This window comes from Marivita sp., from assembly GCF_965656765.1.
Lineage (GTDB): Bacteria > Pseudomonadota > Alphaproteobacteria > Rhodobacterales > Rhodobacteraceae > Marivita.
In genome coordinates this window covers 1-56,120 of the sequence record NZ_CBFHLV010000009.1, presented here as the reverse complement: position 1 = coordinate 56,120, position 56,120 = coordinate 1, and the positions used below count along the sequence as shown (strand labels likewise).

The 56,120-nt window shown below is 57.8% G+C and carries 59 protein-coding genes (1 of these 59 running past the window's edge); 25 read left to right on the top strand and 34 right to left on the bottom strand.

What is annotated here, in order from left to right:
• Together ACTG4M_RS04640 and ACTG4M_RS04635 are read left to right on the top strand one after the other, a co-directional pair.
• On the top strand, positions 1-1,687 hold the 3' portion of the coding sequence (locus ACTG4M_RS04640) for a hypothetical protein (RefSeq protein ID WP_439122469.1). Its footprint begins 881 nt before the window's first position; the window shows 1,687 of its 2,568 coding nt (coding positions 882-2,568); the start codon falls outside the window, past its left edge; the stop codon is at positions 1,685-1,687.
• A 134-nt stretch (positions 1,688-1,821) separates the two neighbouring features.
• Positions 1,822-3,699 carry a monovalent cation:proton antiporter-2 (CPA2) family protein gene (locus tag ACTG4M_RS04635; protein ID WP_439122468.1) on the top strand — a complete coding sequence of 626 codons (1,878 nt, stop codon included), beginning with the start codon at positions 1,822-1,824 and terminating at the stop codon, positions 3,697-3,699.
• A gap of 48 nt (positions 3,700-3,747) precedes the next feature.
• Here the strand turns inward: ACTG4M_RS04635 and ACTG4M_RS04630 are convergent, their stop codons facing one another.
• The 5 genes from ACTG4M_RS04630 to ACTG4M_RS04610 form a co-directional block, all read right to left on the bottom strand.
• Positions 3,748-4,266: a CarD family transcriptional regulator gene (locus tag ACTG4M_RS04630; protein WP_439122467.1), complete on the bottom strand. Its 519-nt coding sequence runs from the start codon at positions 4,264-4,266 to the stop codon at positions 3,748-3,750.
• A 273-nt stretch (positions 4,267-4,539) separates the two neighbouring features.
• On the bottom strand, positions 4,540-4,878 hold the full coding sequence (gene fdxA, locus ACTG4M_RS04625; protein WP_439122466.1) for a ferredoxin FdxA: 339 nt from the start codon (positions 4,876-4,878) through the stop codon (positions 4,540-4,542).
• A gap of 49 nt (positions 4,879-4,927) precedes the next feature.
• Positions 4,928-5,308, bottom strand: coding sequence for an RNA-binding S4 domain-containing protein (locus ACTG4M_RS04620; RefSeq protein ID WP_439122465.1), 381 nt, complete (start codon positions 5,306-5,308; stop codon positions 4,928-4,930).
• Between the two features lies 1 nt (position 5,309).
• Positions 5,310-8,264 carry a helicase-related protein gene (locus ACTG4M_RS04615; protein ID WP_439122464.1) on the bottom strand — a complete coding sequence of 985 codons (2,955 nt, stop codon included), beginning with the start codon at positions 8,262-8,264 and terminating at the stop codon, positions 5,310-5,312.
• Positions 8,265-8,303: 39 nt separating this feature from the next.
• A complete protein-coding gene (locus tag ACTG4M_RS04610; RefSeq protein WP_439122463.1) occupies positions 8,304-8,858 on the bottom strand; it encodes a tetratricopeptide repeat protein in 555 nt (184 codons plus the stop codon).
• A gap of 90 nt (positions 8,859-8,948) precedes the next feature.
• Here ACTG4M_RS04610 and ACTG4M_RS04605 point away from each other — a divergent pair, with 90 nt between their 5' ends.
• Together ACTG4M_RS04605 and ACTG4M_RS04600 are read left to right on the top strand one after the other, a co-directional pair.
• Complete coding sequence (locus tag ACTG4M_RS04605) at positions 8,949-9,239, top strand: SCP2 sterol-binding domain-containing protein (protein WP_439122462.1); 291 nt, start codon at positions 8,949-8,951, stop codon at positions 9,237-9,239.
• Positions 9,239-10,177: an alpha/beta fold hydrolase gene (locus ACTG4M_RS04600; protein WP_439122461.1), complete on the top strand. Its 939-nt coding sequence runs from the start codon at positions 9,239-9,241 to the stop codon at positions 10,175-10,177. The genes ACTG4M_RS04605 and ACTG4M_RS04600 overlap by 1 nt, the downstream gene beginning before the upstream one ends.
• On the opposite strand, the gene ACTG4M_RS04595 is transcribed toward ACTG4M_RS04600, so the two are convergent.
• Positions 10,174-10,944: an HpcH/HpaI aldolase family protein gene (locus tag ACTG4M_RS04595; protein ID WP_439122460.1), complete on the bottom strand. Its 771-nt coding sequence runs from the start codon at positions 10,942-10,944 to the stop codon at positions 10,174-10,176. The genes ACTG4M_RS04600 and ACTG4M_RS04595 overlap by 4 nt on opposite strands.
• Positions 10,945-11,042: 98 nt before the next feature.
• Between ACTG4M_RS04595 and ACTG4M_RS04590 the strand changes: the two genes are divergently transcribed.
• From ACTG4M_RS04590 to ACTG4M_RS04575, 4 genes are read left to right on the top strand one after another with little or no spacing between them, the layout of a single operon-like run.
• On the top strand, positions 11,043-12,050 hold the full coding sequence (locus tag ACTG4M_RS04590) for a ligase-associated DNA damage response exonuclease (RefSeq protein ID WP_439122459.1): 1,008 nt from the start codon (positions 11,043-11,045) through the stop codon (positions 12,048-12,050).
• The gene (locus ACTG4M_RS04585) at positions 12,047-13,639 is read left to right on the top strand and encodes an ATP-dependent DNA ligase (RefSeq protein ID WP_439122458.1); all 1,593 of its coding nucleotides are present in this window, start codon (positions 12,047-12,049) and stop codon (positions 13,637-13,639) included. The genes ACTG4M_RS04590 and ACTG4M_RS04585 overlap by 4 nt, the downstream gene beginning before the upstream one ends.
• Positions 13,632-14,492 carry an amidohydrolase family protein gene (locus ACTG4M_RS04580; protein ID WP_439122457.1) on the top strand — a complete coding sequence of 287 codons (861 nt, stop codon included), beginning with the start codon at positions 13,632-13,634 and terminating at the stop codon, positions 14,490-14,492. Before ACTG4M_RS04585 ends, ACTG4M_RS04580 begins: the two co-directional genes overlap by 8 nt.
• 54 nt (positions 14,493-14,546) lie before the next feature.
• On the top strand, positions 14,547-16,367 hold the full coding sequence (locus ACTG4M_RS04575; protein WP_439122456.1) for a M3 family oligoendopeptidase: 1,821 nt from the start codon (positions 14,547-14,549) through the stop codon (positions 16,365-16,367).
• 215 nt (positions 16,368-16,582) lie between these two features.
• Here ACTG4M_RS04575 and ACTG4M_RS04570 read toward each other — a convergent pair whose 3' ends face one another.
• Positions 16,583-16,852, bottom strand: a complete 270-nt coding sequence (locus ACTG4M_RS04570) for a DksA/TraR family C4-type zinc finger protein (protein WP_439122455.1) — start codon at positions 16,850-16,852, stop codon at positions 16,583-16,585.
• A gap of 120 nt (positions 16,853-16,972) precedes the next feature.
• Here ACTG4M_RS04570 and ACTG4M_RS04565 point away from each other — a divergent pair, with 120 nt between their 5' ends.
• Entirely contained in the window at positions 16,973-17,593 is a 621-nt protein-coding gene (locus ACTG4M_RS04565; RefSeq protein WP_439122454.1) for a class I SAM-dependent DNA methyltransferase, read from the top strand.
• Positions 17,594-17,644: 51 nt separating this feature from the next.
• Entirely contained in the window at positions 17,645-18,163 is a 519-nt protein-coding gene (locus ACTG4M_RS04560; RefSeq protein ID WP_439122453.1) for a glutathione peroxidase, read from the top strand.
• Here ACTG4M_RS04560 and ACTG4M_RS04555 read toward each other — a convergent pair whose 3' ends face one another.
• The 4 genes from ACTG4M_RS04555 to ACTG4M_RS04540 form a co-directional block, all read right to left on the bottom strand.
• The gene (locus ACTG4M_RS04555) at positions 18,164-18,400 is read right to left on the bottom strand and encodes a YdcH family protein (RefSeq protein WP_439122452.1); all 237 of its coding nucleotides are present in this window, start codon (positions 18,398-18,400) and stop codon (positions 18,164-18,166) included.
• Between the two features lie 82 nt (positions 18,401-18,482).
• Positions 18,483-19,223, bottom strand: a complete 741-nt coding sequence (locus tag ACTG4M_RS04550) for a thermonuclease family protein (protein ID WP_439122451.1) — start codon at positions 19,221-19,223, stop codon at positions 18,483-18,485.
• Positions 19,224-19,281: 58 nt separating this feature from the next.
• A complete protein-coding gene (gene betC, locus ACTG4M_RS04545) occupies positions 19,282-20,790 on the bottom strand; it encodes a choline-sulfatase (protein ID WP_439122483.1) in 1,509 nt (502 codons plus the stop codon).
• A 238-nt stretch (positions 20,791-21,028) separates the two neighbouring features.
• Positions 21,029-21,976 (bottom strand): MBL fold metallo-hydrolase, encoded by a 948-nt coding sequence (locus tag ACTG4M_RS04540; protein ID WP_439122450.1) that lies wholly within the window; start codon positions 21,974-21,976, stop codon positions 21,029-21,031.
• A gap of 126 nt (positions 21,977-22,102) precedes the next feature.
• On the opposite strand from ACTG4M_RS04540, the gene ACTG4M_RS04535 reads away from it, so the two are divergent.
• The 3 genes from ACTG4M_RS04535 to kynU are packed head-to-tail and all read left to right on the top strand — an operon-like array spanning position 22,103 to position 24,901.
• Entirely contained in the window at positions 22,103-22,858 is a 756-nt protein-coding gene (locus ACTG4M_RS04535) for an SDR family NAD(P)-dependent oxidoreductase (RefSeq protein WP_439122449.1), read from the top strand.
• The gene (gene kynA / locus ACTG4M_RS04530) at positions 22,855-23,688 is read left to right on the top strand and encodes a tryptophan 2,3-dioxygenase (RefSeq protein ID WP_439122448.1); all 834 of its coding nucleotides are present in this window, start codon (positions 22,855-22,857) and stop codon (positions 23,686-23,688) included. The genes ACTG4M_RS04535 and kynA overlap by 4 nt, the downstream gene beginning before the upstream one ends.
• A 19-nt stretch (positions 23,689-23,707) precedes the next feature.
• Complete coding sequence (gene kynU / locus ACTG4M_RS04525) at positions 23,708-24,901, top strand: kynureninase (RefSeq protein ID WP_439122447.1); 1,194 nt, start codon at positions 23,708-23,710, stop codon at positions 24,899-24,901.
• Positions 24,902-24,926: 25 nt separating this feature from the next.
• On the opposite strand, the gene ACTG4M_RS04520 is transcribed toward kynU, so the two are convergent.
• The 14 genes from ACTG4M_RS04520 to ACTG4M_RS04455 form a co-directional block, all read right to left on the bottom strand.
• Complete coding sequence (locus ACTG4M_RS04520) at positions 24,927-25,709, bottom strand: gamma-glutamyl-gamma-aminobutyrate hydrolase family protein (protein WP_439122446.1); 783 nt, start codon at positions 25,707-25,709, stop codon at positions 24,927-24,929.
• A 12-nt stretch (positions 25,710-25,721) separates the two neighbouring features.
• Positions 25,722-26,150: a GlcG/HbpS family heme-binding protein gene (locus ACTG4M_RS04515; RefSeq protein WP_439122445.1), complete on the bottom strand. Its 429-nt coding sequence runs from the start codon at positions 26,148-26,150 to the stop codon at positions 25,722-25,724.
• Between the two features lie 14 nt (positions 26,151-26,164).
• Positions 26,165-27,385 carry a cysteine desulfurase gene (locus ACTG4M_RS04510; RefSeq protein WP_439122444.1) on the bottom strand — a complete coding sequence of 407 codons (1,221 nt, stop codon included), beginning with the start codon at positions 27,383-27,385 and terminating at the stop codon, positions 26,165-26,167.
• The gene (locus ACTG4M_RS04505) at positions 27,378-27,968 is read right to left on the bottom strand and encodes a YIP1 family protein (protein WP_439122443.1); all 591 of its coding nucleotides are present in this window, start codon (positions 27,966-27,968) and stop codon (positions 27,378-27,380) included. The genes ACTG4M_RS04510 and ACTG4M_RS04505 overlap by 8 nt, the downstream gene beginning before the upstream one ends.
• Positions 27,965-28,453: a YIP1 family protein gene (locus ACTG4M_RS04500; RefSeq protein WP_439122442.1), complete on the bottom strand. Its 489-nt coding sequence runs from the start codon at positions 28,451-28,453 to the stop codon at positions 27,965-27,967. The genes ACTG4M_RS04505 and ACTG4M_RS04500 overlap by 4 nt, the downstream gene beginning before the upstream one ends.
• 7 nt (positions 28,454-28,460) lie before the next feature.
• Positions 28,461-29,738: a SufB/SufD family protein gene (locus ACTG4M_RS04495; RefSeq protein ID WP_439122441.1), complete on the bottom strand. Its 1,278-nt coding sequence runs from the start codon at positions 29,736-29,738 to the stop codon at positions 28,461-28,463.
• The gene (sufC, locus tag ACTG4M_RS04490) at positions 29,738-30,493 is read right to left on the bottom strand and encodes a Fe-S cluster assembly ATPase SufC (protein ID WP_439122440.1); all 756 of its coding nucleotides are present in this window, start codon (positions 30,491-30,493) and stop codon (positions 29,738-29,740) included. Before sufC ends, ACTG4M_RS04495 begins: the two co-directional genes overlap by 1 nt.
• Before the next feature lie 42 nt (positions 30,494-30,535).
• Positions 30,536-31,147, bottom strand: a complete 612-nt coding sequence (locus ACTG4M_RS04485; RefSeq protein WP_439122439.1) for a hypothetical protein — start codon at positions 31,145-31,147, stop codon at positions 30,536-30,538.
• Entirely contained in the window at positions 31,144-31,929 is a 786-nt protein-coding gene (locus tag ACTG4M_RS04480; RefSeq protein WP_439122438.1) for an FkbM family methyltransferase, read from the bottom strand. Before ACTG4M_RS04480 ends, ACTG4M_RS04485 begins: the two co-directional genes overlap by 4 nt.
• Positions 31,930-31,941: 12 nt before the next feature.
• A complete protein-coding gene (locus tag ACTG4M_RS04475; protein WP_439122437.1) occupies positions 31,942-32,262 on the bottom strand; it encodes a heavy metal-binding domain-containing protein in 321 nt (106 codons plus the stop codon).
• Entirely contained in the window at positions 32,259-32,438 is a 180-nt protein-coding gene (locus ACTG4M_RS04470; RefSeq protein WP_439122436.1) for a hypothetical protein, read from the bottom strand. Before ACTG4M_RS04470 ends, ACTG4M_RS04475 begins: the two co-directional genes overlap by 4 nt.
• A 45-nt stretch (positions 32,439-32,483) precedes the next feature.
• Complete coding sequence (gene sufB, locus ACTG4M_RS04465; RefSeq protein ID WP_439122435.1) at positions 32,484-34,007, bottom strand: Fe-S cluster assembly protein SufB; 1,524 nt, start codon at positions 34,005-34,007, stop codon at positions 32,484-32,486.
• A 20-nt stretch (positions 34,008-34,027) separates the two neighbouring features.
• Entirely contained in the window at positions 34,028-35,071 is a 1,044-nt protein-coding gene (locus ACTG4M_RS04460; RefSeq protein WP_439122434.1) for a cysteine desulfurase family protein, read from the bottom strand.
• A 111-nt stretch (positions 35,072-35,182) separates the two neighbouring features.
• Positions 35,183-35,641 carry an Rrf2 family transcriptional regulator gene (locus ACTG4M_RS04455; protein ID WP_439122433.1) on the bottom strand — a complete coding sequence of 153 codons (459 nt, stop codon included), beginning with the start codon at positions 35,639-35,641 and terminating at the stop codon, positions 35,183-35,185.
• 173 nt (positions 35,642-35,814) lie between these two features.
• Between ACTG4M_RS04455 and ACTG4M_RS04450 the strand changes: the two genes are divergently transcribed.
• The 4 genes from ACTG4M_RS04450 to ACTG4M_RS04435 are packed head-to-tail and all read left to right on the top strand — an operon-like array spanning position 35,815 to position 38,117.
• Complete coding sequence (locus ACTG4M_RS04450; RefSeq protein WP_439122432.1) at positions 35,815-36,468, top strand: alpha/beta hydrolase; 654 nt, start codon at positions 35,815-35,817, stop codon at positions 36,466-36,468.
• A gap of 11 nt (positions 36,469-36,479) precedes the next feature.
• Positions 36,480-36,716 (top strand): hypothetical protein, encoded by a 237-nt coding sequence (locus tag ACTG4M_RS04445; protein ID WP_439122431.1) that lies wholly within the window; start codon positions 36,480-36,482, stop codon positions 36,714-36,716.
• A 30-nt stretch (positions 36,717-36,746) separates the two neighbouring features.
• On the top strand, positions 36,747-37,325 hold the full coding sequence (locus tag ACTG4M_RS04440; RefSeq protein ID WP_439122430.1) for an HD domain-containing protein: 579 nt from the start codon (positions 36,747-36,749) through the stop codon (positions 37,323-37,325).
• Positions 37,326-37,373: 48 nt separating this feature from the next.
• Complete coding sequence (locus ACTG4M_RS04435) at positions 37,374-38,117, top strand: SDR family NAD(P)-dependent oxidoreductase (RefSeq protein WP_439122429.1); 744 nt, start codon at positions 37,374-37,376, stop codon at positions 38,115-38,117.
• Between the two features lie 120 nt (positions 38,118-38,237).
• Here ACTG4M_RS04435 and lpdA read toward each other — a convergent pair whose 3' ends face one another.
• From lpdA to ACTG4M_RS04420, 3 genes are all read right to left on the bottom strand, one after another.
• Positions 38,238-39,629, bottom strand: coding sequence for a dihydrolipoyl dehydrogenase (lpdA, locus tag ACTG4M_RS04430; protein WP_439122428.1), 1,392 nt, complete (start codon positions 39,627-39,629; stop codon positions 38,238-38,240).
• Between the two features lie 166 nt (positions 39,630-39,795).
• Complete coding sequence (locus ACTG4M_RS04425) at positions 39,796-40,254, bottom strand: DNA polymerase III subunit chi (protein WP_439122427.1); 459 nt, start codon at positions 40,252-40,254, stop codon at positions 39,796-39,798.
• Between the two features lie 3 nt (positions 40,255-40,257).
• Complete coding sequence (locus ACTG4M_RS04420) at positions 40,258-41,733, bottom strand: leucyl aminopeptidase (RefSeq protein WP_439122426.1); 1,476 nt, start codon at positions 41,731-41,733, stop codon at positions 40,258-40,260.
• A 152-nt stretch (positions 41,734-41,885) separates the two neighbouring features.
• Here ACTG4M_RS04420 and lptF point away from each other — a divergent pair, with 152 nt between their 5' ends.
• The 6 genes from lptF (at position 41,886) to rsmA (ending at position 49,343) form a co-directional block, all read left to right on the top strand.
• On the top strand, positions 41,886-42,998 hold the full coding sequence (lptF, locus tag ACTG4M_RS04415; protein WP_439122482.1) for an LPS export ABC transporter permease LptF: 1,113 nt from the start codon (positions 41,886-41,888) through the stop codon (positions 42,996-42,998).
• Positions 42,995-44,089 carry an LPS export ABC transporter permease LptG gene (gene lptG / locus ACTG4M_RS04410; RefSeq protein ID WP_439122425.1) on the top strand — a complete coding sequence of 365 codons (1,095 nt, stop codon included), beginning with the start codon at positions 42,995-42,997 and terminating at the stop codon, positions 44,087-44,089. The genes lptF and lptG overlap by 4 nt, the downstream gene beginning before the upstream one ends.
• Positions 44,086-46,242, top strand: coding sequence for an LPS-assembly protein LptD (locus tag ACTG4M_RS04405; RefSeq protein WP_439122424.1), 2,157 nt, complete (start codon positions 44,086-44,088; stop codon positions 46,240-46,242). Before lptG ends, ACTG4M_RS04405 begins: the two co-directional genes overlap by 4 nt.
• On the top strand, positions 46,230-47,459 hold the full coding sequence (locus tag ACTG4M_RS04400) for a peptidylprolyl isomerase (protein ID WP_439122423.1): 1,230 nt from the start codon (positions 46,230-46,232) through the stop codon (positions 47,457-47,459). Before ACTG4M_RS04405 ends, ACTG4M_RS04400 begins: the two co-directional genes overlap by 13 nt.
• Positions 47,456-48,424, top strand: a complete 969-nt coding sequence (pdxA, locus tag ACTG4M_RS04395; RefSeq protein ID WP_439122422.1) for a 4-hydroxythreonine-4-phosphate dehydrogenase PdxA — start codon at positions 47,456-47,458, stop codon at positions 48,422-48,424. Before ACTG4M_RS04400 ends, pdxA begins: the two co-directional genes overlap by 4 nt.
• A gap of 82 nt (positions 48,425-48,506) precedes the next feature.
• Positions 48,507-49,343: a 16S rRNA (adenine(1518)-N(6)/adenine(1519)-N(6))-dimethyltransferase RsmA gene (gene rsmA, locus ACTG4M_RS04390; RefSeq protein WP_439122421.1), complete on the top strand. Its 837-nt coding sequence runs from the start codon at positions 48,507-48,509 to the stop codon at positions 49,341-49,343.
• Between the two features lie 66 nt (positions 49,344-49,409).
• Here the strand turns inward: rsmA and ACTG4M_RS04385 are convergent, their stop codons facing one another.
• From ACTG4M_RS04385 to prfA, 3 genes are all read right to left on the bottom strand, one after another.
• Positions 49,410-50,000, bottom strand: coding sequence for a DUF4167 domain-containing protein (locus ACTG4M_RS04385; protein WP_439122420.1), 591 nt, complete (start codon positions 49,998-50,000; stop codon positions 49,410-49,412).
• A 207-nt stretch (positions 50,001-50,207) separates the two neighbouring features.
• Complete coding sequence (gene prmC, locus ACTG4M_RS04380) at positions 50,208-51,038, bottom strand: peptide chain release factor N(5)-glutamine methyltransferase (protein WP_439122419.1); 831 nt, start codon at positions 51,036-51,038, stop codon at positions 50,208-50,210.
• Positions 51,035-52,081 (bottom strand): peptide chain release factor 1, encoded by a 1,047-nt coding sequence (prfA, locus tag ACTG4M_RS04375; RefSeq protein ID WP_439122418.1) that lies wholly within the window; start codon positions 52,079-52,081, stop codon positions 51,035-51,037. The genes prmC and prfA overlap by 4 nt, the downstream gene beginning before the upstream one ends.
• Before the next feature lie 228 nt (positions 52,082-52,309).
• On the opposite strand from prfA, the gene ACTG4M_RS04370 reads away from it, so the two are divergent.
• Positions 52,310-53,116, top strand: a complete 807-nt coding sequence (locus tag ACTG4M_RS04370; RefSeq protein ID WP_439122417.1) for an N-acetyltransferase — start codon at positions 52,310-52,312, stop codon at positions 53,114-53,116.
• Between the two features lie 41 nt (positions 53,117-53,157).
• Here ACTG4M_RS04370 and ACTG4M_RS04365 read toward each other — a convergent pair whose 3' ends face one another.
• The 3 genes from ACTG4M_RS04365 to ACTG4M_RS04355 form a co-directional block, all read right to left on the bottom strand.
• Positions 53,158-53,559 carry a DUF1499 domain-containing protein gene (locus tag ACTG4M_RS04365; protein WP_439122481.1) on the bottom strand — a complete coding sequence of 134 codons (402 nt, stop codon included), beginning with the start codon at positions 53,557-53,559 and terminating at the stop codon, positions 53,158-53,160.
• Between the two features lie 63 nt (positions 53,560-53,622).
• Positions 53,623-54,585, bottom strand: coding sequence for an agmatinase (gene speB, locus ACTG4M_RS04360; protein WP_439122416.1), 963 nt, complete (start codon positions 54,583-54,585; stop codon positions 53,623-53,625).
• 3 nt (positions 54,586-54,588) lie between these two features.
• Complete coding sequence (locus ACTG4M_RS04355) at positions 54,589-55,749, bottom strand: M20 aminoacylase family protein (RefSeq protein ID WP_439122415.1); 1,161 nt, start codon at positions 55,747-55,749, stop codon at positions 54,589-54,591.
• 63 nt (positions 55,750-55,812) lie between these two features.
• Here ACTG4M_RS04355 and ACTG4M_RS04350 point away from each other — a divergent pair.
• Positions 55,813-56,120: MazG nucleotide pyrophosphohydrolase domain-containing protein (locus tag ACTG4M_RS04350; protein WP_439122414.1), on the top strand; the 308-nt coding region annotated here is incomplete at its 3' end.

The window sequence follows — 56,120 nt, the reverse complement described above, 5'->3', positions numbered from 1 at the left end:
GCCAGCAGCCCCGCGTGTGGAACCGCCTGTGGTCGACACGCCAGACGCACCACGATTCAAACTTGGCGGTGCGCGCAAATCGACACGTGACAGCGATATCACAGCCCCAGTCTTACAGGATGATCCGGTAGAAGAACCGGTCGAACGCAAGGGCTTTGGCTTTTTCAGCCGTCGAAACCCCGCCCCAGATGCGCCAGTCAAAGAAACGCCCGTAGAAGCCTCACCTCCGCCTTTGACTGCGCAAGACACGGGCGCACCCGATACGACCGCCAAACCAAAGCATGACCCGGCCCCCGCCCGCGCCGCAGTTGCACGAATCGCTGCAATGCGAGCAGGTCGCAATCCTGATGCAAAACCGGAAGCGGCACCTCAGGCACAGGACGAACGCGCCCGCATGACGGTATTCGGGGCCCGTGCCGAGCCGCAAATCGGCGGGAAGCCCCGGTTCCTTGGCTTGATGCTGACCAGCGCGCTGTTGATCTTTCTGCTGGCCGTTGCCGCATGGGCCAGCGTGTTCCTCGACGAAGGCGTGTCGCGATTTTTCGAACGTGACGATGAAACACCGTCAATAGCACGCATGCCGGACGTCGAACTTTTGCCGCTTGATGGTTCAATCACAGCGCCCGTCGAGGACGATGCAGAAACACAAGTCGCAGCATTGGGTGGCACTGAGACAACCTTTGACACTGACACTGGGTTGTCCGACGTTCTTCCTCCGCCAGCGGCGCTGACACCGGAAGAAGCCGATGCTCGCTATGCGGCAACAGGAATTTGGCAGCGCTCACCCGCAGCCCCGTCAACACCGACGCAAACCACTCTGGATGATCTCTATGTGGCGTCGATCGACGGGCGGGTTGAGCAATTTGATGCGGTAGCCCTGCCTCGTGCCGAGGCATTGCGCAACGATCAAACCTATCTGTCACAGCCCAACCCAGCCGCGCCGGGAACACAGTTTGCCCTGGATGAGCGTGGTCTCGTGATCGCTACGCCAGAAGGTGCTTTGAATCCAGACGGCGTACGCATTTTCGCGGGCTTGCCACCGGTCGTCCCACCTGTCCGTCCGGCCCCGGTCGAAGTAACCCCCGAACCCACCGAGGATGGCACCATAGCCGCCGTAGCGCCCGAACTGGAACAATTCCGCCCTCGGTCACGTCCAGATGGCTTGATCGAAGGCAACGAGCGCGCCCAATTGGCAGGTCGCACCCGTGCCGAACTTGCCGCCTTGCGGCCCGCCGCACGGCCCGAGACCCTCAAGGCTGAGGAAGAAGAAGCGCAACCAGACGCGACTCAATTCGCTGTGGCGCAATCTGTCGCCCCGGTGACGCGGCCACGCAACTTTTCCCAAATCGTCGAACGGTCGCGGGTTCAGCAGCGGTCCCAGCCCGCCGAAGTTACGCAAGTCGCTGCCGTCGCGCCGCGCACAGTGCAACCGCGCATCCCATCGACGGCCAATGTCGCCCGACAGGCCACTGTGTCGAACGCCATCAATCTGCGGCGCATCAACCTGATCGGGGTCTATGGCAAACCATCAAGTCGCCGCGCGCTCGTGCGGTTGTCGAACGGTCGTTATCAAAAGGTTAAGGTAGGTGATCGTCTTGATGGCGGGCGCGTTGCAGCGATAGGCGAAGACGAACTGCGTTACTCCAAGAACGGCCGGAATGTTGTGTTGGATATGCCGGACGGGTAAACATGCAACCCGCCGCCCAATCCTTCACCGCAAGACACTCGATTGCCACTTATTTCGGCACCCCGCTCGCGATCTGGTTGCGTTCGCAGGGCGAAAACGCGCATCCTGTCTGCAGTTCGAAAGGCATAATCTGAATGGGTGAATTTCTCTTCCTGGCGTCGGTTTTTCTGCTGGCTGCGGTGATTGCCGTGCCCATCGCTGCACGTTTGGGCTTGGGATCCGTCCTGGGATATCTGCTGGCCGGTGTCGCCATTGGCCCGGGGTTGGGTTTGGTTGCCGACACGACGGACTTGCAGCACTTTGCCGAATTTGGTGTCGTGATGATGCTGTTCCTGATCGGACTGGAGCTAGAGCCACGCGCGCTGTGGGACATGCGCCACCGACTGATTGGGCTGGGTGGACTGCAAGTGCTGATTACCATGCTTGCCGTGATGACCGGTGCCATTTATCTTGGTTTTGTATGGCAAACCTCGCTTGCGATTGGGATGATCTTTGCGCTGTCCTCGACTGCGATTGTTCTCCAAACCCTCAGCGAAAAAGGTCTTATGCAGACCAGCGGCGGAAGGTCCACATTCTCCGTCCTTTTGACCCAAGACATCGCCGTTATTCCGATGTTGATCATCCTGCCCCTGCTGGCCGTGCCGTCCATTCCGTCGTTGAACGAAGATGGGTCGATCACACGCAGCGTTCTGGAAAACGACGTCGCACATGGGCACAGCATGTCCCTTGTCGAAGGTTTGCCAGGTTGGGGTGTAACGCTCGTGACGTTAGGCGCTGTGGCCCTGATCATTTTGGGCGGCGTGTACGGTGCGCGTCCGCTCTTTCGCTATATCCATGCCGCCCACCTGCGCGAAATGTATACGGCGCTGGCACTTCTGATCGTGATCGGCATCGCCTTTCTCATGACTGCGGTAGGGTTGTCCCCTGCCCTTGGCACCTTCCTCGCTGGAGTTGTTCTGGCCAACAGTGAATTCCGCCACGAGCTGGAATCGGACATTGAACCCTTCAAGGGCTTGTTGCTTGGCCTGTTCTTTATCACTGTCGGCGCTGGCATCGACTTTGGCCTGCTCTTTTCAGAGCCAATTTCAATCCTCGGGCTTGCTCTTGGGATCATGTTGCTCAAGTGGATCATCCTTTACGGCCTTGGCCGCGCCTTCAAACTGCGTGGGCGGGATCAATGGCTTTTCACACTTGGCCTTGCCCAAGCCGGTGAATTTGGGTTTGTCCTGATTTCCTTCTCGCTTCAGCAATCCATCTTGCCCGGCTATCTGGCCGATCGGCTGCTGCTCATTGTAGCGCTGTCGATGCTTATCACACCGCTGGCCTTTATCCTTTACGAGGTCCTGTCCAAGCGCCTCAAGGATAGCGACAAAGCCCTCGAACATGATGAAATCGATCAGCAAGGCACTGTGATCATCGCCGGAATTGGGCGGTTTGGTCAGATCGTCAATCGGTTGGTGCAATCCGTTGGGGTCAAGACCGTCGTGATCGACAACAACCTACAAACCATTCAGCTGATGCGCCGCTTTGGCTATCAGGGCTTCTTTGGCGACCCGCTCCGCCCAGACCTGCTCCATGCGGCTGGTATTGACAACGCGCGCGTCCTGATGGTGGCTTTGGATGATCCAATTGCGGCCGAACGTTTGGTTACGTATGCGCGTCGCTTGCGCCCCGACATCCACATCGTCGCACGGTCACGCGACCGGACACACACCTACCGGCTGTACAAGGCCGGAGCGAATGACATCGTGCGCGAACTGTTCGACAGCTCTTTGCGGGCTGGTCGCTATGTGCTCGAGAACATTGGTCTAAGTGATTACGAAGCGTCCGAAGCAGAAAAGCTGTTCTACCAACATGACCGCTATACTGTACGCGAATTGGCTGACCTGTGGGATCCGAACATCCCATCGGCACAGAATGACGCATATATCGCCCGCGCGAGGGAGCTTGAAAAAGAGCTTGAGGCATCATTGCTGACCGCACTGGAAAACAACAACGACGACGCAGCATAAAAAAACGGCCCCCATTGGGGCCGCTTTCTTTAACCCAATCAGGTTGTATCAGGCCGCAGCAGGTGCACGCGACAACAGGACATCGCCAACCTGCTTGGCAGCTTCGAGTTCGTCACCACCCGACGTTGCAGCGATCTCGCGGGTCAAACGCTCAAGCGCGGCTTCATACAGCTGACGCTCGGAATAGCTTTGCTCGCGCTGATCGTCGGCACGATGCAGGTCACGCACCACCTCGGCGATCGCGATCAAATCACCCGAGTTGATCTTTTGTTCGTATTCCTGCGCACGACGCGACCACATGGCCTTTTTGACCTTGGCCTTGCCTTTGAGCGTCTTCATCGCCTGGTTCACAACATCGGGTGAACTCAGGGACCGCATTCCGATTTCCGTCGCTTTGTGCGTTGGCACGCGCAATGTCATCTTGTCTTTCTCGAACGAGATCACAAACAGCTCAAGTGTAATGCCAGCGATCTCTTGCTCTTCGATCGATACGATCTGGCCCACACCATGTGCAGGGTACACAACGTAGTCATTTGGACGAAATTCGGATTTTTTCGACTTGGTCATTCAGAACCTTCCTTGGCATATAACCATGCGGCACAGACAAAAATAACGAACGGAGGCAGCGCTTCCGGTCGTTTTCTTTCAGAGTATCGAAACAAGCTACGTCAGCTTAAATTCCAAGCACCGAGAGGCGCATGTCCCACAGGTCTCATTTATGAAATATGTATACCACAAAAATGGGCTTCGCGGTAGTGGCACACCGGAAAGGGTTAAGTGATTGAAAATCAATCACTTGCACGGCAGCCTAGAACTGCTTCGCGCCATACATGCGAATCATTAACCGCCTTCGCCAGGCGCTTCAGAAAAGTACTTTTCAAGCTTACCGCTTTCGCCGTCCCGCTCTTCGGCGTCTGGCAGCGGGTCTTTCTTGGTGATGATCACCGGCCACATTTCCGAGTACTTGCGATTGAACTCAACCCATTTGTCCATGTCCGGCTCTGTATCCGGGCGGATCGCATCTGCCGGGCATTCCGGTTCGCAGACCCCACAGTCAATGCATTCATCCGGGTGAATCACCAACATGTTTTCACCCTCGTAGAAACAGTCCACTGGGCAGACTTCGACACAGTCGGTAAATTTGCAGGCGATGCAGGCATCGTTGACAATGTAGGTCATGCGGTTCGTCCATCGATCGTTCGCAAGCTAGCTAAGCCACTCGGAAAAATCATTCAAGAAGGTCTGACCGGGTTTGTTGCAAGGCGCGACGATCTTTCTTGGTCGGACGACCTTTGCCTTCAAAACGAGGCACTGGCGCTGCAGCTTCACGCGGCTTGGGTGGGTCTAGATCATCGTAAAGCAAACGCGCCTCTGGTGCTGGCCCGCGACGCTCTCCCAATTCGAGCACTTTGATCACACGGACATCATCACCCTGAGGGAATGTAAGCACATCCTCAGACGAAACCGCGTAGGCCGGTTTTGAAATCGGCTGAGCGTTCACGCGTACCTTCCCGCCAGACACGACCTTTGCAGCAAGGCTGCGCGTCTTAAAGAAACGCGCATGCCAAAGCCACTTGTCGATACGCAGCTTCTGGACCGGTTCAGTCAATTCAATCCTTATTCCGCAACCCCATCAGGGCTGCGGCGAATGGATTATCCGGATCGATCTGCTTTTCTTTCTTGGGTGGACGCGCCTGGAATGACTTCGCACCGCCGTCGCGCGGTTGGCCCTTGCCTTTGGGCTTGCCCTTGCCACGTGGACGGTCGCCCTGCGGTTTGCCGCCATCACGCCGGCCCTTGCCACCATCGCGGCGCGGTTGCCGGTCTGGGCGATTGCCGCGCCATGTGAAGGTGTAAAAGACCTCGGTTTCGGGCCCAGCCAAAGCGGCGTCGGGTGCCGCGCCGGGGTCGATCTCAGTCTCGGAATTGGCGGGCACCGGCGTCTCTGCAGGCGCATCTGTCGGTGCGTCAGCAACCGGGGCTACAGTACCTTCCGGCATCGCCGCGGCAACATCTGAAACATCGGCCGCATCAGGGGCATCCGCGGGGGCCGCATCCGCTCCGGGTGCGCCCTCTTGCCCAGCATCCATCACCGGCGTGTCTTCAACCGGCACAGCACCGTCTGTTGCTGCGTCCTGTTCAGTTGCTGTTGCCATGTCCGCCTCGGGAACGACGGCATCCACGGCACGCACTTTCTCGCGCTCACTCTTTTCGGCTTTATAACCAAGGCCGCCCATCAGGTCGGCGAATTGTTCAAGCGTCAATCCCGTGATCGACAACATGTCAGGGTTCGCCTCGAACCCACCCCGGCTGTCCTGCGCACGCAACAGATCAGCCAGACGTTCTAGCATATCGATCCGGATCGCCCGATCACCCGCAGCGCGATACCCCGACACAGTGTGATGCTCAGCCGGTGTGCCCGGCGTGTTCGGCACCGTCACCAGACCAGGAGGCGGCGCTTCTGGGAACACGTCCAAGTTCTTAGCCAAGCTCCAAAGCACCAGACGCAATCGTGTTGGCGCGGGCTTCAACAACAGCGGCATAAACACCGTAAACTGACCAAAGCGAATGCCATGTTTGCGCAGCATTCCGCGTGCATCCTGATCCAGCGCTTTGACATCGTCAGCCACTTCGGCACGTGGCAGGATGCCCATGGACTCGACCATGCGGAACGCGAAACCGCGCGCCAGACCATTCAAGGTGTCGTCTTTCTGAAGGTTTACCAGCGGCTCAAACAGCGCGGCGATCTTGCGGTCAATAAAGTGCTGCAGTCGGCGCTGCACCTTTTGCGCCACATCTGGCCCAGCCTCTTCATCGACAAAGGCAACGATGCGCGGCTTGAGTGGGTCATCGCCCGCCGCGAGCTTGCCAACCGCCTGTTCACCCCACATGAGGCCACCTTGTTCGGTGTAATCCATCTCGGTATCGGGCGCGTTGTAGAACCTGTCCGCCCGAAGATGGAAATGCGGAGCCAAAGCCTGCAACGACGCGGTTTTCAGCGTCTTAGCTTCCTGCCCGGTTGCGTCCTTGTCCTGGCGGAACCGGAACCCCTCAAGTCTGCCGACGAATTCGCCTTCGACGGTTACTTCACCTTTGTCATTCACTTCGGCCAAAAGGGCCTCCTTCTGCTTCAATCGGCGCAAGAGCACGGATGTGCGCCGATCAACAAATCTTTGGGTCAGGCGCTCGTGCAGCGCATCCGACAGTCGGTCTTCTACAGCGCGCGTCAGTCCACGCCAATGGCTTTCGTCATGCACCCACGCATTCCGCTGCGCGACATAGGTCCATGTGCGGATATACGCCAATCGTTTCGACAACGTGTCAATGTCGCCATCTGTCCGGTCGATCCGATTGACCTGCCGCCCCAGAAAATCATCCGGGATAGCGCCGCGTTGGTTCAAGTGTCCGTAGATAACTTCCAAAAGGCCCGCATGTTCCGCATGACTGATCCCCCGGAAATCGGGAATGCGGCATACGTCCCACAGCAATTGAACAGATTTCGGATCGGTCGCCCGTGCCTGAACCTCGGCAACGGCACTCAACGCCTTGAGCGCCTGAAGATCGTCCGCCTCACGCGCTTTGATCAACAACTCGTCATTTGGGCTGGCTTCAAGCGATGCAATCAAAGCATCAATACTGCCGAACCGAAGTTCCGGATTGCGCCAGTTCAGCTTCCTAAGCGGTGTAAAACGGTGGTTGGTGATCGCCTCGGCCACCTCGTCTGAGATCGGTCCCGCCTCGCCCGTTACGCCAAACGTCCCGTTCGCCATCCCGCGCCCAGCCCGACCTGCGATTTGCGCCAGTTCATTGGGCATCAAGGGCCGCATTCGCCGCCCATCGAATTTGGTCAGAGACGAAAACGCGACATGGTTGATATCAAGGTTCAGCCCCATCCCGATCGCATCGGTGGCCACAAGGTAGTCCACCTCACCATTCTGGTACAGATCAACCTGAGCGTTCCGTGTGCGCGGGCTGAGCGCGCCCATGACCACAGCCGCGCCACCCTTTTGACGGCGCAACAATTCGGCAATCGCATAGACATTTTCGACCGAGAAACCGACAATCGCTGTACGGGGCTGCAAGCGGCTGATCTTTTTGGAACCCGTATAGGAAAGCTGGCTCATCCGCTCACGGCGCACAAATTTGACGCCCTCAACCAATTCGGAAATCGGCCCCCGCATCGTGTCCGAGCCCATGAACAAGGTCTCGTGCAAACCGCGCATCCGCAAAAGACGGTCGGTAAACACATGACCCCGCTCGGGATCGGCGCACAACTGGATCTCGTCGATCCCGACAAAATCACAGCCCATCCCCTCGGGCATGGCCTCAACAGTGCAGACCCAATATTGCGCACGCGGCGGAACAATACGTTCCTCGCCAGTGACCAGCGCCACCACAGACGGGCCGCGTACATCCACTATCTTGTCATAAACTTCGCGCGCCAAAAGACGCAGCGGCAGACCAATCATGCCCGTGCGGTAGCCCAGCATCCGTTCGATGGCGTAATGGGTTTTGCCTGTGTTGGTCGGGCCAAGAATGGCCGCAACCCGTGCATGTCCGGCCATGTTGACGTCCTTTGCCGTCCTGCTCGGGCGTCAGATGATCTAGAGCGTCTGCCCGTTCACCCGAAGCTCCAACCGCTCCAACGCGTCAATCACGGCGGAATCGTGCGGTCGCAGGCTGAGTACCCGCGAATAGGCATCATACGCAAGGTGAGGTTTATCGACCTGCTCGAATATCGCGCCCAATCCGCGCAATGCGCCAAAATGATCGGGGTTCAGCGCAAGTGTCCGCTCCAGCGCATCCGCTGCAGGGCCGAACATGTCGGCCCGGTAATAAGCCAGCGCAAGAGTGTGCCACCCTTCTGCAAAATCAGGCGCATGATCGGTCAGCGCGCGCAAATGCTCCATCGCGACGGTCAATTCATCGACATCCAGCGCGTCCTGCCCCCGCTTGAGCAAAAGGTCCATCGTCGCTGATCCGGATTTTGACCACTCCTGCCGCACTTGTTTTTCAAGTCTGTCCGCCGCACGCTCGTCTTCAGCCTGCGCAAGCTCGTCCATCAGATCAACTGCAGGATCATCTTGTGCTTGCAACGGACCTACGGCCGCACCAATTGAAAAAAGAAATGCCGCAACGGCAGATTTGTATTTGCGCATTGTGAACCTCATAACCACCTTTGAGTTTAGCGTGAGGTTTGGCAAATGCCACCCTTACACCCCAGGACACGATCACAAGGAGACGAGCGAATGAGCGAAGTTGTGACACAGGCAGTCACCGCCATGAACGAAAAGCTGGACGGCAGCGGCATCGACGGCACCGCGCAGTTCAACATCGAAGGCGAAGGCAGTATGGTTGTCGACAGCGATGGGGCCCGCGAAGGTGCGGCGGATGCCGACGTCACGTTCAACGCCGACGCGGACACCTACCGCGATATTTTCGACGGATCGCTCAATCCGACATCCGCTTTTATGTCCGGTCGCCTGACCATTGACGGCGACATGGGCATGGCAATGAAACTGGCTGCCAGCCTCGCCTGATGGCCGATCCCGCGCCCTATCGCGACGACCTGGCCGATGGGCCGGAAACTCAGGCATTTTGGCTGCGCACCTCGGACGGGGTGCGCATTCGTGTCGGATATGCATCGGCGAAAGACGCCAAGGGCACGGTTTTCATTTTACCGGGGCGCACCGAATACATCGAAAAATACGGCCGCAACGCCAAGGATTTTGTCCGCGCCGGATTTGATGTTGTGACAGTCGATTGGCGCGGTCAGGGAATGGCCGACCGCCTAAGTGCCAACCCGATGGTCGGCCATGTGGACCAATTTCTGGATTTTCAGAAAGACTGGTCTGCTGTCCGGGCCTTCGCGCGCGACCGCGCGGCACAGAGCCCGTGGCATATGGTGGCGCATTCTATGGGCGGCTGCATCGGCCTGCGCGCACTCATGGGCGGAAGCGACATGAAATCCGTGGTGTTCACCGGCCCGATGTGGGGCATCGAAATGACCGCATATTTGCGCCCGGCGGCGTGGTTGTTGCCCCGTTTGGCCCAAGCGTTTGGGCAGGGTCATCGCCTTGCGCCGGGCACCTCTATTAAAAGCTACCCGGCATCTGAACCGTTCGAGACCAATCTTTTGACATCTGACCGGGACATGTTCGACTACATGCGCCAACACGTTGAGGCAGAGCCGCAATTCGGTCTGGGCGGTCCGTCTTTCACATGGTTGCGCTCTGCACTTGAAGAATGTGATGCACTCGCAGATCTGAAATCGCCCGCCATGCCCGCGCTATGTTTTGTCGGGTCAAACGAACGGATCGTTGACACTACCCGCATCCGGGAGCGGATGACCCATTGGAAAGGCGGTAAGTTTCTGCTGGTCGATGGCGCGGAACACGAAGTTCTTATGGAAAACGCCAACACCCGTCGTCAGGTGACCGGTGCGGCTGTATCCCTGTTCTCAAGCTTCAAAGCCTAAGCCTTCCCAATCTCGTGCACGCCGCGCGCCTCTGCAGTTGCACCAGCGCGCATCCACGAATGTTCGGATGATATGAAGAAACAGCTCATTCCGTATTGCGACCATTCCTGCGCTTTTTGAGCATTGGCAACCCATGATACATAGGCTTTGCCTGCGGCGCTCGCCGCTTTGCCCACCCGGTTCATTGCCTCGAACAGATCGGCTGACGTTTGGTTTTCATGACCGTACCCAACAGACAGGTCTGCCGGGCCAAGAAACAGCGCATCAATCCCTTCGGTTGCGGCAATCGCCTCACAGGCCTCAACGCCTTCGGGTTCTTCGATCTGCGCCATGACCACGGTTTCAGACTGCGACCGCGCCAGCAGATCGGGCATGGATTGCGTTGCGTAGCCTGCCCACCGGGTCGAACCGGCATATCCCCGCCCGCCCTTACCAAATCTTGCGGACCGCGCAATTTCCGCGGCTTTTACGGCACTGTCGATATGCGGCACGACAATTCCAACCGCACCGCAATCCAACGCCTGCAGGATTTCGCGGGCCGAATTGTCTCCGACCCGGACCAAAACCGGGAAGTCCAGCGCTCGTCCTATCGCGCAGCACGCGTCTACCGCGCTGCGGTCGAACGGGGCGTGTTCGACATCCAGACACACAAAATCAAGTTCGGACTGCGCCAACACCTCAACCACTTGATATGCCGGGGTTTTCAAAAACGTTCCTGCCAAAGGGACGCGCGACAAGAGGCGCTGGCGAAATCCTGCGATTTGCATGGGTGGTCTCCTGATAGTCTGATCCGGCACACCCTACGCCGTGCATCCCGCTTGGCAAGCCTCTGGCGATGCTTGCCCGGCCCCCTATACTCATCATCATGACAAACGCAGTTCTCACCTTTACCGACCGCGGCATCTACTGTCCCGCCGGAGACTTTTACATCGACCCTTGGCGACCCGTGGATCGCGCGCTGATTACACACGGGCATGCCGACCATGCCCGCCCGGGTCACCGCAGCTATCTATGCACCGACGCCTGCGCCCCGGTCATGCGTCACAGGTTGGGAGAAATTTCTGTCGAAACTCTTAAATTCGGCGAAAAGCGTAAAATTGGCGACGCTTTGGTGTCATTCCATCCAGCCGGCCACTTGCCTGGCTCTGCTCAAATCCGGGTCGAGGTTGCCGGCGAAATCTGGGTGGCGTCTGGCGACTACAAGGTTATCCCAGACGGGATATCTGAACCTTTTGAGCCCGTTACCTGCCACAGCTTCATCACAGAGTGCACCTTTGGACTGCCCGTTTTCAAATGGGACGACCAAGACGATGTCGCCAACGACCTTAACGCATGGTGGTCGCGAAATGCAGCTGATGGAAAAGCGTCGATCTTGGGCGCCTATTCGCTTGGAAAAGCGCAGCGTTTACTGTCGATGGTCGATCCCGCGATCGCCCCGATCTTGACCCATGGCGCTGTCGAAAACACCAACGAAGTGCTACGAAATCAAGGTTATACACTGCCAAATACCATCCACGTCACACCCGAACTGAACGTTAAAGATCACCCCGGCGCATTGGTGATCGCGCCACCTTCGGCATTGGGATCGCAATGGGCCCGCCGCTTCGGAGTTGCGTCGACCGCCTTTGCGTCGGGCTGGATGCGCCTACGCGGCGTCCGCCGTCGACGGGCTGCGGACCGAGGTTTTGTTATTTCGGACCATGCTGATTGGGACGGCCTTATGCACGCCGTCAAGGAAACAGAAGCAGAAAACATATATGCAACTCATGGTTACACAGAGATCTTCGCGCGATGGCTGAACTCTGCGGGGTACAATGCCCAAGTCGTCCCAACTGAATTCGGCGGTGATGATGATGAGGCCGACGCCGCATGAAAGACTTTGTCGCTCTGTTTACCACGATTGACCAAACCACCAAGACCAGCCTCAAAACAAAAGCGCTGGCCGAATTTTTCACGACCGCCTCGGATGATGACAAACTTTGGACCATCGCGCTTTTCTCTGGCCGTCGTCCCAAACGTGCTGTGACAACAACTCAGCTGCGCGAATGGGCCGCTGAGCTTGGCGGAATTCCATTATGGTTGCTTGAAGAAAGCTATCCCATTGTTGGCGATCTTGCAGAAACCATTGCCCTGACCCTTCCGCCGCCGAACCAAAACAGCGACTTGCGACTCACCCAGTGGATCACCGAGCTGAAATCGCTTTCCGCCTTGGATATCGACCAACGCAAAGCGCGCATCCTGGACGCCTGGGATCAATTAGATTCAACAGAACGCTTTCTTTTCAACAAGTTGATCACCGGGGGCTTTCGTATCGGCGTCAGTCAAAAACTAATGACCCGCGCCTTGGCACAAGCAACCGATCAGGACGAAGCCAGCCTTGCCCATCGCCTCATGGGCGGCTGGACCCCGGAAACCACCACGTATCATGATCTCATCGAAGCCGAAGACGTAGAAGCTGACGAAAGCCGCCCTTACCCGTTCTATTTGGCTTATCAGTTAGATGGCGCGCCGCACGACCTAGGCGCGCCCAACGATTGGCAAGCCGAATGGAAATGGGACGGTATTCGTGGTCAGGTCATTTTGCGCAATGGCACGCACCACGTGTGGTCGCGCGGCGAAGAGTTGATGACAGACCGTTTTCCAGAATTCGCTCGGTTGGGTGATTTCTTGCCGGATGGCATCGTCCTGGATGGAGAGATCGTTGCGTGGGACGGCACACAGCCGTTCCCGTTTAACACCCTGCAAGCCAGGATCGGGCGCAAGACGGTGCCGAAGAAACTGCTCAAAGACGCGCCTGTGATCCTGCTTGCTTACGATTTACTTGAAGAGAATGGCCAAGACCTACGCGATCAACCGCTGCAAGAGCGCCGCACAAGGTTGGACACCTTGCTGCATGAAATGCCCCAGGATGCACCGGTCAAAGCCGCTCCGCCGCTGCCGTTCGACACGTGGCATGCGCTGGCACAGATCCGAGCCACCGCCCGCGATCATCGGGCCGAAGGACTGATGCTCAAACGCAAGGACAGTCCCTACCTTTCAGGTCGCAAGAAAGGTGATTGGTGGAAGTGGAAGCACGATCCCCTGACCGTAGACGCAGTGATGATCTATGCCCAGCAAGGCCATGGTCGCCGCGCCAACTTGTTCACGGACTTCACTTTTGCGGTCTGGAACGGCAACGATCTCGTACCCTTCACGAAGGCCTATTCTGGCCTTACCGACGACGAATTCCGCACGATCACTGCGTGGGTGCGCAAGAACACACAGCAGCGTTTCGGTCCAGTGCGGCAGGTCACACCACACCATGTGTTCGAGATCGCATTCGAAGGAATCCACGCTTCTCCGCGCCATAAATCCGGCATTGCGCTGCGCTTCCCTCGCATGTCCCGTTGGCGTCATGATAAGCCCCTTCAAGAGGCCAACACGCTCGATGATTTGAAGGATATGCTGGAGACCTATGGTTAAACCCACCGCTGCCGCGCCCGCACCAAGCCCAATTGCGCCCAGCGCAACGCTGCCCGACGATGCCTGCGATGCACATGTACACCTGATTGGTGACGACTTTTCCTTATGGGAAGGTCGGGTCGAAAACCCACCCCCCGGAACTCTGGACACATGGCTTGACCGGTACCGCACGCATCTAGGCGTTCTTGGCTGCACACGTGGCGTGATCGTGCATTCCATCCTCTATGGTGGCGACAACAGTATCACACTCGAAGCGGTGCGGCGCTTGGGCGAAAACTTCCGCGCAGTTTGCCTGATCTCGGATGATGCGACCGAGGCCGACATTCGCGCGCTGGCCGATCAAAACTGCAAAGCGGTGCGTCTGAACTATGTGCATGGCGGGTTGCTCAGCTGGGACGGGATGAAGCGCCTTGCGCCCATCTTGGTCGATCACGGGCTGCATGTAGAAATGCTGGCCCATTCCCATTTGCATTTAGAGGAATTGGCGCCACAAGTGCCCAGTCTGCCGGTACAGATCGTGTTCGATCATTGCGCTTGGCCTGATCCGGCATTGGGCCTCACCGAAGGTCAGAAAGCGCTCGAACGTCTTCTCGCAGATGGCCGCGCGTGGACCAAACTCAGCGCGACGTACCGCCACACGCCGCAACCAAAAGATCTCCTGCAGCGCTTGGCCCGTGCCAATCCCGAACGTATTCTCTGGGGCAGCGATTGGCCCCACCTGATGCTCAACGGTGTCGCGATGCCGGACGCCGGGACACAGCTCAACTGCTTGCTTGACGCAATCCCGGATAAGATCACCCGTCAAAAGCTATTTACCGACAATCCCGCGACACTCTACGGCTTTGCCCCTTGAACCTTTTGCCTGCACGGCACAGGTTCAAAAGCAAAGAAGAACAGGAGACATCCGATGCTGCGCACGCCCACCCTAACCTATGACGTCAACGCCCTCAGCGGCGGCAAGGACCTTGGTGATTTGCCCGAGTGGGATTTGACAGACCTTTACGCTTCTGAGGACGCAGCAGAGCTTAAACGCGATCTCGATTGGCTCGAAGAGGCGTGCCGCAGCTTCGCAGCTGACTATGAAGGCAAGCTCGCCGATCTAACTGCCGAAGAGTTCCTGACAGCAATCCACCGACACGAAAAGATCGAGAACATCGCAGGTCGCATCATGTCCTACGCGGGTCTGCGTTATTACCAGCTGACCACGGACGCCCAGCGCGCCAAGTTCCTGTCAGACCATCAGGAAAAAATCACCATTTATACCACGCCGCTGGTGTTCTTCACGCTTGAGCTGAACCGGATTGATGACGGCACCGTTGACGCGCTTTTTGGCGCCAATGCCGACCTCGCCCGCTACAAACCTGCGATCCGCCGCATCCGGGCGATGAAGCCCTACCAACTGTCGGACGAGATGGAAAAGTTCATGCACGACATGGGCGTGGTTGGCGACGCTTGGGAACGGCTGTTCGACGAAACCATCGCCAGTCTGGAATTCGAGGTCGATGGTGAGCCGCTCAATATCGAAGGCACGCTGAACCTGCTTACGGAACAGGACCGGTCCGTCCGCGAGGCAGCGGCCAAAGAACTGGCAGCGGTCTTTGCCGAAAACATCAAGATCTTCGCCCGTGTCCACAACACGCAAGCCAAGGAAAAAGAGGTGATGGACCGCTGGCGTGGCATGCCCACGGCGCAAACAGGACGCCACCTGTCCAACGATGTTGAACCCGAAGTCGTCGACGCCTTGCGCAATGCAGTTGTCGCCGCCTACCCCAAGCTCAGCCACCGCTACTATGAACTTAAGCGCAAATGGCTTGGCCTCGACACGATGCAGGTCTGGGACCGCAACGCGCCATTGCCGATGGAAGCCACCCGCACGGTCGATTGGACCGAAGCCGAACAAACGGTGATGAACGCCTATACCGAATTCGACCCCCGAATGGGCGAAATCGCCAAGCCGTTTTTCTCAAAAGGCTGGATCGACGCTGCCGTAAAGCCAGGCAAAGCGCCGGGGGCTTTTGCGCACCCCACGGTGACGGATGTGCACCCTTACGTGATGCTCAATTACCTCGGCAAACCGCGCGACGTGATGACCCTTGCACATGAACTGGGCCACGGTGTGCATCAGGTGCTTGCCGCCGAACAAGGTGAGATGCTGTCATCCACACCGCTGACGTTGGCCGAAACTGCGTCCGTCTTCGGCGAAATGCTCACCTTCCGTCGCATGCTCGACAATGCCAAGGATGACGCCGAAAAGAAGGTCATGCTGGCCGGCAAGGTTGAGGATATGATCAACACGGTCGTCCGACAAATTGCGTTCTACGACTTCGAATGCAAACTCCACGAAGCACGGCGCGGTGGCGAACTCACCCCGGATGACATCAACGCGCTATGGATGTCGGTACAGGCCGAAAGCCTTGGGCCCGCCTTCGAATTCATGGACGGGTACGAGACCTTCTGGGCTTATATCCCGCACTTCGTCCACTCACCGTTCTACGTCTACGCTTATGCGTTCGGCGATGGCCTCGTGAACGCGCTCTATGCGGTCTACGAAGAAAACCCCGATGGGTTTCAGGATAAGTATTTTGACATGCTCAAAGCCGGTGGATCGAAACACCACAAAGACCTGCTCGCGCCCTTCGGCCTTGATGCCAGCGATCCCAAGTTTTGGGACAAGGGCCTCAGCATGATTTCTGGTTTCATCGACGAGTTAGAGGCCATGGAGGGCTGACCGTCAGACGCCCTTCAAGCGTCAGCATCACGCTTGCATATTTGCACAAAAGAAGAAGCAGGAGGTATGCATCGCTTTCTGCTTATTCTTTTCAAGAAATATGCCTGCGGTGCATGGCGCATTAGCCTTAGCAGCCGGTAAAATCGCAACGGAGCCCGTCAGCACCAATACGAGCCGACGGCGAGATACCCGAAGCGGGCGGATGCCCGCACAATTTATTTCAGCTGGGAATCCTTGGAGCCCCGCCGGTTGATCCCACCACGGGCTTGAAAACTGCTGTCACGATCCTGCTGGCACTCGATACACAGCTTCACACCCGGCAAGGCAAGTCTGCGCTTATTCGGAATCGGTTCTTCACATTCCGCGCAATGTGTCAGGCTTTCGCCTTGCGGTGCCCTGCGCGCCTTGAGACGGGCAAGCTCATCATTGATCGACGCGTCGATCTGTTCTTGCACCGCACCGTCGCGGGCCCATCCGCCTGCCATGTCATGCTCCTCGATCTGTCCTGATCCAAATATGGGAAGCTATCCCACGTCACGCAAGGCACTTGCCGCCCGCGCTCGCTGCCGCCATCCTGTCTGGACCCGTTGTCAAAGGAGGCCCCGATGTCGGATCACAACCTAGAACGCGCCTACAGCATCGGCGGACCTTCCGACGCAAGAGCGCTTTATGATGATTGGGCGAGCAGCTATGACAGCAGCTTTGGCGAACGCCATGGGTACATCGCCCCGCGCGAGGTTGCGCGTGTTTTTCGATCGCTGGATCAGGACAACACACCGGTTCTTGACATAGGTGCAGGCACCGGGCTGTTGGCAGAGCATCTGCGGGACCATGTGGTGGATGGCATCGACATCTCGCAGGCGATGCTGACCCAGGCTGCGGCCAAGGGTCTGTATCGCAACCACATCTGTGCGGACCTTACCCAGACCTTGCCTATGGCCAATGCAACCTATGGAGGGTTTGTCTCAAGCGGAACTTTCACCCATGGGCATGTTGGGCCCGAGGTATTTCCCGAATTGCTACGCGTCGCCCAGACAGGTGCACTTTTTGTCTGCGGAGTGATCCCGCCCGTGTTTGATGGATCAGGCTTTGGGTCAAGACTGGCGCTTATGGTCGCGCACAACATGATCAGCCCAGTCGATTTCCATGATATTCCGATCTATGAAAACGCTAACCACGATCACGCAAACGATCGCGGGCTTGTCATGGTGTTCAGCAAGCTCTGAGCCTTTCCTTTGCCTCCCGTTCACCTACCTTCCGGACACAGGAGATTTGACATGCGTATTGCCTTGGCAGTTGCCTTCACTTGTTTCGCTAGTCTGGCCCATGCGGCCATGTCCAGCTTTAGCTTTCCGTCCATCGATGGCGGAGAGATCAATCTTGAGAAATGGCACGGTCAGCCGGTTTTGGTGGTCAATACAGCCTCCAGGTGCGGGTACACGCGGCAATACGACGGGCTACAAGCACTATATGACACCTACCGTGATCAGGGCCTTGTGGTTCTGGCAGTTCCGTCCAACGATTTCCGGCAGGAACTGGCAAGCGACGATGCGGTCAAGGATTTTTGCGAGGTGAATTTCGCCCTCGATTTTCCGATGACGACAATCACGTCTGTGCGCGGAGAAACGGCGCATCCGTTCTATAAATGGCTTGAGACCGAGGTTGGATTTACCCCGCGTTGGAACTTCAACAAGGTTTTGATTGCTCCAGACGGCAGCGTGGCCGCGACATTCGGGTCGAACGCGCGGCCACTGTCGCGACCAGTCATTTCGGCAATCACCGCCTATTTGAACTGATCACTTCTGAAGATAGCTCCAGATTTCATCCTTGAGCGCGCCACGTTGCTTGCGCAGCTCGGTTTCGGCCATCGTATCTATCGGCTCTACATTCGTCTCTGCCCGATGCACGTTGCGGTTCACCTCGTGATAGCTGTCGAACAGCTTGGCGAAATGCGCATCCGACTGTTTGAGCGCACTCATTTTTTCCACATGTTCTGGAAATTCCTCAGCAAGCTCGTGCGGGGTATGCGACATGGGTCCACTCCTCTGTTGTATGTCTTCACAAACAAGATGTCAGAGCGGTGCATCTTTCACTTTGACGCGGATCAAATGCGGATCAGTTTCGCGCTTTTCTCCACCCCGCGGCACGAGCCTCGGATTCCGAACAGAACCAGCGTTCGCCTTTGCCCACCGATATCCGGGTCTTGGCGTAATAATCCTGCCCCGGAACGTGATAGATGCGTTCGCCGCTATTGAGGCTGATATTGCCTTTGATCTTGCAGGCCGGATTGATCGCATTGGGTAGCAAACTGCGCTTTGGTGACGTGCCCCGATTCACAGTCACGGTCTTGGCCCCGGCGTTGTTGCGCACCTTGTTGGGGCGTGTTTTAGCCCGTTGTGCAGACCGAAATGCAGCTGGTGACATAATGCCAGTCCCATGCAGGCCACGGGCATTCACCGCAGCACCTTTTTCCACCAGATCGTAATCCATGCCGTATTCACGGTACGCAAAGGCCAACCCTTTGCTTACCAACGTTTCTCCCACATCGCGCCCATCGACTGAACATTTGGCGACGGTGCGCCCGTACCTGTCTGTATCCGTTGCGATGCAGCGCGCCATGCGGCCTTCGAACATCTCATGGGTTTTGTCGCGCACCCATGCGCCACAGGGCCATGCGGGACTGGTTGCATCGCCACACATCTGGTCGGTTTCGGGTGCGTCGATGGCGTGCAAGCGCACAGTGGTTCCATTGACCTTGAACGTGTCACCATCGACGACACGGATTGGCCCGTTCGGTGCGGCGCTGACCATGCTGCCCAACGCCACGGCGGCGGTGAAAAAAGCAATCCTTAACATTCCATGAATATTGGCCACAAAAAATGGCCAAACAATGGAATCCGTTAAGAAAGGTTAATCATTCTCCGCGCGGGAAGCGTTGGCTGTCTTCTAGGATATTCAGGTCCATGTGATTGCGCATGAACCGTTCCGACGCATCACGCAGCGGTTGATGGTCCCACGGATAGTACCCACCTTGGCGCAACGCTTCGTACACCACCCAACGTTTCGCCTGACTTGCCCGCACATCGGCGTCAAACCGATCCAAATCCCACCGTGCCTCGGATTTCGCGCGCAAGGTTTGCACCGTGCCCTGATGGTCAGGATGATCCGCAAGATTGGTCAATTCATGCGGATCAGTCTCAAGGTCGAACAGTTGGTCGGGGTCGAGCGTGCAGCGATTGTATTTCCACCTGCCATAGCGCAGCGATACCAGCGGTGCGTATGACGCCTCGGCGGCGTATTCCATCGCCACCGGACTGGTGCGCTCCTGCCCTTTCCCCAATGGAACGAGTGACTCTCCTGTGGTCCAAGGCATGACTTCCTCCATGCTCACGCCAGCCAACGCGCACAGCGTTGGGCAGACGTCGATGGTCGAAACCGGATCATTCACCAACCCGGCTTCCATATCCGGAGCCGATATCATCAGAGGCACGCGTGCAGAGCCTTCGTAGAAGCACATTTTAAACCACAGCCCCCGCTCGCCCAGCATGTCGCCGTGGTCAGACACGAAGAGGATAATCGCCTCTTGCCGCGTGTCTTCGAGCACTTGGAGGATTTCCCCGATCTTTTCGTCAAGATAAGAGATATTGGCAAAATAAGCGCGCCGCGATTTGCAGATTTCTTCCTTGGTGATGTCGAAATTGCGCCAGTCGTTTGCGTCAAAGATGCGCTTGGCATGGGGGTCGTGGTCTTCATAATCCATCGCCGGGATCTCGGGCAAAAGATGCTCACAGTCTTCATACAGATCCCAATATTTCTTACGCGCCACGTAAGGGTCATGCGGATGGGTAAAGCTTGCCGTGAGACACCACGGTCGATCCTCCTTGCCGCGCGCCAGATCATACAGTGCGAGCTTGGCCTGATAAGCAACTTCGTCATCATATTCGAGCTGGTTGCTGATCTCGGCGACACCGGCGCCAGTGACTGACCCCATGTTGTGATACCACCAGTCGATCCGTTCGCCCGGCTTGCGGTAATCCGGCGTCCAGCCAAAGTCAGCTGGGTAGATGTCGGTCGTCAGTCGCGCCTCAAAGCCGTGCAGCTGATCAGGGCCAACGAAATGCATTTTGCCGCTGAGAGCAGTGTAATAACCCGCACGGCGTAGGTGATGCGCATAGGTGGGGATCGAAGACGGAAATTCAGCAGCGTTGTCAAAGACCCCGGTGGCCGAAGGCAGTTGGCCCGACATGAAGCTTGCCCGACCCGGTGCGCAGAGCGGGCTGGCGGTATAAGCATTTTTGAACCGAGTCGAGCGCGACGCGAGTTTCTTGAGGTTGGGCGCATGGAGCCAATCGGCAGGACCATCCGGGAACAACGTGCCGTTCAGTTGGTCAACCATCAGAATCAGGATGTTCGGCTGCATGATCTCTCCCTCGCGCAGTATCTGGCGCGACACTGGTCAGATCAGCAGGGCGACGTCAATCAGGGACCCGCAAAGATGCGTCGACGCATCCATTCGTTTGCGTTGACGGAAACGGCGTTGGGGGGCCTGCCGCCCAAGCTCCCGACAGATTTGCAAAAAGAAGAAGATCAGGACGGGCACCTCCGGCCGTTCGCACCTCGAACCGCGCGCCGGAAAGGGTGCCGCTATCTTCGATTGGCGCTCATTCCCATTCCATCTCTTCAAAGACACGGCCCGCGTTCTTTGTTGCCAGCTCTTCGAAAGTGTCCAGGTGCGCCCAGCTGGATTGATCGACATAAAAGGCACCAGCCAGATCGCCGCCCTCTTCGATATGCGCTCCGATTTTGGCACGCAGGTCCTTGATGTACTCGCTGGTGTACCGCGTCACCTGCGCCATGTTGGTTGGGTGGCCGTGACCGGGGATCACGTAGGTGGCGTTCAGATCTGTGAATGGACCTTCAAAGGTTTCGACCCAGGCATCGGTGTCGGTCTCGGCAAAAATTGGTGGCATGCGTTCATGAAACGCAATGTCGCCTGCGATTACGATACCCCATTGCGGGATCCAGACCTGCACATCACCTGGATCATGCGCCGGGCCAAGGTGCAGAGCGTGTAGGATAACGTTCCCCATCTCAATGACATATTCGTCGTCAAAGCTCAGGTTTGGAAGCGCAACTTCGGTGCCTTCAGCCTTGTCACGGTTGTAACGTTGCATGCCTTGCAAGATGAAATCGCCATTTTCCTCGACCACTGCAATCGCATCGGAATGGGCCAGAATATCCACGCCCTGCGCCGCCCAATACGAATTGCCAAGCATCGCGTGGCCCTGCGCGTTTTCATTGATCACCAACTTCACGGGCTGATCGGTCACCGCCTTGATCTCCTCGTGCAGCGCCGCTGAAAGCCGCGCCGACGCACCGCCATTGATCACCACTACACCGTCGCCGGTCACGACAAAGCTCAGATTATTGTTGTGGCCAGAGTTCTCGTAGGTCGGTGGCGCTGTGGCCCCGATGGCCGAAAACACGTGCGGAATGACTTCGACCGGTTTGTCATAAAGCTCGGATTGCGGATATTTGTCGGCAATGTCTTCGCTTCCGCTGGCAGCTCCGGCGGTCACTACGGCGGCGATAAAGGTGGTCAATCGCATTGGTGGTCTCCTCCTGTTGCTCACACATGCATGAATGCGAATGGGAAAAGCAATCCCTTTGAGGTGAGCCATCTTGCCACTGCGGGCCAGACGAGTACGGTCGCGAAAAGCGGATGGGGGAATGATATGAAACTTGGCGGCAAACACGCGCTGATCACAGGTGGCGGCACAGGAATTGGTCTGGCCATCGCGGTTGCGCTGCGCAAAGCCGACGCAGCGGTGACCATCACCGGACGTCGTGCAGATGTACTTGAAACAGCTGCAGAAAAGCATGGTCTGACCCCACTGGTTATGGATGTGCAGGACGAGACGTCTGTTGTAGATGGCATTGCCAGCGCCGTATCGTCCCACGGTCCGATCCAAATCTGTGTGCCGAATGCCGGCATCGCCGAAGGGCGTGCCCTGCACAAGATGGACTTCGATTTCTGGCGCAACATGATGGCGACCAATATCGACGGGACGTTTTTGACCATCCGGGAATGTCTGAAGTCGATGCACGACACCGACTGGGGCCGGGTCATTGCGATCAGCTCTATTGCCGGATTGCGTGGGCTCAAGGGTGCGCCCTGCTACACTGCATCAAAACACGCGATGATTGGCCTCATCCGCGGCTTGGCCGCAGATTACCTGGGCAAACCATATACGTTCAATGCCATTTGCCCGGCCTATGTGGACACAGATATCGTGCCACAGAACATTGACCGCATCATGGCCCGCACCGGTATGAGCAAAGCCGACGCCACGAATGTCATGGTCGGAGCAAACCCACATGGCCGTCTGATTGCGCCAGAGGAAGTGGCAGAAACCGCTCTTTGGCTGTGCAGCCCCAATTCAGGAAGTGTAAACGGACAAGCCATCCAAATCGCAGGGGGCGAGTTTTGAGCGATCCATACGATCCTGGCCACGATGGCGCGCAGATGTCGTTTGACGGGCGCATGTCTTATACGGACTATCTTGGCCTAGATGCCGTACTCGATGCCCAGCACCCGTTGAGCACGGCCCATGATGAGCTTCTTTTCATCGTGCAACATCAGACGTCCGAGCTGTGGATGCGATTGGCCTTGCATGAATTGCACGCCGCGCGGAACACTCTGAAAAGCGAAGACATCCGTCCGGCGTTCAAACTGCTCTCAAGGGTTTCGCGCATCTTCGAGCAGCTGAATTCTGCATGGGACGTGCTGCGCACGATGACGCCCAGTGACTACACCACGTTCCGCGAGGCGTTGGGCCAAAGCTCGGGCTTTCAGTCCGCGCAATATCGCGAGATCGAATTCCTGCTGGGCAACCGCAATACGGCGATGATCAAACCTCACACACACCGGCCTGATCTTGAGACCCGCCTGCGTGCTGAGTTGGAAAAACCATCGCTTTACGATTGCGCGCTTGCCTGTCTGGCACAGGCAGTTCCCCTGCCGGAAGCCGCACTCGCTCGTGATCGAAGCAAACTACACCAACCCGATGAAACCGTGCAGGCCGCCTGGGCCGAGGTTTACCGCGATCCAGCACAATACTGGGACTTGTACGAGCTGGCCGAAAAGCTTGTCGATTTGGAAGACTATTTCCGCCGCTGGCGTTTCAACCACGTCACCACCGTGGAACGTGTGATCGGCCTCAAACGCGGCACTGGCGGGACAGGTGGTGTGTCATACCTAAAACGTATGCTTGAGGTTGAGCTTTTCCCGGACCTCTGGCACCTGCGAACCAAACTCTAAGACCCCGGAAAGGGAAGACATGACCGATTTCACCGCCACTCGCGCCGCCTTTCACCTGCCCGAGGGAATGATCTATCTAGACGGCAACTCTTTGGGACCATTGCCCAAAGCGGCCGCCGCACGCGTGGCACAAACCATGACGGCGGAATGGGGCGAACACCTCATCACAGGCTGGAACGCTTGCGGCTGGATGGATATGCCCACGCGGATGGGTGACCGGATCGGACGACTGATCGGTGCCGAGGCGGGCCATGTCGTGGTGGGCGACACGCTGTCAATCAAGGTTTATCAAGCGCTGGCGGCAGCCATCAAGTTGAACCCCAACCGCCGCGTGATCCTGTCCGATACAGGCAATTTCCCATCCGATCTCTATATGGCCGAAGGACTGATCTCGCTCTTAGGCCCCGAGTACGAACTGCGCCTCGTGGCCCCCGAAGAGGTTGAGGAGGCCATCACCGACGAAATCGCAGTCACCTTGATCACCGAGGTTGATTACCGGACGGGCCGCAAACATGACATGGCCACGCTCACGGCCAAGGCGCATGCCAATGGCGTGATCACGGTCTGGGATTTGGCACACTCGGCGGGCGCACTTTCCGTCAATCTGGCCGGCACAAATGCTGATTTCGCCGTAGGGTGCACCTACAAATACCTCAACGGTGGCCCCGGTGCGCCTGCGTTTATCTACGTTGCACCGCGCCATGCCGACACCGCCCTGCCCGCCTTGTCCGGCTGGCTCGGGCATGACAGCCCGTTCGCCTTTGATCTGGGCTATACGCCCGGCGCGGGCATCGCGCGGATGCGGGTGGGCACCCCGCCGATCGTCCAGATGGCCGCGCTCGATGCAGCTTTGGATGTTTGGGACGATGTCGATCTACAAGACCTGCGTGCACGGTCAATCGAACTGTCCGAGCGTTTCATAGCCGGGGTTGAATCTGTCTGCCCAGAATTGACACTGGCCAGCCCGCGCGACGCGACCCGACGTGGATCGCAGGTCAGCTTTCACTTTGCCGACGGGTACGCCGCGATGCAGGCCCTAATCGCACATAAGGTGATTGGCGATTTCCGCGCGCCCGACATCATGCGGTTCGGTTTTACTCCGCTCTACCTAGACGAAGACGATGTGGATGCGGCGGTCGATATCCTTGCGAATATCATGCGCGACGGCCTTTGGGACACACCAGAATTCAAACAGCGCAAAGCAGTCACCTAGACCAGGCGGTCTTTGTGAATGGAGACTACAGAGCCTTGACGCGCTGTCCGCCAACGACGTCCCCTTTTGTCCAAGCCCGTGTTGCATCGCCAAAGGCCTCGAACAGTGGTCGCGACACCGGATCATTGGCGGCATCCCATTCGGGGTGCCATTGTACCGACAAAGTAAAGCCCGGCGCGTCTTTGATAAATGTTGCCTCAGGCGTACCATCAGGTGCATGCCCGTCAATGACGATCCGTGCGCCAGGGGTTTTGATCCCCTGCCCGTGCAACGTGTTGGTCATGACCTCCTGAGACCCGAAAAGCCGGTGAAACACGCCACCTTCTGACAACGTCACCACATGACGAAGGGCAAACTTTTCCTCCAACGTGCCATCGGGCGGCATCCGGTGGTTCATCCGCCCTGGCAGATCGCGGATTTCGGGATGTAATGTGCCACCCATCGCGACATTGACCTCTTGAAAGCCACGGCAGATTCCCAAAAACGGCTGTCCACGCTCTACGCAAGCGCGCACCAGAGGCAGTGTGATCGCGTCGCGCGCTCGGTCAAAGGCGCCATGCGCCTCGGTCTCTGCTTCGCCGTATTCCTCGGGGTGGACGTTCGGGCGCCCACCCGTCAGCAGGAACCCGTCACAGACCGACAACAACTCCTCGACCGACACAAAACGTGGATCAGCGGGCACGACCAGAGGTACACAATCGGCCACCTGCGCCACCGCTTCAGAGTTCATCGATCCACCCGCATGTGCCGGGTACTGATCGTTGATCAGGTACTGATTGCCGATGATTCCGACGACTGGCCGCCCCATATGTCCGTGTCCTTATATTTCGGCGGTCAATCCAACCGCTTCAATTCCCGCCTTTGCAACAGCGGCATCATTGTCCGAGACATCGCCCGACACCCCCACCGCACCCAGCACTTTGCCTTTAGCATCCCGCACCAGCACACCGCCCGGCACCGGCACCATCTGTCCGCCAAGTGCGGCACCGGCTGACGTGATGAAATAAGCCTGTTCCTCAGCGCGGCCCTTTTGTGCTGTGCCAGCCATGCCTAACATAACGGTTCCGTACGCCTTGCCGTGCGCGATCTGAAAGCGACCTGGGCTCGCGCCGTCCTCGCGTTCAAAAGCCTGTACGTTTCCGCCTGCGTCCAGAACGATCACAGCCAACGGCTTCAGTTCGGCCTCACGACCCGCGTCAAGCGTCTTGCGAATAATGGTGCGCGCGCGGCGCAAAGATAGGTTTGCCATTCTGTCCCCCCGGTTCAGGCAAATAGATCATGCGCCAATTCCAGCGCATCCACCAGTTTGTCCACTTCTTCTTCGGTGTTGTACAACCCAAATGACGCCCGGCAGGTTGCGGTCAGCCCAAGATGATCCATCAACGGCCCGGTACAATGCTGGCCTGCCCGCACTGCGACACCCTTTTTATCGAGGATCGTCGAAATGTCATGCGCATGGGCCGCACCGTCCAGCGTGAAACTGAAAATCGCCGCTTTGTCAGGCGTTGTGCCCTGGACTTGCAGCCAATTCAGGCCATCCAGTTTCGTCCGGGCATAATCACGCAGCTTTTTCTCGTGCGCAGCGATGTTCTCCATCCCGATCCCCATCATGTAGTCCAAGGCCACGCCAAGGCCGATTTGCTGGACAATACCGGGTGTTCCAGCCTCAAAGGTCATGGGCGCGTCGTTCCACGTCACCTCGTCCTTATGGACCTCACGGATCATGTCGCCACCGCCCAAGAAGGGCTGCATTTCGGCCATGCGTTCTTTCTTCATGAAGATCGCGCCCGACCCGGACGGGCCGTACAGCTTGTGTCCTGTAATAGCGTAGAAATCGCACCCAATGTCATCGACAATCACGGGCATATGCACCGAGGCCTGAGACCCGTCGATCAGCGTGGCAATTCCCCGCTCACGCGCCGCATCACAGATGGTTTTCACATCAACAACCGTGCCCAAAACATTGGAAAGATGCGTAACCGCCACCAGCTTGGTCTTGGGGCCCATCGCGTCGATCACGGCCTGCGGATCAAGATAGCCAGTGCTGTCGACATCGACCCACTTGATCACCACACCCTGCCGTTCGCGCAGGAAATGCCAAGGCACGATATTGGCGTGATGCTCCATCACTGACAGGATGATCTCGTCACCGGCCTCTAGATTGGGCATCGCCCAGCCATAAGCAACGGTGTTGATCCCCATCGTTGTCCCGGTATTCATGACGATTTCGTCTTCGTCTTTCACGCCAAGAAATTTGGCAATCACGCCCCGTGTGCTCTCGTATTTCTCGGTTGCGAGGTTCGACAAATAATGCAGCCCGCGGTGCACGTTTGCGTATTCCTCCGCATAGGCCCGTGTGATGGCGTCGATCACCACTTGTGGTTTTTGCGCGCTGGCCCCGTTATCGAGATACACCAACGGCTTGCCATTCACCTCGCGCGACAGGATCGGAAAATCGCGGCGAATTTCGGTGACGTCATACATATCCAGGAATTCCTCCGGTCGATACGCCGAGAAGGCTAAAGATCAAGCTCAGTCCCAGCATCATGCCCACAACGGCCAGCAACAAGATCAAACCTGCACGCAGCAGGCTTCCCATCTCATGGGCCACATCAATAAAGTTAACGAAGATCCAGATGCCCAACACCGAAGCGGCACTGATCACGATCCCCGACAGGAACAGGCTGATTGGGCCAAGCAACGCCACAACCACCTGCATCAACACCCGCAATGCTTGTAACCAGATCACAAGAATGCCGATCTGCGAATAGGTTGCACGACCACCAAGTGGTCGACCACAAAGGGTGACTGCGACGATCAAAGCCCCCACTGACACTGCTAACATTGCACCAAACACTGTTGGGCTGCCTAACACAGGGCCAAAAAGATCGTCCCCCGGCACCAGCATCATCGACGCCGAGAACATCAACGTGTTCAGCACGATCACCAATGCAAAAGCCAGCCAAAGCGCCTGCGACGGCAGGTTCATCGCCAACAAAAGCCGCGCCACATCCCGCGGCGCAGAGACTGTGTTGAACGCGAGCCGAAGGAAGCCTGCAAATGTCACGCGTCAACCCCGCGATACACAGCCAGCATGCTGGCAATCCAGAACCACATAAAGACGCAGAACCAGATCAGGCCGACAATGGTCAGCTGAATACCCGCGCCGATATAACCTGCGACCAAACCATTGAGCAGGATAAGAGGCGACGACGCCAACAAGCTCCAAAACAATGCCAATCGCGCATTGTAAGACGATCCTTTGCCGCCCACCGCCCGCGCGATCAGATGCGCCACGAACGCAAGCGCGTAAAACAGCAACGGTGCCAGAAACAGCGTCGCCATCAGCGTGCCGCCCAAGAGCATATTCAGCTCAAGACCCTCAAGATGCGCCTGACGTGCCAGCGCAGGCCAGCGCGCAACGAACAGGATCACGCATGCCCCCATGAGGATAGCCAAAGCCCGGTCCTCGCGCTGTCCCGCGGCGGCCAGACGGCGCACGACCTTGCCCGGCCCCCGATACGTGGCCGCAATATCCTGTGAGAACGGCATCAGGTGATCAGCCGCGGCGCCGCATCAGCCACGCCTCAACGCGGCTGTTGATCTCTTCCTGCAACGCTTCTTCCTCGATTTCCATGACCGCTTCAGCAAGAAAGGCAATGGTCAGAAGGTCCGTCGCAGGCCCCTCTTCGATTCCGCGAGAGCGCAGGTAAAACAGCCCCTCTTCGTCGATTGCACCAGATGTGGAGCCATGCGAACAGGCCACATCGTCGGCATAGATTTCCAGCTCTGGCTTGGCGAGGAACTGACTGTCGTCGTCCAGCAAAAGCGATTGGCTGATCTGATAGCCATCAGTCTTTTGCGCGCCCTCCTTAACAAGGATTTTGCCTTGGAACACGCCCGTCGCACCGTTGCGCAGAACCTTTTTGAACACCTGACGACTTTCGCAATTCAAAGCGTCATGGGTAATGAAAACTGTGTCGTCATGATGGAAATCGCCGTCGCCCATGCACGCACCTGCTACATGCGCGATGGCATTATCGCCGGTCAATTCGATCACGCATTCGTTGCGCGTCAGCACGCCATTTGCGGTCAACGTGAACGACTTGAACACCGACTCTTCGCCCAACCGGGTAAAGACAGCCGTTGCCGCACGCCGTTCATGGTCACGGCCCTGCGCCCGCACATGGTGGAACGTGCCGCCATCCGCAATTTCAACTTCCATACACTTATTGAAACGGGCCGCCGCCGGACCGTTTTCCAACAAAGTCAGTTCAGCCGCGCTATCCACCTTGACAACATGGTGGAGGATCGCATCGGAAGACTCTGATTCATGACGATAAATCAGACTGATCGGCTTGGCTGCCTTACCTGTCACATGGATCAACAGACCGTCTGTGGCAAAGGCTGTGTTCAGTGCGGCCAAAGGCCGGTGCACCGGTGTCTGCCCACGCGTTTCAAGCACGCCGTAGATGTCCTTGGCCCAATGAATATCCGGCGCATCGGCCAAACGGTCAATGGACACATGCTCCATCGCCAGATTATCAGACTCCGCCGCGTTAAACACTCCGTCAACAAAGACGATCTTGAGCCGATCGACGTCGCCAAAAATCGGGGTTTCGTCACCGTCGAGCAAAGCCGCCTTCGGTGCTTCGGGCTGTACCAACGTTTCTGGCCGGGTGTACTTCCAATACTCGTCGCGTGCACCGGGCAAACCCATCGCCTGCACGCGGCTCAACGCATCCTCACGCGCCTCTTTCGACCACCCGCCCTGGGGCATGTCGAGCACCGCAAGCCGCGCATCGGTGGCGTCTTGTTTGATTTGCGGCAAGGCCATTACGCCACCTCCGCCAGAATGTCTGCATAACCGTTGTTTTCGACCTCAAGCGCCAACTCTGGACCACCTGTCTTGATGATCCGGCCATCCGCCATGATGTGCACCACATCGGGTTTAATGTGATCCAGCAAACGCTGGTAGTGCGTGATGACCAGGAATCCACGGCCTTCGTTGCGCAAAGCGTTCACGCCATCCGCCACCAGTTTCATCGCGTCCACGTCCAGACCCGAATCTGTCTCGTCGAGGATGCACATCTTCGGTTCCAGCATCGCCATCTGCAGGATTTCGTTGCGCTTTTTCTCACCACCGGAAAAGCCCACATTGACCGGACGCTTTAGCATTTCTGCATCGATCTTGAGCTCTTTCGCCTTGGCACGAATCTCTTTGAGGAAGTCCGTCGCAGACATCTCTTCCTGACCGCGCGCCTTTCGCTGGGAATTTACCGCTGTGCGCAGGAACGTCATGTTGCCGACACCGGGAATTTCAACCGGATACTGGAACGCCAGAAAGACACCGGCCGCCGCACGCTCTTCAGGCTCCATGTCCAGAATGTCTTCACCTTCCAGCGTGGCGGTGCCATCGGTCACCTCATAGCCATCTTTGCCGGACAGCACGTAGGACAACGTCGATTTGCCCGATCCGTTCGGGCCCATAATCGCATGCACCTTGCCGGCCTCGACCGTCAGGTTCACACCTTTGAGGATCTGCTTGTCCTCTTCTTCAAGACTGACGTGCAAGTTTTTGATTTCCAGCATTTCTTTCCCTCTCTCGTATTTCGATGCCTGACGCCCGCGGCGTCAGAATGATTTCGTATAAAGTGTCAGAATTTCCGTCAGATCGCGCTTTGGCAGTTCGGTCGGCACAATGTCGAAGCGCGCCATCCGCCCGCGGATTTCGACAGGCTCTATAAACCGCTCGACACGCTGGTACTGTTTGCGCCCGACATAGTCATCAAATAGTAGCGTCACCGGTTTTTCCGTTCGCAGCAAAGTTGTCATCACACATGCCACCCGGAACCGCCCATCGACCAGAACCAAATCCGGCGCAGCAAAGCCTTCAAGATCCCACACCGAGTTCGGATAGCGATGATACCGCGTCCATTTCGCGTCAGTCTTGGGCCGCCCCCATTTTCCAACTGGCCCAATATTCGCGTAGTGCAAATTAACCTCGGAGGTGGAGCCCGCGTGATCAAAATAGGTCTGCATCATCTGGCACCAGTCAGGATCGGATTCGACCGAATAAACCGTCTTGCCTTCCATCTCTGACGCCAAGACGGTTGACCCGCCGCTGCCGTATTCAAGGATCACATCGGACTGCGAATAAAGGTCGCGAACCCATTCACTGACCTCCGAAGGAAAGGTCAGAACAGGCCGTTCTATGACTGTGGGTGTTGCGGCTGCGCCAGTCATGATGTTGCCAATACCCAGTTTTCGTCGCCGTCATGCACCAACAGATGGTTTTCATTCTCAGGATACCGCTTGAACCGCTGCACAGACGTATAATCCGACACCTCGACCCAGGCTTCAAACGCGGCACGGTTATTTTCATCGACCTCGACAAAGATGCGCGGACGGCATCGTTCGATTGTCGCCTCCATGGAATTCAGGACCTGCATCTCCATGCCTTCTACGTCGATCTTGATGAAATCTGCATGTCGGTCTCCGACAACGTCGTCGACCCGTACCGTGGTAATATCACCCGAACCGGCAACCATGCGACCTGCCCCAACATTGCCCTTGCGAAACGCCATTCCGAAGGTTGCATTGGGATCATCCGAGATGCCGTAGCCGATCCAGTTCATGTCAAACACATCGTCCAGCTGGTTAAGCAGGACATTGCTAAACAAGACGTTGTAGGCCACTGGATTCGGCTCAACGACCACCACCTCTGACGGGCTTAGGAATTTGGCCACAAACAATGCGTGATTTCCAACATTGGCCCCGATATCAATGAAACGCCCACCGGGTTGGAACGCTCTTCGGATGATCTCAAGCTCTTCCATCTCATAGAAGACACCCTTGGAGTGATAGTTCTTCTGAATGAAGTCACGTGGTGTTCCGATGCTGAAAAAGACCGTTTCTCCGAACACGGACGTTCGGATCACATCCGCAGCCGGAAGCCGCTGCTTGCCACCCCGGATCTGGAATGGAGCAAACGCCTTCTTGGCGATTGGATTGGACGTCTTTCCCACCGAAACCGTCCCTTACCCACGATCCGTCAGCACAGCCGTACCGCTGGCAGACACCATCAACATCGAGTTTCCGACGACCTCATAATCTAGGTCCACGCCGACCACAGCGTTGCCACCCACTGCAACAGCGCGCTGTTCCAGCTCGCGCATCGCGACATCGCGCGCATCCTGCAGCTTGGCCTCATAGGCACCCGACCGGCCCCCGACGATATCGGTGATCGAGGCGAACACATCACGGACCACATTGGCCCCCATGATCGCCTCACCCACAACGATCCCTTTGTATTCAAGAATTTTGTGGCCTTCGATGGAGTTGGTTGTCGTGATAATCATGCTTTCCTCTTTAATACCATTTGCGCCAAGAGCGATCCGGCGAACCCAGACACAAAGGCCAGACACATCACAGCCCAAATCGCCAAAGCATCTGTGATCAGATCGACGACCACCGCAAACGCTGCGCAAAAAACGCCCGTCACGACCGATGTCATTAGGATGGATGCGACGGACATAGCACGTTGTGCAGAACAGGCCTTTATGGCCTGTCCCGGCTCTCCTTACCCAACCGATCCTTCAAGCGAGATCGCCACAAGCTGCTGAGCTTCCATTGCGAATTCCATCGGCAATGCCTGCAACACGTCGCGGCAGAACCCGTTGACGACCAAGGCCACGGCCTCTTCCTCGTCCATGCCGCGCTGGCGGCAATAGAACAGCTGATCATCATCTACCTTGGACGTCGTCGCTTCGTGTTCCACACGGCTCGAGTTGTTCTTGACCTCGATATAAGGCACCGTGTGCGCGCCACATTCCGACCCGATCAACAAGCTATCGCACTGGGTATAGTTGCGGCTATCCTTCGCCTTCGGGTGCATCGACACCAGCCCGCGATAGGTGTTCTGCGCCTTGCCCGCGCTGATGCCCTTGGACACGATGCGCGACTTGGTGTTCTTGCCCAGATGCACCATCTTGGTGCCGGTATCCGCTTGCTGCATGTTGTTGGCGATGGCGATCGAATAAAACTCGCCCTGGCTGTCGTCGCCACGCAGGATACAGGACGGGTATTTCCACGTCACCGCCGACCCGGTCTCAACTTGGGTCCACATGACCTTGGCCCGATCACCCCGGCAATCGGCGCGCTTGGTGACAAAGTTATAGATGCCGCCTTTGCCGTTCTCATCACCCGGATACCAGTTTTGAACCGTGGAGTATTTCACCTCGGCGTCTTCTTCGATGATGATCTCGACCACTGCAGCATGAAGCTGCGATGTATCCCGCTGCGGCGCGGTACAGCCTTCGAGGTAGGACACATAACTGCCCTTGTCGGCGATGATCAGCGTCCGCTCGAACTGGCCCGTATTCTCAGCGTTGATGCGGAAATAGGTCGACAGCTCCATCGGGCACCGAACGCCCGGCGGGACGTAAACAAACGATCCGTCTGAAAAGACCGCGCTGTTCAGCGTCGCATAATAGTTATCAGACACCGGTACGACTGACCCGAGGTATTTCTTGACCAGTTCCGGATGATCCTGAATCGCCTCAGAGATAGAGCAGAAGATTACGCCCGCCTCTTTCAGCTCTTTTTGGAATGTTGTGCCGACGGATACAGAATCAAACACCGCGTCTACCGCCACCTTGCGGCCTTCGGCTGGCGCATCCTCCGCGCCCTCGACGCCTGCAAGGATCATCTGCTCCTTAAGCGGGATACCCAACTTTTCGTAGGTCGCCAGCAGTTTGGGATCGACCTCGTCCAAAGACTTTGGCTTTACCTCCATGCTCTTGGGACGTGCATAGTAGTACTGATCCTGAAAGTCGATTTCAGGATAGTCGACCATAGCCCATTTCGGCTCTTCTTTCTGAAGCCAGCGCTCATAGGCTTCGAGCCGCCAGTCTGTCATCCACTGCGGCTCATTGTTCTTTTCCGAAATCAACTTGACGATATCAGTGTTCAGGCCCTTGGGCGCGTAGTCCATCTCGATATCGGTGTTCCAGCCGTGCTTGTAGGCTCCACCGACCTCGCGCACCGCATCGACAGTGTCCTGATCCACGCCTTCTTTGACGGTCCCGTTGTCTAAAGCAGCCATGTTTGCACCCCTGTGTTGTCTCACGCGGCTCGCGCGCGGTGTTTGTTCCATTTGGTCAGCCATGTCTCGGCAAACCGCATCACATCGTCTTCAGTTGTCTCCGGCCCCAGCGACACGCGGATCGCGCTACTCGCGGCAGCCGTATCGAACCCCATCGCAGTCAGAACCGCGCTCGCCTTGACCTTACCACTTGAACAGGCGGACCCGGCGCTGATGGCAAAGCCCGCCAAATCCATCTGCATTACTTGTGTCTCGCCCTTCCAGCCGGGGGTTGAGAAACACGTCGTGTTCGGAAGGCGTCGCCCCTCTTTCCCGACAAAAATAGTCTCTTTTGCGTCAGCCTCAAGTGTAGAATCTAGAATGTTTCTAAGTTTTTCCACCCGATCCCAAACCCCCGCATCCAAATCCCGCGCCGAGGCCTCTGCGACAGCACCAAAGCCCGCAATGCCGACAATGTTTTCCGTGCCAGAGCGACGCCCCATTTCCTGACCCCCGCCCTTAATTTGCGCCGCCAAGTCCGTGCCGCGCTTCATCACCAATGCGCCAATACCCTTGGGGCCACCTAGCTTATGCGCTGAAATCAGTGCCATCTGGCATCCAAGCCAGTTGAACGCGACCGGAATCTTGCCGAAGGCTTGCGTCGCATCCACCACGGCCAATCCCTGCGGAAGATCTTGGATCACACCCGTTTCCGAATTGGCCAATTGCAACGCCGTACGCTCCGGCTCGGTCACCCCCACCTGCCCATTTGCGTCAACTGACAGAACCGGATCAATCCAAGACCGCACCGCGTCATGCTCGATGTCAGCTCCGACCAACCCGCGTCCAGCACAGGCCAACGCCGCAGCCTCGGTCGCCCCCGAAACGAACACCACATCTGCGCCATCCGCGCCAAACGCCGTCGCCACCTGCGTCCGCGCCCGCTCAACCAAACCCTTGGCGGCCCGACCCTCGGCATGAACCGACGACGGGTTACCTGCCACATCCATCGCCGCAATCATCGCGGCGCGCGCCTCAGTCCTCAGGGGCACCGTTGCATTGTAATCAAGATACACGCGCGACATTTCAGACCGCCCCACGCGTCTTTGAACCCCAAATACCACGGAGCGATCGCGCTGCGCACGACGAGGGCAAAGCCCTCTTCCTGTCGGATTGGCGCAGCCAATGCAACTCCATCAGTCATCCACCACGGCAAAAAGGTTTGGAACCGCCGGACATGGGGCCAATGTATTGCCCACCACATCTGACAACCGCGTCTGATGCAGGAACACGTAAACATGCGCCGACAATCCTTCCCACAAGCGGTTGGTCATCGATTGCGCCCGACTGCCGGACAGACCGCCCGATGCACCGGCCCCCTTGTGCATCGCATCCACTGTCTCATCGACAGCGGACAGCACATCGACCACGCGGATCTCGCTGGGCGAACGCGACAACCGATACCCACCGCCGGGTCCACGCACCGACGTGACCAGGCCTGAACGACGCAGCTTGACGAACAGCTGCTCAAGATACGGCAGAGAGATATCCTGTCGCTGGGCAATATCGCCAAGCGTCACCAATGTCCCATCCGGTTGCAGCGCGATATCTGCCAGGGCGACCATTGCATACCGACCTTTCGTGCTCAGTTTCATGGTCGTCTCCCAAACGCCCCTGCGACACAATTGACCTTGCAGGGGCAATTGCCTATGTGCGGGTAACCATCTCGGGGATATTCCCGATTTAGAACCATTCTAAGAAGCCTGAGTGAAGCTGTCAAGATTGACGGACGGCTGCACCAGACCGCAATCAGGAGCCACCACCGCCTATGCCCGAGGTGATTTTTCCCGGACCCGAAGGCCGCCTCGAAGGCCGCTATCATCCCCAAAAAGAAAGCGATGCACCGATCGCGATCATCCTGCACCCGCACCCGCAATTCGGCGGCACGATGAACAACAAGGTGGTCTACAACCTGCACTACGCCTTCTACAACATGGGCTTCACCGTGCTGCGCTTCAACTTCCGCGGTGTGGGACGAAGTCAGGGCGAATATGATCAGGGCATTGGTGAGCTTAGCGATGCAGCTTCTGCGCTCGATTACCTGCAATCGATGAACAACAACTCCAAGCATTGCTGGGTTGCAGGTTTCAGCTTCGGCGCGTGGATCGGCATGCAGCTTTTGATGCGCCGTCCCGAGATCACAGGATTCATCTCGGTTTCGCCACCTGCCAATATGTATGACTTCTCATTCCTGGCGCCCTGCCCGTCTTCGGGCCTGATCATCAACGGCACCGGTGACCGGGTCGCGCCGCCAGCGGACACGACCTCTCTGGTCGGCAAACTGGCCGAGCAAAAAGGCATCACCGTCACGCACACAGAAATCGAAGGCGCGGATCACTTCTTCAAAGAGCCTCACATGGACACGATGATCGACCATGTAAGCACCTATGTGAAACGCCGCCTCACTGAAAACAGTCGCTAAGGATACGCCGCATGTCGATGGTTCAAGACCTCGCTGAAAAGCTCGCCGACGACACGCTCAAAGCGATGAAGCATCTCGATGATGATCGTTTTTTCATGGAAGTCGCGGCCGAGCTTGGGGCCGCGTCGACCACTCTGGAAGAGGCGTTCCTGACCGCGATTCGAGTGCGCATGGCCGAACGTAAGGCTCGTGCCTTTATCCGCGCACGGATCGAAGGCCAAAAGAAAGACGAAAACTTCGGGCGCTAGCCGCTCTGGTTTCAACACGTCAGAGGTGTCATGTCCCGACTGGACCAGCAAATGGCGTTCCTCACCGAAGCGGATCGCCTGAAATCCATCTTGCGCGCCACCACGCTTTGTGACGGGTCGCGAATGGAAAACAGTGCCGAGCATTCCTGGCACATCGCACTTTATGCGCTGGTCCTGTCCGAACATGCAGAACAGCGGCTGGAGACCAGTAAAATCATCAAGATGCTTTTGCTGCATGATCTGGTTGAGATCGATGCGGGCGATGCACCTGTTTTTGGCGATCACGATACAGACGCCTTGGCGCTTCAGGAACAAGCTGCTGCAGACCGCATTTTTGGCTTGCTGCCCGATGATCAGGCAAAGAGCTTTCGTGCGATCTGGGACGAATTCGAGGCCAACGAAACCCCCGAAGCGCAATTCGCAAAATCCATCGACCGGATGCAGCCGCCGATGCAAAACCTTGCCTCGGGCGGCGGATCATGGATCGACTACAACGTGACATATGACCGGTTTGCCGACCGTATTGGCCCTAAGATCAACAAAGGTGCGCCAAAAATCTGGGCGTGGCTGCAGCCGAAAGTGGCCGCATTTTTTGCAGATCGCAGCTGATACGCTTTGGACCTCGCACCGCAGCACAACATCGCCTAGGGTGAACCCATGTCAGATATTTCGCATCAACGCACCCTGCTGCTGACCGGCGCAAGCCGGGGCATCGGCCATGCCACCGTCAAGAAGTTCGCGGCCGAAGGCTGGCGCGTGATCAGCTGTTCGCGGCAGGCCTTTTCGCCCGACTGCCCGTGGCCCGGCGGAGAGCGCAATCATATTCAGGTTGATCTTGCCGATCCTCAACAGACAATGGAGGCCGTGAGGACAGTGAAAGAGCGTCTGGACGGTGGGCGGCTCGATGCTCTGGTGAACAATGCAGGGATTTCGCCGAAAGGGCCCGACGGCGAACGTCTGAGCACGCTAGACACCGATTTGCGCGATTGGGGGAAAGTGTTTCATGTCAATTTCTTCGCTTCGGTTGTTCTTGGACGTGGGTTGAAAGACGAACTGGCCCAGGCCCAGGGGTCAATTGTCAATGTTACGTCCATCGCAGGCGCCCGCGTACATCCGTTTGCAGGTGCCGCCTATGCCACCTCTAAGGCAGCGCTCGCAGCATTAACGCGGGAAATGGCGCATGATTTCGGCCCCTTGGGTGTGCGCGTGAACGCAATTGCACCGGGAGAGGTCGAGACCAGCATTCTAAGCGAAGGGACAGACAAAATCGTTGAAAAGTTGCCAATGCGCCGTCTTGGTCAACCTCAGGAAGTGGCGGATGTGATCTATTTCCTGTGCTCAGGGCAAAGCGGATATGTCACAGGCACCGAGATCGAAGTAAACGGCGGCCAGCACGTGTGACACCACAATACACAAGAACCCCAGAATTTTATGGTCAGCCCCAAGATTATTCGTACGAATAATCTTAAACCCTCCGACAAATCCATATGAGGATTCGGTAAACAGCGGCCTAATGGCGCCCTAAAAATGAATTGCCCGCCCCCAGGCATCCAAAACACTTTCATGCATCATCTCTGACAGCGTCGGGTGCGGGAATACCGTCTGCATCAGGTCTTCCTCGGTCGTCTCCAACTGCCGCCCGACGACATACCCCTGAATCAATTCCGTCACTTCCGCACCCACCATATGAGCCCCCAAGAGCGCACCTGTTTTCGCATCGAACACCGTCTTGATCATTCCTTCTGGCTCACCCAGAGCAATCGCCTTGCCGTTGCCGATAAACGGAAAACGTCCGACTTTGATCTCGTAGCCTTTGTCCTGTGCCTGCGCTTCGGTCAGACCGACGCTGGCCACCTGCGGTTGGCTATACGTACAGCCCGCAATGCTGTCCGGTTCAACCGCGTGCGGATGTCCGCCAGCGATCAATTCGGACACCATGACACCCTCGTGGCTCGCTTTGTGCGCCAGCCACGGTGCGCCAGCGATGTCGCCAATTGCATACACGCCATCAACCCCAGTACGGCAATGCGGGTCGGTCACGACATGGGTGCGGTCCACCTTTACACCCAACGCCTCTAGTCCCAGCCCTTCGGTATTGCCGACGATGCCAACAGCGGAAATGACGGTGTCGAACTCTTCCTTGGTGATCTTGCCACCCACTTCGATATGGGCAGTGACCTTGCCTTTGCCGCGATCCAATTGTTTGACCATCGCCTTTTCGCGGATTTTCATGCCCTGCTTTTCGAATTGTTTCTTTGCGAAATCGCTGATCTCGCCATCTTCCACAGGCAGGATCCGATCCATGACTTCGACCACTGTCGTGTCGGCACCCAGAGTGTTGTAAAAGCTGGCGAATTCGATGCCGATCGCGCCTGAGCCGATGACCAATAGTTTTTTGGGCATTCGATCGGGCACCAGCGCGTGTTTGTAGGTCCAGACCAGGTCGCCATCTGCCTCAAGCCCCGGCAATTCGCGGGCGCGAGCGCCGGTGGCGATGATGATGTTCTTGGATATCAGGTCTTCCATCCCCTTGTCGGTCTTAACCTGAACCTTGCCCTTGCCGGGGATCGTGGCGGTGCCCATGAACACCGAGACCTTGTTCTTTTTGAGCAGATGCCCAACCCCGGAATTGAGTTGTTTGGCAATCCCGCGCGAGCGTTTGACGACAGCGTCGAGATCATATCCGATGCCTTCGGCCTTGAGCCCGAATTCCTTGGCGCGGTGCATCAGGTGGAAAACTTCTGACGTGCGCAGCATCGCCTTGGTGGGAATACAGCCCCAGTTGAGGCAGATGCCACCAAGATGTTCGCGTTCGATGATCGCGACGTTCAACCCAAGCTGCGCGCCCCGGATGGCGGCGACATAGCCGCCGGGGCCTGCACCGATCACGATCATATCGAAGCTCTTGCTCATCGCCTGCTTTCCTCCCTCAAGGTCAGGTTCAAAGCAAAGCGTAGGCGAAAGCGAAAGGGCTCACAATGGGGTGTGCGCAAGTAGGTCCGGATCGGTCCAAATGTTTCGCGCGCGAAACAATGGGTAAAGAACACTGACCGTTTAACCTTTTGTTAAGGCGTGGAATTCAGGCCTCAGCCTTCTTTTCCCAGCGCCCCGATTCCTCGGACCAATACTGCGCCGAACACCCTGCACCCGTCAGGCTGCGCCATTGGCCGCGTGCCACATCGACAGCTGCCGGGTCATTGCCATCAAACAACACACAGACGCGTTCCAACTGCTGCACCTCGTCTGCTGTCACATCGGCACCGTCCACTGTCATCAGGCAGTGTGGGCTGTTGGCCGCTTGCGGTGACAAAGTAAGCAACACAGGCTGTGCCGCGTCGTGCGGCCCGCCTGCGACCCCGTGTGGCAGGAACCCCTCCTCGGGTCCCAGCCACAGCTTTTGATCCAACCAATCCATCCGTGCAGCATCTGTTCCCCGCACCGCGACCCGCCAGCCTGCGCCAAGCGCCTTGCCCAAGAGCATGGGCAAGGTCGCCTCGAGCGGCTTTTGCGTCAAGTGATAGAAATAGGCCGCACCCATGGATCAGTCTGTGACCTCGAACTTGTCCGCGATCAGCCGGTCGAGTGCGCGCACACCCCAGCCTGTGGCCCCTTTGGGTGACATGTCGAGATCAGTTTTGACGTGGGCCACACCTGCGATATCGAGGTGGATCCAGGGTGTTTCCTCTTTCACGAACCGTTTGAGAAACTGCGCGGCCGTAATCGATCCAGCCGGACGGCCACCGACGTTTTTCATATCAGCGACAGGTGATTTGAGCATATCATCGTAAGCTTGGCCCAGTGGCATCCGCCATGCGCCTTCGGTTTCGGTTTCCGCCGCTTTGAGGAATGCGTTCGCAAGCGGGTCGTCGTTGGAATAAACAGCCGCGTTTTCGTGTCCGAGTGCAATGATGCAAGCCCCCGTGAGGGTGGCAAGGTCGATCATTGCGGCGGGTTTCACCGATTCCTGTGCGTGCCACATCACGTCGCAAAGCACCAAGCGTCCTTCGGCGTCGGTGTTTATGACTTCGATTGTGTCGCCCTTCATAGAGGTGACAACATCACCAGGGCGCACGGCATTGCCAGAAGGCATGTTTTCGACGAGCCCCACCATGCCAACGACATTTGCCTTAGCCTTGCGTTTGGCGATGGCGTGCATGACGCCCGCAACCACACCTGCGCCGCCCATGTCCATCGTCATATCTTCCATGCCCCCCGCCGGTTTGAGCGAGATGCCACCGGTGTCGAACACAACGCCTTTGCCAATCAGCGCCAATGGCGCGTCATCTTTTGCTCCACCGTTCCAGCGCATGACGACCACCTTGGAGGGGCTGTCAGATCCCTGTCCGACGCAGAGCAACGCCCCCATGCCGAGCTTGGCAAGCTGCTTTTCTTCCAGCACTTCAACCTCGACTCCTAAAGAGTTCAGGGCTTCGAGCCGCTTTGCAAATTCGGTTGTGGTCAAAACGTTCGCGGGTTCGTTCACCAAATCGCGGGTGAAATGCACGCCTTCAGCGACGGCAAGGCGTGGGGCAGCCGCTGCTTCGGCCTCGTCTGGTTTAGCACACATAAGCGTGGCCAGCCCCAAGGCGTCGCCCTTTTTCGTTTTGTGGTCGTCAAAGCCGTAGCCGCGCAGGGCAAGGCCAAGCGCGATTTCTTCAGGATACCGCGTTCCTTCTACCAGTGCAGTGAGTTCGGATGCGCCAGCAGCCACCGCGAGTGTTGCACCAGCCTTGCGCGCCAAATCCTGCGAGGGACGCCGAGACAGCTTGACCAGATCAACTGTGTCGGCCTCTAGCCCGGCGGGCCAAGCCAGCGACATGACCTTGCCCTCGGACAGCTTGTCCCACGCCTCAGACGTGGTTGCGCGGGCGATGGCCCCCTTGGCCAAGCGATTCAAGCGCCGTGCGCCTGCGGTGAGTTTCAGATCAGGGGTGATAAAGACGGCAATCCGGCCTTTGGCTGTTGCCAAAGCGTCAAGATCTACCGGCTGGAAGGTCAGTGCGCGAAGTTCCGCCATGTTCTGCTCCGTATGATGCGATTGTCATAGGGGTAGCGCCCGTGCGCGCGGTTGACCAGAGGCGGGTTTTCCCGCAAACCCTAGGGTGTGGGGCATGCTGCTCCACTCTATGTCGTGTGAAGGGGTCTGTTGTGCCGAGATTCGACAGATACATGCTGTCGCAACTCATGGTCCTCTTTGGGTTCTTCTCGCTTGTTCTGGTGGCCGTGTATTGGGTCAACCGCGCTGTGGTGCTTTTTGATCGATTGATCGCCGATGGCCATTCAGCAGGGGTTTTTCTTGAATTCACTGCGCTTAGCCTGCCCAGCGTGATCGCACTGGTGCTGCCGATGGCGTCATTTGCCGCCGCTGTTTATGTCACCAACAGGCTTATGGGCGATTCTGAGCTGACCGTGGTGCAAGCCACCGGGTACAGCCCATGGCGACTGGCAAGGCCGGTGTTCTTTTTTGGCGTGATCGTGGCGTTGATGCTTTCGGCGCTGACGCATTTTCTGGTGCCTGCGTCTGTGGCGCAGCTGAAAGAGCGCGAGGTTGAGATTTCCGGATCGGTTAGCGCGCGGCTCTTGCGTGAAGGGGCGTTCTTGCATCCCGGACCGGGGGTTACGTTCTTCATCCGCGACATCACTCCCGAAGGTGAATTGCGGGACGTGTTCCTTTCGGATCGCAGGCAAGATGACCGCGAAGTGACCTATACCGCCGAACGCGCCTATGTGGTGCAAGGTGACAGCGGCCCGCGATTGGTGATGATCAGTGGCTTGGCGCAAACATTACGGATCGAAACCGGGGCGCTATCGACAACGCTGTTTCAGGATTTCACATATGATATCAGCACGTTGATCGTACAGAACCAAAATCTTAACTTGCGACCCAGGCATTTGGCCACGTGGGATCTGATCACCCGCCCGCAAGAAATGGCTGCGTTCGTTGATGTTCCCATCGCGCGCATCAACGAAGAACTGCACAGCCGCTTTCAGAACGCCCTTTTGGGGCTGGTCGCGGCCTTGATCGGATTTTCCACGCTTCTCACAGGAAGCTTTAGCCGGTTCGGCGTCGGGCGGCAGATTGTGGTGGCGATTTTCCTGCTGGTGGTCGTGAAACTGGTGGAAAGTGCGGTCACCGATCCAAGCCGCAACAATCCAATGCTGTGGCCGCTTGTGTACCTGCCGTCTGTCGTGGGCTTGGCGATTGTGGGGATTGTTCTGCACCTTGCCGCGCGTCCATTTAGACAACCGCGTCATGCGAGTGTCACGGAGGCCTCGGCATGACGTTGCACCTGTATTTTGCCAAACGGTTCCTTTGGACGTTTCTTGCAATTTTCGGGATCTTTTTCCTGTTTCAGGTGCTGCTTGATCTGGTGGAACAAATACGGCGGCTCGACAATTCTGTGAGCTTTGGCGAGGTCATGAAGCTGACGCTGCTCAACACGCCTGAAGGCATGTATCAAATCCTACCGCTGGTCATGATCCTGTCGTCCATCGCACTGTTCGTGGCGTTGGCGCGGTCTTCCGAACTTGTGGTGGCGCGAACTGCGGGGCGTTCGGGCATGGCGGCACTGGTGGGGCCGCTCTTGGTTGCTGCAACGATTGGGGGGCTTGCGGTGGCAATGGGCAACCCGATCGTGGCGGCAACATCGAAAGCCTATTCCGATCTGCGCGAAACCTATCGCAACGGAGGCACATCGGCGCTGTCAATCGGGGCCGAAGGCCTGTGGTTGCGGCAATCCGATCCTCGTGGCCAAACAGTGATCCGCGCGGCGCGGGCGAACCCCAATGGGACTGTTCTTTATGACGTGATGTTCGTGGCTTATGCCGAAGGCGGCGGGCCTGTCCGGCGGATTGAGGCTGCAGAGGCGGAGCTGGTTGAAGGGGCCTGGACGTTGCGCGACGCCAAGGTTTGGCCTTTGGTGGCAGGTGTGAACCCAGAGACCAATTCGGTGCTGCATGACGAATTGACGGTATCTTCCACCCTGACTGAGGACAGCATCAAGGACCGGTTCGGGCGGCCTTCTGCAATCTCGGTCTGGGAGTTGCAGGGATTTATCACCGATCTTGAAGACGCCGGGTTCTCAGCACGCCGTCATGCGGTGTGGTTGCAGATGGAACTGGCGCGGCCAGTGTTTCTGATCTCAATGGTGTTGATCGGCGCGGCGTTTACGATGCGGCACAGTCGTATGGGCGGCACGGGTATCGCCGTTTTGTCAGCGGTTCTCCTAGGGTTTTCGTTGTATTACGTGCGAAACTTCGCGCAGATCCTTGGTGAAAACGGGCAATTGAACCCGTTGGCCGCAGCTTGGGTACCACCGATGGCGTCGATCCTTTTGGCGCTTGGTTTGATCCTGCACAGGGAGGACGGATGATGTTGCGCTCTGTTCTGGCCTGTGTTCTGGCATTGGTCATAATCACAAACCCGGCCACCGCGCAATCGAGTGACGTGGTGTTGTTGGCGGATCAGGTGTTGGTCCAGCAAGGCGGCGATACACTGGTGGCAACAGGCAACGTGGAAGCTTTGCATCAAGGCACGCGCCTGACCGCGTCGAGCGTGATTTACAACCGGGCGGACAACACGCTGGATATCCAAGGGCCGATCCGGATCACCCAGCCGAATGGCGATGTGCTGACCGCGACGCAGGCCGAACTGGATCAGGGGTTTCAGAACGGCCTTCTAGAAAGCGCGCGCTTTGTATTGGAGGAACAGCTACAAATCGCATCTGCACGGGCAGCCCGGGTGCAAGGGCGCTACACGGCAATGAGCCAGGTGGCCGCGACCTCGTGTCAGGTGTGTGGCAGCGAGGGACCACCGCTTTGGGCCATTCGGGCCAGCCGCGTCGTACATGATGCCGAAGAGCGGCAGATTTACTTCGACGATGCGCAATTGCGCGTTTTAGGCGTGCCGGTGTTCTATATCCCGCGGATGCGCCTGCCCGATCCAACGCTAGAGCGCGCGCGTGGATTTCTGATCCCCGAACTAAAGACTTCGACTTTGCTGGGGTTCGGGATCAAACTGCCCTACTTCATCCCAATTGGGGATCATGCAGATTTGACGTTGACGCCATATATCTCGCCGATCACCCGAACGCTGGAGTTGCGGTATCGCCAGGCGTTCCGCACGGGCGACATCACCGTTAACGGTGCGATCAGCCGGGACAATCTGGAAAGCGGTGAGGCGCGTGGATTGTTCTTTGCCGAAGGCGCTTTTCGTCTGCCCCGCGATTTTCGGCTGTCCTTTGATATCGAAGCGGTGAGCGACGACTCGTATCTCAACGACTACAACAGTGACTTCAAGAAAGACCGTTTGGACAGCGCAATAACGCTGTCGCGCAGCAAGCGGGACAGTTTCCTGTCGATCGGCGCGATCCATTACGAAAGCCTGACCGACGGCGAAAACAATGCCACGCAGCCAACGATCATCGGTGATTTGCGCTACAACCGCCGTTTCTTTCCCAAGCGGGTTGGTGGCGAGGTCCGGTTGGGATTCCAGTTACATGGACATTACCGCTATTCCAATACAGACACCGATGGGACCGATGCTGACAGCGTGGTCGATGGTCGCGATGTTGCGCGGGCCAATCTGGACCTCAGCTGGCGGGATCGATGGACCTTGCCCGGCGGTCTACGCGCAGGTGCACTGGCACAGCTTTGGGTCGATCAATTCATCGTGGATCAGGATATCACCGCCGAAGGGGACTATACCGAAGTGACGCCTGCCGCATCGGTGGAATTGCGCTGGCCCTTTGTGAAAAAGACCGCATCCGGTGCGCGGGTGCTGGTTGAACCGATCGTCCAGGTGGGCTGGATCGGCGGCGAACGGTCGGGTGTGCCCAATGACGAAAGCACACGAGTCGAGTTCGATGAAGGAAATCTGCTGTCGCTGTCGCGTTTTCCCGCCCCTGACCGCCGCGAACGCGGGGTGATCGGGGCCGCAGGGTTGCGCTGGATGCGCCAAGACCCTGAAGGTTGGCGCGCCTCGTTTGCAGTGGGCCGAGTCTGGCGCGAAGACCTTGACGAAGACCTGTCGCGGTCCTCGGGGTTGGATAGTGAGTCGTCGGACTGGCTTGTCGCCGGGCAGTTTGCGCACCAGACCGGGCTGCAGCTTTTGGCGCGTGGGCTTTATGATAGCGGCGAGACGCGGTTTACCAAGGCCGAGATGACGGCAAACGTCACCAGCGACCGGTATAGTCTTGGGGCGTCCTATATCCTGCTAACCACCGACCCGGCAGAAGACCGGGACGATGCGCAGTCGCAATGGCGCGTGAATGGGCGTTACAACGTTGACCGCAACTGGACTGCGACAGGCAACACCCGTTACGATATCGCTGAAGGGCAGTTCCTGAATGCAGGGATCGGCGCAGAATACCGCAATGAATGTGTCGCGGTGGACTTTTCGGTCTCGCGCAGCTTTGCCTCTTCCACTAATCTTGAACCATCTACCGATTTTGGCCTGACCGTCGCGCTGACTGGCTTCAGCACAGGCGGCAGCGGCAAGGAGTACCGCCGTTCATGCAGCTACTGAACACGTCCATCCGCAAACTCAGCGCTTTGGCTTTAGGCGTGACGCTGGCCTTTGGGCCGGTCGCAGCCCCAGCACAGAACCTTTTTGCACCGGTTATTCGCGTCAATGACAGCGTGGTGACAGCTTATGAGCTGGAACAACGCGCTCGTATGTTGACCGTGCTCAACGCACCGGGCAATGCGCAAGAACTGGCGCGCGAGCAGTTGGTCGACGACCGTCTGCGCATTCAGGCCGCCGAGGCAGCCGGGATCGTGCCTTCGCCCGAAGAAGTTCTGGACGGCATGACCGAATTTGCAGGCCGCGCCAACCTGAGCCGCGATGAGTTTATTCAGGCGCTTGAGGGCAGCGGTGTTTCGGCCCAGACGTTTCGCGACTTCGTGCGCGCCGGCTTAAGCTGGCGGCTGCTCGTGCAAGCGCGATTTGCCGGGCGCGTGAACTTGACAGAGGACGAGATCGACCGCGCATTGGGGGCCTCTGGAGGATCATCGGTGCGTGTTTTGCTGTCGGAATTGATCATGCCCGCCCCGCCCGCCGAGGCCGAGGCCGTGCGCGCTCGTGCCGAACGTATCAGCCAAACCACGTCAGTTGCCGAATTCTCGGCGCAGGCCCGTCAGTACTCCGCAACATCCAGCCGTGGTGCAGGTGGCCGTTTACCGTGGCAGAACCTTGACGATTTGCCCCCAGTGCTGCGCCCGCTGGTGTTGGCGCTGGCCCCGGGGGAAGTGACCGATCCGATCCCGATCCCGAACGCCGTGGCGCTGTTCCAGCTTCGCGATATCGAAGAGACCGGGTTCACACCGCCCAGCTATTCAGCGATCGAATACGCAGCCTATTATTTGCCGGGTGGCCGGTCGGACGCGACCTTGGCCCAAGCCCGCGTACTCGCCAGTCAGGTAGATCGTTGTGACGATCTGTATGGTGTCGCGCAAGGGCAGCCAGAGAATGTGCTGGACCGTCAGGCGCTGCCGCCGGGTGAAATTCCCACAGATATCGCGTTCGAGCTGTCAAAGCTTGACCCGGGCGAAGTGTCCACGGCGCTGACCCGGTCGAATGGTCAGACGCTGGTGTTCCTTATGCTATGCGGACGCACCGCCGAGATGAATGATGATGTGGATCGTGATCAATTCGCGCTTGGGCTTCGCAATCAGCGCCTTCAATCGTTGGCCGAAAGCTATCTGTCGCAACTGCGCGCAGACGCCCGTATCGTCACGCAATGACAGCGGCCCCTGTAGCCCTGACCATCGGGGAACCTGCCGGGATTGGACCCGAGCTTGCCGCGATGGCATGGGATGCGTTGCGTGGTGAGGTGCCATTTTTCCTGATCGGGGATCCAGCGCATTTACCTGCGGGCACAGACTGGGTCGAAATTGCAGCACCCGACGAGGTGTCAGCCCAAGGCAGCGCCCTGCCCGTACTGCCACATGCGTTTGATGGCCCGCGTTCCCCCGGTACTGCGCAGCCTGCCCATGCCAAGGGCGTGATCGCGGCCATCGAACGTGCAGTTGCGCTGGCGGCTTGTGGCAAGGCGAGCGGTTTATGCACATTGCCGATCCACAAGCAGGCTTTGCAGGAAGGGGCAGGGTTTGGCTTTCCGGGCCATACGGAATTTCTGGCACATCTGTGCGACACTGGCGATGTGGTGATGATGCTTGCAGGCCCTGATTTACGGGTTGTTCCGGTGACCATCCATATCCCGCTGAATGAGGTCAAAATCGCCCTGACGCCAGATTTGCTGGAGGCACGGATTCGCATCACGCACACAGCGCTTCAAACGCAGTTCGGGATCGCGGAACCCCGGCTCGCAGTGGCGGGTTTGAACCCGCATGCAGGTGAAGGGGGGCGCATGGGACGCGAAGAGATCGACGTGATTGCGCCGACGCTGGATCGGTTGCGGGCCACCGGTATGCAGATCGCGGGCCCCCTGTCAGCCGACACGATGTTCCATGCAGAAGCGCGGACGGGGTACGACGCGGCGATTTGCATGTATCACGATCAAGCGCTCATCCCGATCAAGACGCTAGATTTCGACCGGGGTGTGAATGTCACTTTGGGGCTGCCCATCATTCGTACGTCACCCGACCATGGCACGGCGTTTGACATAGCAGGCACCGGGCAGGCCAATCCAACTTCGACCATTGAGGCGCTACGGATGGCATGGCGACTGGCGAACGCGGCCACCTGAGGGGAGCGCGTGTGGATAGGACAGAGTTTGCATATTTTTGAAAAGAAGAAGCAGTGGGTCGGCGCGATGAACCGAGGATTTCATGGCAGTCATTGATTCCCTTCCCCCACTGCGCGATGTGATCGCGACGCATGGTTTGAGCGCGAAGAAGGCGCTGGGGCAGAACTTTCTGCTCGACCTGAACTTGACCGCCAAGATCGCACGGCAAGCGGGCGATTTAACCGGTATGGATGTGCTTGAAGTCGGCCCCGGCCCTGGTGGTTTGACACGCGGGTTATTGGCAGAAGGGGCGCGCAAAGTCTTGGCGGTGGAAAAAGACCCGCGCTGCCTGCCCGCTTTGGCCGAGATTGCCGAGGCCTACCCCGGGCGGCTGGAGGTGGTTGGTGGCGACGCACTTGAGGTCAACGCATTGGAGCGGTTGACGCCGCCCATCGCGATCTGTGCCAACCTGCCCTACAATGTGGGCACTGAATTGCTGGTGCGATGGCTGACCCCGGCTGAGTGGCCGCCGGTTTGGACTTCGCTGACTCTGATGTTCCAGAAAGAGGTGGCGCAGCGCATTGTCGCAAAACCGGGCGACAAAGCTTATGGGCGGCTGGCGGTGTTCGCCCAGTGGCGCTGTGATGCGCATATCGCGATGCATCTGCCGCCAGAGGCATTCAGCCCGCCGCCAAAGGTGAGTTCTGCCGTGGTGCATCTGCGCGCCCTACCCGCGCCTCGATTCGAGGCAGATGCGAAGGTTCTGGAACGGGTGGTCGCGGCCGGGTTCAATCAGCGGCGCAAGATGCTACGCGCCTCGTTGAAAGGGCTGTCACCTGATATCGAGGATCATCTGAATGCTGTGGGTATCCCACCCACAGAACGCGCCGAACGTGTCTCAGTCGAGGCGTTCTGCGCGTTGGCACGGCGCTTGGCTTAGCCAAGCTTTGTGAGTGCTGGGATGGCAAACGTCGAGGCCAAATAGGCCCAACCGACGCCACACACATTACTCGGCGGCGTCTGGTGTCTTTTGCTCTGCCTCAGCCGGGGCGTCTTTTTGTTCAGCCTTGGGTTCGGGCTTTTTGCGCGGTTTGCGCGGCGCACGGGGTTTCTTTGGCTTTTCCTCGGCTTTCGCTTCGGGTGTTTCCACGAGGCCAGTATCGGACGCACCGTTTGATGTATCGACAACATCAGGCTGCGGTGCGTTGGCCGGATCGGAGGTTTGGGCCTGCGCCGGCGCATCCTGTTGCGTCTGCTGCTGATCGTTGCGCTGAGGGCGTTCGGCATCGCGTTGCTGCTGACGTTCGCGGTTCTCGCGCTCCTGCTGCTCGCGACGGGCGTCTTGTTCACGCTGTGCTTCGCTCAGCAGGCGCATGTAATGTTCAGCGTGCTGTTGGAAGTTTTCCGCATTCACGCGATCATTGCTCAATTGAGCGTCCCGCGCGAGTTGGTTGTACTTGTCGATAATCTGTTGCGGCGTACCACGCACCTTTCCTTCGGGGCCTGAACTGTCGAACACACGGTTGACGACATTTCCTACCGAATTCGGGCGATTGCGGTTATTCTTATTCCGCGAACGTTTGTTTGAAGAACGCATCTGTAACTTTCCAGCCTTCTTTCAGCTGTTTTTGCGATTGCTGTGTGCGCTTTGTGCGCGGGTCTTGTGCAATTGCATCCATGTAAGGGCTTAACAACCACGCGAGAGGGGTATAACCCTGCCTCGACCGCTGTGGTGTACCTGAGTAATCATGTCCGACCGTTGCTTACAAGCATAATTTACCACAAATGCTTCGGATTCTGCCGATCACTGGTCGGTTTGCGGCAGGAATGCGCCACATACCACGCGATCGCGGCCATTGAGGTCTTTTTGGGTGCTGACATTGCTCAATCCGTTGGCAGTAAAAAGCGCGGTCACGGCAGCCGCTTGTGTCGGTCCAATTTCGACCATCAAACGGCCCTTGGGCGTCATGTGGCGCAAGGCATTGCGGGTTATAGCGCGATAGGCGGACAGACCGTCCTGTTCGTCTGTAAGCGCCATGCGCGGCTCGTGGGAAAGTTCGGGGGCAAGCCCGGCCATTTCGTCCAGCGCGATATAGGGCGGATTGGACACGATCAGATCGTACGTACCAGTTACGTCCGAAAACCAGTCAGACATTGTCCAAGACACGCGATCCGCGACCCCGACTTTGTCCGCGTTGCGTTTTGCCACACCAAGCGCTGCAGCTGAGACATCGGTTCCGGTCCCATGCGCACCAAGGCGTTCGTGCAAAAGTGAGATCAGGATACAGCCGGATCCGGTGCCAAGGTCCAACACAGTTTGGAATGACTGTGTCAGTGCCGCCTCGACCAGCGTTTCGGTATCCGGGCGCGGATCAAGCACATCAGGCGTGACCTCAAAGTCATGCATCCAGAATGCGCGTTTGCCGATGATATGGCTTATTGGTTCGCGTTGAACGCGGCGCTGGATCAGGTGTTGCAGTTGGGCGATCTGATCATCGGTCAATTCTGTCCACGGGGGGGCGTCGCCTTGTACGATATCCATCAGCACGCTGGCATCGCGTGCGGCACTTGGAGACCCGGCGATCTCAAGTTGCCGACGGGCGTCTTGAAGCGCCTCTTTTGGATCGTGGGTCACGTCATTTCAGCCAGCATCGTGGCCTGTGCATCTGCGGTCAACGCGTCGATGATATCGTCCAGATCACCTGCCATCACTGCGTCGAGCTTGTAGAGCGTCAGGCCAATGCGATGGTCCGTCAGACGGCCTTGCGGGAAGTTGTACGTGCGGATGCGTTCGGATCGATCGCCACTGCCCACCTGGGATTTGCGGTCAGCTGAACGTTCGGCATCAACCTTCTGTCGCTCCATGTCGAACAGACGCGTGCGCAAGACCTGCATGGCAATCTCGCGGTTGCGATGTTGGGATTTTTCGGAACTGGTGACGACAATTCCGCTGGGAATGTGGGTGATCCGCACCGCCGAATCGGTGGTGTTGACGTGCTGTCCCCCCGCGCCAGAGCTGCGCATGGTGTCGATGCGAAGGTCGTTTGTGTTGATCTGGATATCCACATCCTCGGCCTCGGGCAGAACGGCCACGGTGGCGGCAGATGTGTGGATGCGCCCACCTGACTCTGTCTCGGGTACGCGTTGAACGCGATGCACGCCGGATTCGTATTTGAGCCGGGCGAACACGTCTGATCCAGTGATATGGGCCGTCACGTCCTTTATGCCGCCGATTTCCGTGGATTGTTCTTCTATTATCTCGAAGCGCCAGCCCTGCGCCTCGGAATAGCGTTGGTACATGCGCAAAAGATCACCGGCGAATAACGCAGCCTCTTCGCCACCGGTGCCGGGGCGGATTTCGAGCATGGCTGGCCGCGCATCGGCTTTGTCTCGAGGCAAGAGCGCCAGTTGAAGGGCGTGTTCAACCTCTGGCAAGCGCGCCTTGAGGTCGGGAAGTTCCTCTTGAGCCAGTTCGCGCATTTCCGGATCGTCCAGCATCGCTTGTGCATCCGCGATATCGGCGCGGATCTGCTTCCATTCGGTGATTTGCTCCACCACGGGGCGCAGGTCAGAGTATTCCTTGCCCAGTGCCGCAATATCGCCTGACCCTTCGGCCATCTGGGCCTCAAGGTATTCAAAACGCGATGTGATCTGGTGCAGGCGGTCTTCTGGGATCATGCGGTTCTGTCGGACATCCGAAGCGGACGGTCAATAGCGTGTTGAGGTTTGCGGAGGAAATGGTTTGCCAGAAAGATGTGTTTCAGCGGATTTCGGGCGCAAACCGTTTGGTGCAGCTTCTTTCGACTTGGACCATTTGGTTGGACTGCGCTGACGTCCATTTTGTTTTGACCGCTGGTCTTGCATCGCACAAACTTTGGTTTCCGCAAGCCGAGGGGTGGAACCGCCGTGAAAGATGAATTCTTTGGCAATGACGATCAACGTGCCGTGTTGCGACGTGGGAGAGCGATGGCGGCTTTGCTAGGGCAAGACCGGCGCTATAGTTATTACGGGCGTACGGTGGGTCTTGTCGGAGTGGAGGACGGCGACACTGAGCTACTCGCTGCCTTGGCAATCGCACAGGGAAACGCAGCTTATGGTGCCGTCCCATCGACCCAAGTCGATGCCATCAAGACGTCGTTGGCGGCGCAAGACTTGGTGCCAGTGCAGTATGACAAATGGCAGGGGTCAGGGTCTGCCATCCGGGCGGCGCAAAGGATTGTTTCGACACATACGCTTCCGGACGACCTGACGATGAGACAACTGGATCGATCAACGCCACACGGCTATTTGGACTCCCTTGCTGAAATGGCGTTGGGCTGTGGTGTTCTACCGCTTTGCGGAGAGGCCTTGCGCGGCCTTTTTCGGCCTGCCGTGTGCTTGGTGGCCGTAGACCCGACCTCTAAGGTCGTGTCTTGCGCGGCGTCATCTGCTTTTGCTCACGAAGATCATCCGGAACATGGCAAGCAGGCATGGTGGGGGATGCTTGCCACTGACCCCGAGCGACGTGGGCAACGCCTGTCGCTTATTCTTGGAGCGCACGCGTTACTTCAGATGGAGGCCCTGTTTGGGTTTGGTGATTTCATGACCGGAGTTGAGCCGGGAAATGCGCCATCCGAATCCGTTTGCGCCAAAATGGGTCTTGCGCGAGGGGATACTTCAATCATCGGGTGCGCTGATCCGCGAGCCTTGGCCGGCGGGCGCATGACCAAATAGGCTCTGGGCCAGACACAAACTGCAAGCTGCGTCGTCTGGAACTATTGTACCGACAACCGCTTGAGCCAACCGTCCACGCGCGCCTTATTCACGCCCATGTCGGACTGCCCAAAGCGCAGCCGGGCGAAGAGCTCGAGGACATCGTTGTTCTGCATGACTGTGGTATAATCGGGAAAGCCCATCCACTGCGAACGCGTGATGTAGGTGACTTTGCCCTCTTCCACGCTGCCTGCCAGTACTTCGGTGCGCGGCGTGGCAAGGATGATGCGGTCCAGTTCGGCAAAATTGCCCTCTTCGGCAGGTATGCGACGGCGCACGCCACCGGCCAAATCCTGATCCGCAGTCACCTTGGGGTCCACATGCCAAACGGCGGGATCGGACGGGGCAAGCCTGATCCACGCCAAACCCGCAACCACAATCAAAACCACCGCCCAGAAAAACACTTTCACGACGTCCTTATCCTTGCCTCGACGGGGCACCTGCCCCTTGACCACCTGAACTGAACTTTAGGCGCGGCGAGTCCACCCCCAGAGCGACAGAATCTCTGTCGCCACATGGGCGCCCGCAATTGCCGTTGCGCCCGTAGTATCGAAAGGTGGGCTGACTTCAACCACATCACCGCCCATCAATTCAATCCCGGCGATATTCCGCAGGATCACCGCCATATCCGCGCTGGACGGACCGCCCCAGACAGGCGTGCCCGTGCCCGGGGCAAAGGCAGGGTCAAGGCAGTCAATGTCGAAGGTGAGGTATGTCGGGTAATCCTTTAGGATTTCGCAGATTTGTTCGGCCACTGCCTCGGGCCCCATGCGGTGCATTTCGCGGGCATCGATAATGTTGAAACCCAGAGTGTCCGGGTTGTCGGTGCGGATACCGACCTGAACCGAGCGGCTTGGGTCCACAAGCCCAAGCTTGACCGCTTTGTAAAGGAACGTACCGTGGTCGATCCGGTCCATGTCGTCGTCAGTCCATGTGTCGGTGTGGGCGTCAAACTGAAGCAAGGAGAGTGGTCCGTATTTCTCGGCATAGGCCTCAAGGATCGGCAGCGTGATGTAGTGATCCCCCCCAAGCGTGACTGTCGCCGTGTCAGTCGCAAGTATACCAGCAATATGCGATTTGAGCGTTTCAGGAAATTCCGACGTCTTGGCGTAGTCAAAGGCCAGATCGCCGTAATCCGCAATCGCGAATTCTTCGAGCACATTGTACCCCCAGCCATAGGGCATGTCGTATGGCTGAAGCGAAGACGCCTCGCGGATCGCCCGCGGACCGAAGCGGGTACCCGTTCGATTGGTCACAGCTTGGTCGAACGGCACGCCAGTGATGGCGACATCCACGTGACTTAGGTCCTTGGTGTATCTGCGCCGCAAAAACGATGTGGCCCCGGCAAAGGCATTCTCGAAACTCGCACCTTTGAGGTCATCGCGGGTAAACGCATGGTCGATCTGGGTTTTCGCGTCTTCAAGCGCCATCGGTTACACTCCATGCCGGGTTTCAATGAGGCGCGCGAAAAAGGACGCGCCAATCGTCGCGACGTCGTCGTTGAAATCGAACGCTGGATGGTGACAGGACGGACCGACCCCCTGCCCCAAAAACAGAAACGCCCCCGGGCGCGCTTCGAGCATATAGGAGAAATCCTCGGCACCCATTTCCGGTCTGAGATCCGTCACAGTCTTGGCCTCGCCAACCACGTCTTTGGCCACGCGACCCGCGAATTCAGCCTGTGCCGCGTGATTAACCGTCGCGGGATAGTTCCGCACGTAATCCACCTCGACCTCGACACCATAGCTGGCAGCTTGCCCTTGGGCGATCTCGGAAACCCGCTGTTCGACCATATTGCGCAAAGCGGGATCAAAGCTGCGCACGGTGCCAGACATGCTGACCGTTTCAGGGATAATATTTGTAGCTGTCCCTCCCGAGATCATGGTCAGTGACACAACAAGCGGCAAGAGCGGATCGGTGTTGCGCGACACGATCGTCTGCAACGCCTGACCGATGGCCAAGGCACAGGGCATTGGGTCTTTACAGGCCGAGGGATACGCCCCGTGGCCGCCAACACCGCGCACAGTGATATGAAAATCATCCACCGCCGCCATGATCGGACCCGGCGTTGTGCGCAACTGCCCTTCCTCGGAAAACGGATCGGTGTGCAGGGCATAGACCTCTTCGATGCCAAAGCGGTCCATCATGCCTTCTTCGACCATGATGCGCCCGCCACCTAGTGTTTCTTCGGCTGGCTGAAAGATAAGGGCCACTGTGCCTTTGAAATTGCGGGTCTCTGCCAGATAGCGCGCAGCGCCCAAGAGCATCGTTGTATGCCCGTCATGACCGCAGGCATGCATCTTGCCGGGAATGATCGAGGCCCATTCAGCGCCGGTCCTTTCATCCATCGGCAGCGCATCCATGTCCGCGCGCAGACCTGTCACCGGGCCGTCTCCCTGCCCGTGGATCAGCGCCACCAAACCGGATTGCGCGATGCCTTCGTGGATTTCATCAACGCCAAACTCTTTGAGACGCTCAACAACAAAGGTGGCTGTTTCGTAGCAATCAAGGCTCAACTCCGGATGCATATGCAGATGTCGCCGCCAGGTCTTCATGTCCTCGGCGTAGTCGCCGATCCGGTTGATGATGGCCATGTCTGGACTCCCCTGCCGCGATACCGCATCCCTGCATCTAATCCCGAAGCACGGAGGCCTGCAATGTCCGATGACCTGATCCACGATCCCAAGGGGGGGATGCCCCGACTGCTTGAGATCATGCGCCGCCTGCGCGACCCTGAAACCGGTTGCCCATGGGACATTGAACAGGATTTCGCGTCGATTGCCCCCTACACGATCGAAGAAGCCTATGAGGTGGCAGATGCTATTGAGCGCGAGGCCTGGGATGACTTGAAGGGCGAATTGGGCGACCTTCTGCTGCATTCGGTTTATCATACCCAGATGGCAGAAGAGGCGGGCATGTTCAGATTTGATGATGTCGCAAATGCGATCAGCGACAAGATGGTCGC

Coding starts and splice junctions, on each gene's coding strand:
- ACTG4M_RS04635 (WP_439122468.1), top strand. CDS start 1,822: ATGGGTGAATTTCTCTTCCTGGCGTCGGTTTTTCTGCTGGCTGCGGTG.
- ACTG4M_RS04630 (WP_439122467.1), bottom strand. CDS start 4,266: ATGACCAAGTCGAAAAAATCCGAATTTCGTCCAAATGACTACGTTGTG.
- fdxA (WP_439122466.1), bottom strand. CDS start 4,878: ATGACCTACATTGTCAACGATGCCTGCATCGCCTGCAAATTTACCGAC.
- ACTG4M_RS04615 (WP_439122464.1), bottom strand. CDS start 8,264: ATGGCCGGACATGCACGGGTTGCGGCCATTCTTGGCCCGACCAACACA.
- ACTG4M_RS04610 (WP_439122463.1), bottom strand. CDS start 8,858: ATGCGCAAATACAAATCTGCCGTTGCGGCATTTCTTTTTTCAATTGGT.
- ACTG4M_RS04605 (WP_439122462.1), top strand. CDS start 8,949: ATGAGCGAAGTTGTGACACAGGCAGTCACCGCCATGAACGAAAAGCTG.
- ACTG4M_RS04600 (WP_439122461.1), top strand. CDS start 9,239: ATGGCCGATCCCGCGCCCTATCGCGACGACCTGGCCGATGGGCCGGAA.
- ACTG4M_RS04595 (WP_439122460.1), bottom strand. CDS start 10,944: ATGCAAATCGCAGGATTTCGCCAGCGCCTCTTGTCGCGCGTCCCTTTG.
- ACTG4M_RS04590 (WP_439122459.1), top strand. CDS start 11,043: ATGACAAACGCAGTTCTCACCTTTACCGACCGCGGCATCTACTGTCCC.
- ACTG4M_RS04585 (WP_439122458.1), top strand. CDS start 12,047: ATGAAAGACTTTGTCGCTCTGTTTACCACGATTGACCAAACCACCAAG.
- ACTG4M_RS04580 (WP_439122457.1), top strand. CDS start 13,632: ATGGTTAAACCCACCGCTGCCGCGCCCGCACCAAGCCCAATTGCGCCC.
- ACTG4M_RS04575 (WP_439122456.1), top strand. CDS start 14,547: ATGCTGCGCACGCCCACCCTAACCTATGACGTCAACGCCCTCAGCGGC.
- ACTG4M_RS04570 (WP_439122455.1), bottom strand. CDS start 16,852: ATGGCAGGCGGATGGGCCCGCGACGGTGCGGTGCAAGAACAGATCGAC.
- ACTG4M_RS04565 (WP_439122454.1), top strand. CDS start 16,973: ATGTCGGATCACAACCTAGAACGCGCCTACAGCATCGGCGGACCTTCC.
- ACTG4M_RS04560 (WP_439122453.1), top strand. CDS start 17,645: ATGCGTATTGCCTTGGCAGTTGCCTTCACTTGTTTCGCTAGTCTGGCC.
- ACTG4M_RS04555 (WP_439122452.1), bottom strand. CDS start 18,400: ATGTCGCATACCCCGCACGAGCTTGCTGAGGAATTTCCAGAACATGTG.
- ACTG4M_RS04550 (WP_439122451.1), bottom strand. CDS start 19,223: ATGTTAAGGATTGCTTTTTTCACCGCCGCCGTGGCGTTGGGCAGCATG.
- ACTG4M_RS04540 (WP_439122450.1), bottom strand. CDS start 21,976: ATGCGATTGACCACCTTTATCGCCGCCGTAGTGACCGCCGGAGCTGCC.
- ACTG4M_RS04535 (WP_439122449.1), top strand. CDS start 22,103: ATGAAACTTGGCGGCAAACACGCGCTGATCACAGGTGGCGGCACAGGA.
- kynU (WP_439122447.1), top strand. CDS start 23,708: ATGACCGATTTCACCGCCACTCGCGCCGCCTTTCACCTGCCCGAGGGA.
- ACTG4M_RS04520 (WP_439122446.1), bottom strand. CDS start 25,709: ATGGGGCGGCCAGTCGTCGGAATCATCGGCAATCAGTACCTGATCAAC.
- ACTG4M_RS04515 (WP_439122445.1), bottom strand. CDS start 26,150: ATGGCAAACCTATCTTTGCGCCGCGCGCGCACCATTATTCGCAAGACG.
- ACTG4M_RS04510 (WP_439122444.1), bottom strand. CDS start 27,385: ATGTATGACGTCACCGAAATTCGCCGCGATTTTCCGATCCTGTCGCGC.
- ACTG4M_RS04500 (WP_439122442.1), bottom strand. CDS start 28,453: ATGCCGTTCTCACAGGATATTGCGGCCACGTATCGGGGGCCGGGCAAG.
- ACTG4M_RS04495 (WP_439122441.1), bottom strand. CDS start 29,738: ATGGCCTTGCCGCAAATCAAACAAGACGCCACCGATGCGCGGCTTGCG.
- sufC (WP_439122440.1), bottom strand. CDS start 30,493: ATGCTGGAAATCAAAAACTTGCACGTCAGTCTTGAAGAAGAGGACAAG.
- ACTG4M_RS04485 (WP_439122439.1), bottom strand. CDS start 31,147: ATGACTGGCGCAGCCGCAACACCCACAGTCATAGAACGGCCTGTTCTG.
- ACTG4M_RS04475 (WP_439122437.1), bottom strand. CDS start 32,262: ATGATTATCACGACAACCAACTCCATCGAAGGCCACAAAATTCTTGAA.
- ACTG4M_RS04470 (WP_439122436.1), bottom strand. CDS start 32,438: ATGTCCGTCGCATCCATCCTAATGACATCGGTCGTGACGGGCGTTTTT.
- sufB (WP_439122435.1), bottom strand. CDS start 34,007: ATGGCTGCTTTAGACAACGGGACCGTCAAAGAAGGCGTGGATCAGGAC.
- ACTG4M_RS04460 (WP_439122434.1), bottom strand. CDS start 35,071: ATGTCGCGCGTGTATCTTGATTACAATGCAACGGTGCCCCTGAGGACT.
- ACTG4M_RS04455 (WP_439122433.1), bottom strand. CDS start 35,641: ATGAAACTGAGCACGAAAGGTCGGTATGCAATGGTCGCCCTGGCAGAT.
- ACTG4M_RS04450 (WP_439122432.1), top strand. CDS start 35,815: ATGCCCGAGGTGATTTTTCCCGGACCCGAAGGCCGCCTCGAAGGCCGC.
- ACTG4M_RS04445 (WP_439122431.1), top strand. CDS start 36,480: ATGTCGATGGTTCAAGACCTCGCTGAAAAGCTCGCCGACGACACGCTC.
- ACTG4M_RS04440 (WP_439122430.1), top strand. CDS start 36,747: ATGTCCCGACTGGACCAGCAAATGGCGTTCCTCACCGAAGCGGATCGC.
- ACTG4M_RS04435 (WP_439122429.1), top strand. CDS start 37,374: ATGTCAGATATTTCGCATCAACGCACCCTGCTGCTGACCGGCGCAAGC.
- lpdA (WP_439122428.1), bottom strand. CDS start 39,629: ATGAGCAAGAGCTTCGATATGATCGTGATCGGTGCAGGCCCCGGCGGC.
- ACTG4M_RS04425 (WP_439122427.1), bottom strand. CDS start 40,254: ATGGGTGCGGCCTATTTCTATCACTTGACGCAAAAGCCGCTCGAGGCG.
- ACTG4M_RS04420 (WP_439122426.1), bottom strand. CDS start 41,733: ATGGCGGAACTTCGCGCACTGACCTTCCAGCCGGTAGATCTTGACGCT.
- lptF (WP_439122482.1), top strand. CDS start 41,886: ATGCTGTCGCAACTCATGGTCCTCTTTGGGTTCTTCTCGCTTGTTCTG.
- lptG (WP_439122425.1), top strand. CDS start 42,995: ATGACGTTGCACCTGTATTTTGCCAAACGGTTCCTTTGGACGTTTCTT.
- ACTG4M_RS04405 (WP_439122424.1), top strand. CDS start 44,086: ATGATGTTGCGCTCTGTTCTGGCCTGTGTTCTGGCATTGGTCATAATC.
- ACTG4M_RS04400 (WP_439122423.1), top strand. CDS start 46,230: ATGCAGCTACTGAACACGTCCATCCGCAAACTCAGCGCTTTGGCTTTA.
- pdxA (WP_439122422.1), top strand. CDS start 47,456: ATGACAGCGGCCCCTGTAGCCCTGACCATCGGGGAACCTGCCGGGATT.
- rsmA (WP_439122421.1), top strand. CDS start 48,507: ATGGCAGTCATTGATTCCCTTCCCCCACTGCGCGATGTGATCGCGACG.
- ACTG4M_RS04385 (WP_439122420.1), bottom strand. CDS start 50,000: ATGCGTTCTTCAAACAAACGTTCGCGGAATAAGAATAACCGCAATCGC.
- prfA (WP_439122418.1), bottom strand. CDS start 52,081: ATGATCCCAGAAGACCGCCTGCACCAGATCACATCGCGTTTTGAATAC.
- speB (WP_439122416.1), bottom strand. CDS start 54,585: ATGGCGCTTGAAGACGCGAAAACCCAGATCGACCATGCGTTTACCCGC.
- ACTG4M_RS04355 (WP_439122415.1), bottom strand. CDS start 55,749: ATGGCCATCATCAACCGGATCGGCGACTACGCCGAGGACATGAAGACC.